Origin of the sequence: Eremococcus coleocola DSM 15696, from assembly GCF_000428865.1 — a bacterium.
In the GTDB taxonomy this organism is placed as follows: Bacteria; Bacillota; Bacilli; order Lactobacillales; family Aerococcaceae; genus Eremococcus; species Eremococcus coleocola.
In genome coordinates this window covers 1-46593 of record NZ_AUAT01000019.1, presented here as the reverse complement: position 1 = coordinate 46593, position 46593 = coordinate 1, and the positions used below count along the sequence as shown (strand labels likewise).

Genomic DNA, 46593 nt, shown 5'->3' with positions numbered 1-46593 from the left:
TATCGCATGAAATATGCAGCATAAAAGAATAAAAAATATCCAGAACACGTTAAAATGTGTCCTGGATAAAAGTCCAACTTTTGAGGGTCACCTCAAAACCAGTCTCCTTTTTACATATAAATCTATACTATAAAAACTATTTCTTAGCGATGACTTCAATTTCAACTAGGCCACCCAAAGGTAGGGCTGCTACCGCAAAAGCAGATCGAGCTGGGAAAGGTTCAGAAAATTTTTGAGCATAAATTTCATTCACTTTGGCAAAATCCTTAATATCATTTAGTAAGACTAAAACTTTCACCACATTATCTAAAGTTAAGCCAGCCTCTTCTAGGACATAGCTAATATTGATAAACGCTTGTTGGGTTTGCCCTTCAATGCCTTCAGCCATTCGACCTGTTTGGCGGTCAATGCCTAATTGCCCCGATAAATAGACAAAGTCTCCCGCATCAATGGCTTGTGAATAAGGTCCAACAGCTTGAGGTGCCTTATCTGATTCAATTTTTTTCATACTCATTCTCCTTTGATAATTTTTCTATTATTGTAGCGAACTTCAAGAAGCAATGTCTACCAATTACTTGGGTTCCAGGCAGTGCCATCTAATTGCCCCTGCCGCCGTTCAAGTAAACCAGCTTGTTTTTGAGCTAATTCCAAGGCTGCCTCCAGGTAAGCACGGTCTAAATAGGCAGGACACTGGTCTTGCCAGGCTTTAATCTGGTCTTGTAACCACTGTAAGTCTTCCATTAGTCTTCCTCCCAGTTATTCGCTAAGTCGACCATTTCATCTACCTCATCTATTTGATCTTCAAGTTGGCCTAAGAAGGTTTCAAAAATAAGTGCCTGGGTCGGATTACTTTGAAATGGAAAGGACCTTGCTTGTAATTGCTTTAGTAAAAAACGACTGTATGAAACCTGGCCGACCTGACCGCGACGCAAATAATGTTGGTAGGCTACGGCCAACAAGGCTTTTTCCTGGTCAGTCTTTAAAGCGAATTGATGAATGACAAATGGCGGCAGAAAGTCTAATTTAAAATGGCGGGCTAAGACATGATATGGACTCAATATGTCGGACAGACTATGGCCTTCACGCCCCCCAATTTGGTAATGGTAGGCTGCTGCTCCGACTGTCACACATAATCCTAAAGCCTTGCCTTTAAGTCCCTGACTAAAAGCTTCCAGGTCAGCATCGGTATCAAAAACTTGATCTAACCATACTTTTAAAATAGCTGGTGCTTGATACCAAATTAAGGGGAACTGGAAGATAATCCGGTCTGCCCTTAATAAACGTTGCCGCTCTTGGACCTTGTCAAAGCTGCCCAGAAAATCTAACTGGGACTGCAAATCGATCCATTCAATGCCAGCCAAGTCTTGCGCACACTCTTTTAGAAAGCTCTGACTTTGGGACCTAGTCGCATCCCTGTGGGCTAAATATATTAAGGTTGTCATTGGTCACCGTCCTCTGGGTCTACCGCCACCACTTGGCTCGGCTTATGTGGCAGATGAATAATAAATTGGCTACCTTCATTTGGTTGTGATTGAACCTCGATACTAGCATGATGGGCATCAATTAACCCTTTAACTAAGGACAAACCAATCCCCGACTCACCAAATGTCGTATTTTTCCGCGAAACATCTACTTTATAGAAGCGTTCCCAGATTTTCTTCAATTCCTGAGCATCCATCCCAATGCCATGGTCACGTACCTTAATCTCCACATAATCAGTTTGCGCATGGGCTGAGAGCTCAATTGCTGAATTTTCAGAAAACTGAATGGCATTGGTCACCAAGTTAATGATAATTTGTTGTAACCGGTCATGGTCACCCCATAAGACAAGACCTTCTTCAATATTTAGCTGAATTTGGTCATTTTTAGCTGCCGCCTTGACCGCCATTTGAGCCTTAATATCTTCAAAAAAGCTTTGGCCTTGGATGGTCACATAATTTAAATGATATTGACCCGAGCGAATTTTCTCATAATCTAAATTCTCATTCACTAGTCGAGTTAACCGTTGGGTTTCTCGATGAATCAATTCCAAACTTCGTTGCCGGTGTTTTTCTGGAATCATATTATTCATGAGCCCTTCGGTCATCCCACCCATGGTGGTCAAAGGGGTCCGCATTTCATGGGCCACGTCCATCATAAACTGACGGCGTAAATCTTCTTGAGCTTTAATTTCTTCCTTGGATTCTTGCAAAGCTTGCGCCATGTGTTTAAAGTCACGGGCTAGGTCCCCAAACTCATCTTTAGCCGAGGTGTCGACTTGGACTTGATAATTTCCTTTGGTAATCTCTTGGGTCACTGCCTGTAATTGATGGATTTTCTTCGTTTGAAAATAAGCATAGAAAATCGTAATGGCAATCCCAATCACTAAGGCCGCAAGCGAGGTCCAATAAATATTCTGACGGACTTGGGCTAATTGGTCCTGTAAATCATCCAAGGGTGCTCCCAGTGAAATAAAGCCATCCGGAAACTGGCCCACATCATGGTGGGGTAAATATACAGTTAGGTATTGGTCAATTTTGCCATCATTTTGAATCCGTTGAATGGTTCTAAAACCCAAAACTTCATTTGAATTCAACTGATTCAAGTCTTCTTGCGATAAACTGGCATTATTTCGTTGATCATAAGACGGATAGATGGTCCGACCATCAGGTAGATAAACTTGGATTAGAATATTTTCACTGGCTAACAATTGCGATGCCCGGTATAAATCTTCCCGAGAAAAATTATTCTCAACAATATTCCGACCATAGTCCATCAGTTGGTCTTGACGTTCTTCCTCGATTTTAGACGTAATATAAGATTCCATCCGAACCGTTATTAAAGATAGGGTTAAGAAAATCAGGATAACAATTCCTAAGACTTGTTGCCAGAGGAATTTCATTCCTGGTCACCAGGTTCTTGGTATTTATAGCCCACACCCCATACGGTTTGGATTAATTGCGGGCCTACAACTTCAATTTTTTGCCGTAATTTCTTGATATGGGCATCGACCGTCCGTTCATCTCCATAGAATGGATCTTCCCATAATGAAGTCAAAAGGTCATCCCGGGAGAAGACCCGTTTAGGGCTCTTAGCAAAGGTCACCAACAAATCAAATTCTTTTGGAGTTAGGTTTTCAATCACTTGGTCATTATAACGTGCTTCCCGTGTTGCAGTATTAATCTTAAGATGGTCTGTGGTTACATCAAATTCAGCATCTGCTTCATGTTGGTCAGAAGGCACTATTTGAGCCCGACGGTGGAGAGCTTTCATCCGGGCTAGTAAGGTCATGGGACTAAAAGGTTTAGTCACATAGTCATCAGCCCCCATCTCTAAACCGATGACTTGGTCTGATTCAGAGTCCCGTGCGGTCAACATAATTATTGGGGTTTCTGCTGATATTTTACGGATTTGTCGACAAATTTGCATGCCATCCATGGAAGGAAGGTTTAAATCAAGAATCACAATATCCCAGTGCTTAGGCTCAGCTTTATAGGCTTCAAAGCCTTCTAAGCCGTCATTTTTAAAGGTTGCAGTATAATTTTCATTTTCAAAGAACATCTCCATCATTTCGCTGACAGATTCATTGTCTTCAATCATTAAGATATTCATGGTATCCCTCCTGTTCTGATTGGTATTATACTACATTAAGACTAGATAAGTAAAAAAGAGCGCGGGCAAGAAGTAGAAAATCTTAGATTTTCTCTGTTCTTGCCCGCACTTTGAGTATTTATGGTTTATTAACCTGATGAATGACCATTAAAAAGCGAGTCACCTTTTTATTTTCTGAGTAGCAGCTTAAGTATTTTTGATTTTTCTATTGAATGATCTCCAAAATCTCCTCCAAAATTTCCTGGTCTTGGTCCGCTTTTGACCGAGTCGAAACCAGGGTCACTTCATCCACAATACATTCTATGGTATACCGGGTTTTGCCATCCTTATCATCATAAGACCGACTCCGCATTTTTCCGCTTAAAGCCACTTGTTGACCCTTTTGGCAATACCGTTTAATTAAATCGGCTGTCTGGTTCCAGGCGACAAAAGGGATAAAATCCGCATCCCCCGATTTACTTTTATTCCGCCGCCGCACCGCCAAGACATTGTTACACACCCGGGAATTATCCGAAAGGTTCTTCAATTCAATAGGCCTAACAATTCGTCCCACAAACATTACTTGATTCATTGCTTTCCTCCTTATTTTTGGACTAATAATAAATACCCCAAAAAAAGGCCAATCCTTTTACAGATTGGCAGCAATTTTTGTTAGTTTGCGAAAACGATGGTTGACCCCAGATTTAGAAATTGGTCCCCCAGGAACTTGTTCCCCAATTTCTTTCAAACTCATTTCTGGATTAGCTAGACGGAAACGAGCAATTTCTTCTAATTTCTCAGGTAAGGAGGATAAACCAATGGTCTCTTCGATGAGACGAATGGCTTCAACTTGCTTTTGGGCTGCATCGACCGTCTTATTAATATTAGCATTCTCCATATTCATTAAACGATTAACAGAATTCCGCATATCGCGAACAATCCGGATATCTTCAAATTCAAACATGGCTGAAGAAGCACCAATCACTGACAAGAAATCAGCAATTTTCTCTGCTTCTTTAATATAAGAAATGTAGCCGTTGCGGCGGACCACTGTGCGAGCATTCAAATCAAACAGGTTCATCATTTGGCAAATATTCTGATTATGGCCTTCATAATTTGAATAAATCTCTAGATGATAGTTACTCGATTCTGGGTTATTGACGGACCCACCTGCTAAGAAAGCCCCTCTCAAATATGACCGAGCTTTTTGTTGGTCAGCCATAATGATTGGATCAACCTCAGTAATAATTTGACCATCCTTATAGATTTGTAATTCATCCAGGATATCAATCACATGATGACGGCAACGAACAATATAAACATTATTCTTTTTCAATTTCATCTTCCGCCGCACCAAGAGTTCTGCTTCCGTTTGGAAGTGATTTTTAAGTAAGAGATAAATACGTCGTGCAATCGCCGCATTCTCACTTTGAATATTTAAGACAAATTGACGTTGGTAAATGGACAGGGCTCCATTCATTTTAATCAAGGCGGCTAGTTCTGCCTTAGCATGTTCATGGTGTACTTCCAAGAGGGTACATTCTTTTTTTACATCGGCTGCAAAGGTCATGGCTAACTTCCTTTCGAATAACTATGCCTTACTTTTATTGACTTCTCGCATATAAAATTTACTCGTCTCTAAAATGTGACGGAGTTCCTCCACAACTTTTTCGGTATCGTGGTAGGCTCCTCCATCTTTCATACTTAGAAATTCACTCGAAATAACCCGGCAGCCTTGTTGGCGTAAACCATTGAAGTCATGCCGTACTTGGAGTAAATACTCTTCATTGGGTTGATTTTCGATATAGTCTTGGGGCACTTGAGAAATATTCACTAAGACTGTATCAATAAAATTCTTCTTTAAGTGCTCATGCAAAACCTCCACATGGTTAGCATCTGAAAAATTCTCAGTTTCACCAAGTTGGGTCATAATATTACAGATATAAACAACCTGAGCTTGGGTTTCATTCACTGCTTGACCAATTTCATCGATCATTAAGTTAGGCAGGATACTAGTATAAAGACTGCCTGGGCCGAGCACAACCATATCCGCATCCATGATAGCCTCCACTACCTTAGGAGAAGCTAGGCGAGCAGGTTCCCCATCCATAGTAGTTAAATCGACATGCTGAATCTTCTTCCGGTGTTTAGCAATTGAGGATTCTCCGACTGCAATTGAACCATCCTCAAATAAGGCATTCAAGACCAAGGGTTCCTCTGCTGCAGGTAAAACCTGGCCGCGAATATTCATCCACTTGGACAAGAGTTCAATGGACCCCGATAAAGACCCTTTCATTTCTTTTAAGGCAGCAATAATTAAATTACCAATGGCATGACCTGCTAAGAAGGCGTCTTCGGTATCAAAACGATACTGGAACATCTCCAAAAAAGTTTCATCCATATCAGCCAGAGCCGTCATACAGTTACGAATATCGCCTGGAGGGACCACATTAATATAATCACGAATAATCCCAGAAGAACCACCGTCATCAGCGACGGTGACAACTGCTGTAATAGAGGCATCTAAAGCCTTTAAGCCCCGCAAAATTACTGGTAAGCCTGTACCGCCACCAATGACAGCGACTTTATAGCGCGGTGCATTCTCACTCATTGTCATCACTTTCCTTTATTTTTTTAAATAATCTCGGTGCGAGATATTAACCGTATAACGGTCATTTTTTAACTGATTACCAATCCGCTCAGCTAAGGCAACAGAACGATGTTGCCCCCCTGTACACCCGATTGCTATCGTGACACTTGGCTTTCCTTCTTTTTTATAGCCTGGTAAACAGAATTCAATTAAATCCATGAATTTCCGGTAAAATTCTTGACTTTCAGGTTGCTTCATAACATAATCATAGACCACTTGGTCCTTACCAGTAAGGGGACGAAGTTCATCGATATAATAGGGATTTGGTAGGAAACGTACATCTATCACAATATCCGCATCAATGGGAGCTCCGTATTTAAAACCAAATGAGAGAATTTCAATATGAAAAGGAGTATATTCCTCTGTTTTAAAAGCTTCCGTAAGCTTAGCTCGTAATTGTCTTGGCGTCAAATCTGAGGTGTTAATAATCATTTGAGCCCGACTCCGAATATCAGCTAAAACTTTCCGTTCTTTGGTAATTCCATCTAAGGTCCGGCCGTTTAATGCTAAAGGATGAGACCGACGTGTTTCTTTATAGCGAGACACGAGTGCTTCATCATCGGCCTCCAAAAATAAAATCCGGGTTGTTACAAACTGAGTATTGGCCATGTTTGAGATAATATTTTCTAATTCTTGGAAAAACTCCCGACTTCTTAGATCAATAACCAAGGCAATCTTGGTTATTTTACCAGATTCTTTCATTAATTGCCAAAAAGTGGGCAATAAAGTCGGGGGCATATTATCAATACAGTAGTAGCCTAAATCTTCAAAACTCTGTACCGCCACGGTTTTACCCGCTCCAGACATACCCGTAATAATCACTAATTCTAAACTATCGGTCATCTTTGTCCTCCTCCAATCATCTGAGAGCAACTTATACGGCAACCAAGTGATCAATCGCTTGACTAATTTCCTTTGCTTTTTGAGCTAGACTTTGACGGTCACCCGCTTTAATTCCATAATAGAGCTTAATTTTAGGCTCAGTCCCACTTGGTCTAAAAGCTAACCAAGACCCATCGGCCAAACAATATTTTAAGGCATCCGATTTTGGTTCGGTCAAGCTGCTTTCTTGGCCTTGACCATCGACATGGATTTGATTTAAATAATCATATTTATCTGTAACTTCAATTCCGGCAATCGTATTGACAGGAGTTTGCCGGATATGGCTCATAATCTCTGCCATTTGGTCTTTACCTGCTTGGCCTTCAAAAACCTTCGATACGGTAACTTCTTGGAAATAGCCATATTTTTGATAAATATTTTCTAAAACTTGCGGTAAAGTCCGGCCTGCTTTTTTATGATAAACCACCATTTCTGCCAGTAATAAGAGGGCTTGAATGGCATCCTTATCCCTCACAAAAGGCTTAATCAAGTAACCATAGGATTCTTCAAAGCCCATAATAAATTCATGGTCACCGCTCGTTTCATACTGCTTAATTTGTTCAGCAATGTATTTAAAACCCGTTAGGACTGACTTAGTTTCAATCCCATAGTCAGCCGCAATAGCATCAACTAAATCGGTCGATACGATCGATTTAACAATCCGACCATTCGGAGCCAAACTAGCTTTTTCTTGCAAGGCCTTTAGGATATAATCAGCCATCAAAACTGCAATTTGATTCCCTGTTAAAATTTGAAATTCACCGTCGTCTAAAGGAATCATGGCCCCCAAGCGGTCAGCATCTGGGTCGGTAGCTAAAAGAATATCCGCCCCTACATCTTGGCCAAGTTTTTGGGCTAAGTCAAAAGCGGATACTTCTTCAGGATTGGGAGATTTTACAGTTGGAAAATCCCCATTACCTTGGGCTTGCGCCTCTACCACATGAATTTGCTTAAAACCAGCTTGTTTTAGGGCTTTCATCCCTAGATATAACCCCGTTCCATGTAGCGGAGTATAGACAATATTGACCATGTCCGCATGATCTTTGATTAGATTAGGATTAATTGTGACACTCTGAATAGCTTCAAGATAAGCTTGATCTAGATCATCCCCAAGAATTTCTAGTAAGCCTTGGTCGACTAGCCGAGATTGGTCAGCCACCTTCACAGTAAGGGGGCTAGCAATTTGACGAATATATTTGGTTAAAGCATCCGCATCTTCTGGAACCATTTGGCCGCCATCAGAGCCATAGACCTTATAGCCATTATATTCAGCTGGATTATGGCTGGCCGTAATCATAATGCCCGCGAAGGCTTTTAAGTGACGCACAGCAAAAGATAAGACGGGAGTAGGTCGTAAACTCTCATAGACATAGGCTTTAATGCCATGGAAACCAAGGACTCTGGCTGCTTCAAAGGCAAATTCATAAGACATGTGCCGAGAATCATAGGCTATGGCTACTCCCGCTTGAACAGCATCCTGGCCCTTATCCAAAATCAATTGGGCTAAGCCTTCGGTTGCTTGTCTCACGGTATAAATATTCATCCGGTTGGTACCTGGCCCTAAAACACCCCGCATGCCGGCCGTTCCAAAAGATAGGTCCGAACCAAAGGCATCCTGAAGTTGAGTTTCAGAAAGTTTACTTAATTCTTGATTTAACGCTTTATCTAAAGTTTCAAAATTTTTCCATTCTTGATAGTTTTTTTCCCAAGTCATAACTTTCCACCTTTTCATAAATTTTCATTCTTTATTATACCATGGAAAGAAGAGGCTTACAGTATTTTCCCTTAATTTGCCCCACCATCTATCCAACCGCTCTTCTACTTGATGAAATGACTTAAATTAGACAAAAATCCTCGTCCACCTATTTAACTATGGTGGTTCGAGGATTTATTAATTACTATTTAACTATTTAAAGCTTACTCATTTAAGGCTTGGAGGTAATTATAAGCACCTTGACCAGCCAAAGCGCCATCACCGACTGCTGTAGCAACTTGACGTAAGTGTTTTTGACGAACATCGCCCACAGCAAATACACCAGGAATCTTGGTTTCCATAAGGTCATTGGTTACAATCCAACCCTCAGGATCAGAAATGCCTAACCCTTCTGCAATCGCTGCGTTAGGTACTAAGCCTACATAGACAAAGACCCCATCCGTAGGCATGGTTTTTTCTTCACCGGTTTTGACATTCTTAACTTGAACCGCTTGGACCATAGGGTCGCCTTGGATTTCTTCAACGACACTATCCCAAATGAAATGAATCTTGTCATTGGCAAAGGCCCGGTCTTGTAATATTTTTTGGGCGCGTAATTGGTCACGGCGGTGGATAATTGACACCGACTTAGCAAATTGAGTTAAATAAGTGCCTTCTTCCACGGCAGAATCGCCACCGCCGACAACCACAATATCCTTATCTCTAAAGAAGAAACCATCACAGACCGCACAATAAGAAACACCACGACCATTGAGGTCTTTTTCACCTGGCACTTGTAATTCTCGGTGGTGGGCTCCCATGGCTAAAATCAAAACAGGGGCTTGGTAGACCTTATCACCTACAAAGACTCGACGTATCAAACCATCAATTTCAATTTTATTGACATCGCCGTATTCATGTTGGGCACCAAAGGCCATGGCTGAATCATAAAAGTTTTGGGCTAAGTCAGGTCCTGCAATCTTGGTATAACCCGGATAATTCTCCACATCTGCCGTGTTAATTAACTCACCGCCTGGCGCACCCTTTTCAATTAAAATGGTTTTTAAATTAGCGCGTGAGGCATAAAGAGCCGCAGTCATTCCCCCAGGACCTGCACCGATTACGATTACATCTGCTTCCATTATTGTGTTTTCTGTCTCTTTCATTCTACAAACTCCTTAAACTATGACTTTTGATAATCTGTCGCTAAGTGTAACAGGATACACCCTTTTAGACAAAAATTATGCTTACTCATCACCGAGATGATCTTCAATCTTAGCTTCAGATTTACCTTCCCGTGTCATTAAACTATAAACCAGTTTTTGAACGTCCTCGCCTTCATATAGTAATTTATATAAAGCTTGGGTAATCGGCATTTCAATTTCTAAGTCCTTAGCCAGTTCAAAGGCAGCCTGACAGGTATTTAGCCCTTCAATTGCCATATTAATTTTAGCTCTGGTTTCTTCGATTGAGTAGCCTTGTCCTAATAAGCGACCGGCGCGATAATTTCTTGAGTGTTGACTGGTCGCAGTTACAATCAAATCACCCAAGCCGGATAGACCCATAAAGGTTAAAGGATCTGCACCTAAAGCTACCCCTAGACGCGTGATTTCAGCCAAACCACGGGTTAAGAGGGCTGCTCTTGAGTTATCACCATAACCTAAGCCATCAATCATACCAGAGGTAATCGCAATAATATTTTTAAGGGCGCCCCCCAATTCTACCCCTAACATATCGGTATTGGTATAGACCCTAAAATATGGATTCATAAAAAAAGCTTGGACCTCTTGGGCAGTGTCTAGATTTTGAGCGGCTATGGTAACCATGGTTAACATATCTTGCCCGACTTCTTCGGCATGACTCGGTCCCGATAAGACAGCTAAGCCACGGTAAGTATCAGCTGATAAACTGGCTTTAATCATTTGACTCACCCTCAGATGGGTCCCCACTTCAATCCCTTTAGTTGCATGGACAATCAAAGGTTGAGTGGCGTCTCCTTGACCTAAGACTTGATTTAATTGGTCACAGACCGACCGAATCGCCTTAGTAGGTACGACAATCAGAATCATTTGGCTATCGGCCACTGCTTGCTTCATGTCTGTCATGGCTGTAACTGTTTGGGGCAAAGGACAATTATTTAAATATTTAGCGTTCACTTGGGTCTGGTTAAAATAATCGACTAGGGCCTGGTCCCGCCCCCACAAATTAACTTGATGGCCATTATTAGCCAAAACTCTGGCCAGGGCAGTCCCCCAGGAACCCATTCCTAAGACAGCTGTTTGCATAATAATCCTCCTTATAGCTGAGTTTGATAATAATTAATTTGATGCGACCGACGTCGGTAAAGGATAAAAATAAGACTGACTATAACTAAGACGAGTGACAGCCATTGAGAAACCCGTAAGGAACCTAAATAGAGACTATCGGTCCGCATTCCTTCAATCGTGAAACGTCCCGCACCATACCATAGTAAATAAAAAGCGAGAACTTCTCCCTCTAGTAAAAATCTTGGTCGGTGACGAATAACTAAAATAATAAGCAAGCCGAATAGGTTCCACAGAGATTCATATAGAAAGGTTGGGTGATAGTAAGTACCATTAATTAGCATTTGGTCAATAATAAATTGAGGCAAATGCAGTTTTTGGAGAAATTCTAAAGAAACTGGGCCACCATGGGCCTCTTGGTTCATAAAGTTTCCCCAACGACCAATCGCTTGGGCCAAAATTAAGCCTGGTGCCGCCGTATCCAATACCGTAATAAAATTAATTCCATACCGCCGGCACAAGTAATAGAGAGTAACTACCGCGCCAAGCACACCGCCGTATATAGCAATCCCCCCATGCCAAATTTGAATAATTTGATCCGGGTTGGCTAAATAATAATCCAATTTAAAGATGACATAGTATAAACGGGCGCCAATAAAGCCAAAGATGACCGCATAGAAGAAAAGATCAAACACGCGGTCTGGATCAATTCCTTTAGCTATAGCTTCTCGACGAAAGACCCATTCTCCTAAAATAATACCTAGGACGATAATTAAGGCATACCAGCGAATTTGAATGGGGCCCAGCTCAAATGCAATTGGGTCAAAGGCTAACAGTAAGGAACTAATCATGCTCCACCTCACGATTAGAAAGAATCAATGCATCTAAGCGACGGGTAAATTCTTCTTTGGCATCAAAACCAAGTTCAGATGCCCGGAAGTTCATCGCGGCTGATTCAATAATAACGGCCAAGTTACGACCAAGTTTAACTGGAATTTTAATTTTCGGTACATTCACCTCAAAGATTTTTTCATATTCATGGTCATAACCTAAGCGGTCATATTCAATGGTACCATCATCAATTCTTAGGTCAATGATTAAATCCAGCCGACGTTTACGACTAACTGACCGTACCCCGAAAAGGGTCATCACATTGATAATCCCAAGCCCTCGGATTTCTAGTAAATTTTGTAAGATTTCAGGCGCTTCTCCCATCAAGGTTAGCTCATCAATCTGATAAAGTTCGACCCGGTCATCCGCCACTAAGCGGTGCCCTCTTTGAACTAATTCCAAGGCGGTTTCTGACTTACCCACCCCAGAAGCGCCCACTAGGAGAACCCCCATCCCATAAACCTCTAAAAAGACCCCATGCTTGGAGACCCGTTCTGCTAGATAGGTTTCTAAGAAATTGGTTACATTAGCCAACACGCGAGATGTTTTAGACCGGGCTGATAAAATTGGAATTTGATATTTATCAGCAATCGGAATTAACTCTTGGGGCACTTCCATCCCACGGGCAATAATAATGGCAGGGGTGTCCACGGTACACAGATTTTTAAAAATTTCTTGTCGTTCTTCACTAGTTTTACTATTCAAAAAGCCCATTTCCGTCCGACCAATTAACTGCACCCGTTCATGGGGGTAATTATCAATATAGCCGGTTAAAATTAAGCCAGGACGGGAAACTTCACTGGATTTAATTATTATGTTTTCAAATTCTTGACCATATACAATATCTACTGCCAGAGTAGAGGTTAATTCTTTGACACTCACTGTGTTAGACATAAATTTCCTCCTTTTTGCTCGTTCTATTAAAGTATAGAAATTTTTAAGTAAAATAACAAGTTTATTCCCCAATTCTCCCCTGGCATTCCCGAGATTGTCAGACAAGGGTTGCTAAGTAACTAAAAAAGGGATTGAGCTTTTTTGCCCAATCCCAATTATTTTCTCCTACAATTTCGACCTAGAAGTTACTCCAGTCATCCTCAGAATCAGGGGTCACATCACGGCGGTTATGGTTGTTGTCTTTAGATTCTGGCCAAGACCAGCCAGCATTTCCCTTCTTATGACCACGCCCCTTAACTTCGTAATCATTTGGCAGACAAACAGCTAAGGCAATATAGACCCAGAATAGGACCGAACCCGAACCAAAGGCACCGATAAAGAAGATAATCCGGAGAATGGTTGGGTCAATATTAAAAGCTTCACCTAACCCCCCACATACTCCAAAAAGTTTACGGTCAGTTGATGATTTATATAATTTAATCATAGTTATTCACTCTTTCTAATTAAAATTCAGTATCTTTTAAGAAAATATTACCAATCATAGTTTCTAAAGCAAGCTCAACTTGTCCGTTTTCACTTCCTCGGTCAAAAGTAAAGGATTTGGTCGCCTGCATCGTGGTGACTTGATCAAGGCGACTTTGGACCTTACCTTGGTTACTTTTAGCCTTACCTTTAAGACCCAAGGCTTTAGGAATGGCCACTTTAATATCGCCACTTAAAGTATTAATCCGTAACTTGCCAACTTCTTGATTCCGCTTAGTTACATAAATATCCGAATTATTACCATCAACCGTTACGTCTTTTAGATTATCCTCTAGACGGATATCCCCATTTAAACAGGAAATCATGATCATATCAATGTCTGAACTTTCAACATTAATATCGCCATTTAAATTATCAAGGTCTAACTTATCAGCATGACAGTCAGCCACTCTAATATCGCCATTGCGATTAATTAAATCCAAGCTTTTAACTTCTATGCCCTTAACCACTAAATCACCATTGGTTAATTCAAAACGTCCTGCTTTATATGCTTTAGCTGGTACAGATAAAATGCCATCCATCGATACATAAGGGGATTGGATATCTAAGACTAAGGTGTTTTCAATCACTTCCAGTTTAGCATATCTCATAAAATCATCGACACTGGCTTCTTCAAAGTTACCATGGAGTCTTAATTCAGCGCTAAGGTGGGCTTGGTCATCCTCACTGGTTTTCACGGTCATTGACCCATTGAATAAGCGTACATCGATATCTTCAAAGTTAGTTTCTGAAAAATCAAAAGTATGATTTAATTTTTGGGTCCGTACCCATGGGATTTTGAAAGAAAGATTCACATCCTTGCTTGAAAAGCCCTTAACGAAATCATTCACTTGGTCTCGTAGACTTTGGCCTAATTTCTTAGATTCATTGGCAAAATCACGGGCTGTCTGACTATACTTTTTGGCATTATCATTCAGGGTCGTCCGGATGTCTTGATATGACTTATGACTACCAGATAATTGGTTTAATTCCTGTTCAATAGTTGCTTCTTTTTCTTTCAAATCATTAATCTCAGCGGTGAGTTGTTCAGATTGTTGTGATAATTCTGAACTTTCGCCTTCTAATTCCACTAAAACTTCCACTTCTCTTAGACGTTGTTGAGCAATGGTCAAGCTCTCTTGATTTTTACTTAAGGCTGCTTTTAATTCAGCGATTTTAGCGTCAGTTTCTTGGCGGTTATCCATTGTTCTATGGTCATGTTGATCTTTTTCAATCGCTTGATCATTTAAATCTTCTGCTAGATCATCTCTTTTTGCTGCTTCTAATAAGTCTAAGGCTTCTTCCATACTGATGACTTTATTTTTAACTAATTCAATAATACGTTCTTTTTCATTCATCCTGATTCCTCCTAGCTATAAATATCCTTGTCTACATTCACTATTATGCCAAGAAGCAAAAAAATAAACATAGGCCCCAAGACCTATATTTATTTTTTTAAGATTATTTTAGAATTTTTTTCAAATATTGGCCAGTATAAGAGTCAGCCACCTCAGCCACCTCTTCTGGGGTGCCAATTGCAATCACTTGCCCCCCGCCGACACCGCCTTCCGGCCCCATATCAATAATATAGTCAGCTGTCTTAATCACATCTAAATTATGTTCAATCACAACGACCGTATTTCCAGCTTCAACCAGACGGTCTAAGACTGCCAATAAGCGTTTAATATCTGCTGGATGGAGTCCTGTGGTTGGCTCATCTAAAACATAGAAAGTATCGCCGGTTGATACCCGTTGTAACTCAGCCGCTAATTTCATCCGTTGGGCTTCCCCACCGGATAAGGTTGTGGCAGATTGGCCTAGACGGACATAACCTAAGCCGACATCCACCATGGTTTGGAGTTTACGTTTGATCTTAGGGATATTTTCAAAGAAGTCTAAGGCTTCTTCAATGGTCATATCTAAGACTTGGGCAATATTCTTACCTTTATAGGTTACTTCAAGCGTTTCTGAATTATAGCGGGTGCCATGACATACTTCACAAGGCACATAGACATCGGGTAGGAAGTGCATTTCTATTTGCTTAATCCCGGCACCTTTACAGGCCTCACACCGACCACCCTTGGTATTAAATGAAAAACGCCCCTTATTATAACCATGAATTTTGGCTTGGTTGGTTTGTGCAAACAGGTCCCGAATATCATCAAAGACCGAAGTATAGGTCGCTGGGTTGGACCGTGGCGTCCGACCAATTGGGGATTGGTCTATATCAATCACCTTATCCAAGCCTTCCCAGCCGGTAATTTCTTTAAATTTACCTGGTTTCTCTTTGGTAGAAGTCAAACGCTTCGCTAGAGCAATTTTCAAAATCCGATTTACCAAACTTGATTTACCTGAGCCTGAGACCCCAGTCACACAGGTAAAACGACCAATCGGAAAGGCCACATCCACATTTTGTAAATTATTTTCTTGGGCCCCTTTAACCTTGACCCAACCTAAATCTTCTTGGCGGCGGTGGTCTGGGATTTCAATTTTCTCCTTACCAGATAAATAACGACCCGTTATGGACTTGGAATTAGCCATGACTTGCTTAGGTGTGCCTGCTGCAATGACCTGACCTCCATGTTCCCCTGCCCCCGGACCAATATCAATAATATAGTCAGCTTCTAGCATGGTTTCATCATCATGTTCAACGACAATTAAAGTATTGTCTAAATCTCGCATTTGTTTTAAAGATTCAATCAAACGGGCGTTATCTCTTTGGTGGAGGCCAATGGAAGGTTCATCAAGAATATACATGACCCCAGATAAGTTAGAACCGATCTGCGTTGCTAAACGGATCCGTTGGGCTTCACCCCCAGATAAGGAGCCTGCCACCCGAGAAAGGGTCAGATATTCTAAGCCAACATTATTTAGGAAGGTCAAGCGGTCGTGAATTTCCTTAATAATTGGTTGACTAATTTGAGCGCGACTATCGTCAAAGCTTAAGTTTTGGAAGAAAGCTAGACAGTCTCCGATGGATTTTTCAGTGACTTCTGCAATGTTTAAGTCTTTTACCTTAACAGACAGAGCCTGCTCATTTAACCGTTGACCGTGGCAATGAGGACAAGTCAATTCATACATATATTCCGCCATTTGTTCGCGGACGAAATCAGACGAAGTTTCGCGGTAGCGACGGTCAATGTTATTTAAAATTCCTTCAAAGGTTAACATTTTAGTTGTCTTGGTGTTACCCATCATCGATTTATAGGTAAACTTATAGTTAGCATTCAGTTTGCCATATTTAATCAATTCTTGTTGTTTTGAAGTCAAGTCCTTGAAAGGCACATCCATCGGAATACCTTCACTCTCAGTGAAAGCTTTCAACATAGAATAATAATAATAGGTATCATTAGCTTTCCATGGAGCTAAAGCCCCCTCTTCTAAAGTCAAAGTGGGGTCAGGAATAACCAAGTCTTCATCGACAGTTAAACGCGACCCTAAACCGTCACAATAAGGACAAGACCCAAAAGGGGCGTTAAATGAAAAGAGCCGCGGCTCTAATTGGTCTAAGGAAAAATCACAATAAGGACAGGCGTAATGTTCATTAAAATAAAGGTCTTCGCCTTCTAAAATATTAATAATCACATAGCCTTCCGAAAGACTAAGGGCTTGCTCAATTGAATCAAACAAACGTGACCGAATTCCTTCTTTAATGACAATCCGGTCCACCACGGCTTCGATATTATGTTTTTTGTTTTTTTCTAAATCAGGCACTTCTGTAATATCATAAATTTCACCATCAACCCGGACACGAACATAGCCATCCTTAGCGGTTTTTTCTAAGACTTTAACATGTTGCCCCTTCTGATTACGGATCAGGGGTGCTAACACTTGGATGCGCGTCCGTTCTGGTAAAGCTTGAACACGGTCAACAATCTGTTCGGGTGACTGACGCTCAATCGGAATATGGTGGTTAGGACAATAGGGGGTCCCCACTCGGGCGAATAAAAGCCGTAAGTAATCATTGACCTCCGTTGCAGTACCTACGGTTGAACGGGGGTTATGGCTAGTTGTTTTTTGGTCAATCGAAATAGCTGGACTTAGGCCTTCAATTGAATCGACATCCGGTTTATCCATTTGCCCTAGAAATTGACGGGCATAGGCTGATAAACTTTCGACATAACGTCGTTGACCCTCAGCATATAAAGTATCAAAGGCAAGCGACGACTTACCAGAGCCAGATAATCCTGTCATGACAACTAATTTATTCCGGGGTATTTCAATATCAATATTTTTTAGATTATGGGTCCGAGCCCCTTTGACTTTGATTACGTCTTTTACCATGTAATTACTCCTTTTTGGCTTACTTCACTCTATGAAATACATTATAACATACTGAACATATGTTCGTCTTAAAATAGACTCATTTCCCAACCAAGTCTGTAATTTGATTATTAACTTTTATGTATATTTAAAAACCTTATCTTAGCTCTATATCCGGCATTTTAAAATAAAAAAAGAGGAGCTAGGCTTTCACCCAACTCCTTGAAAATAATTTATTTATCTATAATTATTTTACAGCTTCTGCCCAGTCAGCAACATCGCCTAAGAAGATATTCTTGATAGCTTCTAATTTCAAGTCTTCAACAGCGTTTTCTTTGTTAACAACCACTGCGATACCATCAATTGCGATTGCATCAAATTCTAAAGCTTCTTTTTCTTCATCACTTAATTCACGAGAAGCCATACCTAAATCAGCGGTACCTTCCATAGCAGCTTCCATACCAGCAGATGAACCGTTTGAAGTGATGTTAATTTTAACATCTGGATTTAAGCCCATATATTCTTCAGCTAATTTTTCCATTAAAGGAGTTACAGAAGTAGAACCAACAACTTCTATGTCACCTTTTAAGCCTTCTTTAGCTTCATAAGCAGCTAATTCAGCTCCAGCTTCTTCTGAACCAGCTTCAGATGTAGCTTCTTCTGATGTAGCTTCTTCTGAGCTTTCTTCAGATGCAGCTTCTTCAGATGCAGTTTCTTCTGAGCCTTCTTCTGATGCAGCTTCTTCTGAACCTGCTGCTTCTGAACCTTCTTCAGATGCAGCTTCTTCTGAGCCAGCTTCTTCTTCTTCGTTAACACCAGCAGATGAAATATAGCCTTCTTCTTCAACGATTGCTTGTCCATCAGCTGAGTGGATATAAGATAAGAAGTCAGTTGCTACGTCAGACATTTCGCCATCTTTTTTCCAAGCTACGTTAAATGGACGAGCGATTGCATAGTCCCCAGCTTTAATGTTTTCAGCAGTTGCTTCAACGCCGTCAACCTTAACCGCTTTAACTGAATCATCTAAAGATCCTAAAGAGATATAACCAATTGAAGCTGGGTCACCAGCAACAGTAGTCATAACACCATTCGTTGAGTTTTGGATACTTGCTGCTTGTGAAGTCATGTCGTCGCCATTTTCGTCAACAACACCAACGATTTCAACAAAAGCGCCACGAGTACCTGAACCATCTTCACGAGAAATTACATTGATAGGACCTTCTTGTGCGAAAACTGGCACAAAAGAAGCAAGTAATAAAGCAGCAGATGATACGAATTGCAATGATTTTTTCATTAAAAAATCTCTCCTTTAATTTGCTTTTCTGTATTAGAAACAATGTCCGACAGACCAATTTCCATCGATACAAGCTAAGTTTACCATCTGAATATAAATTCTTAGTAAATTTTATGTAAATTTTATGTAAAGGAAACGAGCAAGCTTAGATCGTATGATCCTAAGCTTGCTCTAATTATAATAGACTCCAGTTCTTTAAGATTAACTAAAAAAGGGACCTAGCCTCTCGCCCAAGTCCCTTTCATCCATAATTTTATGATTTAATTATTTAATTCGATAATCGAACCAGTTTCAACATAGATAATCCGCTCACAGATATTAGTCACATAGTCCCCAATCCGTTCTAAGCTAGTACCAATGCCGACATATTGGATTCCGCGAGCAACATCCTCTTTGTTTTCTTGCATCCATTTTGCAGCTTCGTGATAGAGACGTTTTAATTGCGCATCGACTTCTTTATCTTTAGCCGCAATACGATTAGCGGCTTCAACATCATAGTTAGCCCGGGCCTCAATCACTTCAACCAGCATTTCACCTACAAAATTCTGCATCGTGAAGATAATTTCATCTAAAATATCAACTCGATTTTCAATTCCTTCTGTTCTAATTACAGCACGAGCAATTGATACAGAGTGGTCAGCTATCCGTTCAAAATCGTTGGATGAAATCAAAGCCGCAAAGACCCGACGTAAGTCATGGGATACCGGTTGTTGTAAAGCAACAATCTTATAGGCTTTTTGCTCAATTTCATTTGTTAAGTAATTGATTCTTAAATCATCTGAAATCAATTCTCGGCCTAATTCTTCATCAGCGTCTTTAAATGATTTGATTGCTTTATGGAAAGATTCTACAACAGCATTACCTAAACGCGTAATATCATTGGATAAGTCTACTAATTCTTCTTCAAATAGCGTTCTCATTTCTTACTTCCTCCCTTTTTGGGTTTAATCTAACCAAAGCGACCTGAGATGTAGTCATTCGTCCGTTGGTCAACTGGATTAGAAAAAATCTTTTCAGTATCATCAAATTCTACCACTTCTCCGGTTAGGAAGAAAGCTGTTTTATCAGAAATACGGCCAGCTTGTTGCATATTATGCGTCACAATAATAACAGTATATTTATTCTTTAAATCATGAACTAATTCTTCAATTTTATTAGTGGAAATTGGATCTAAGGCAGAAGTTGGTTCATCCATCAATAAAACATCTGAATCATTGGCAATCGCCCGAGCAATACAAATCCGTTGTTGTTGCCCCCCAGATAAATCGGTTGCTTTACGGTCCAATTTATCCTTTACTTCTTCCCAGACAGCAGCGCCTTTAAGACTTTCTTCAACAATCCGATCTAATTCCTTACGGTCTTTAATACCATGAGTCCGAGGACCATAAGCAATGTTATCATAAATCGTTTTGGGAAATGGATTTGGATGTTGGAAAACCATCCCAACCCGTTTACGTAAAAGGTTGACATTATAATTTTTTTGGTAAATATCTTCACCGTCTAAACGGATTAAGCCATCCACCCGAGTGCCAGGTACTAAATCTTGCATCCGGTTTAAAGTTTTTAAAAAGGTTGATTTCCCACAACCAGATGGTCCGATAAAAGCAGTCACCTTATTGGATTCAATTGCCATATTAATGTTTTTTAATGCCTTAAATTCACCATAATAAAAATCTAAATCTTTAATATCAAATTTGATTGGATTGGTCATCTTATTTTCCTCCTGAAGCTAACTTGTTACTTAACCATGTAGAAATTGAATTAATTATTAGAACCATTAAGACTAAAATTGCTGCGGTTGAATAGGCTTCACTCACATGAAAACCTTCTTGCGATAGCATATACATATGAACAGCTAGTGTCCGTCCGGAATCCCCTAACCCTCTAAGCATAGAGGTAGATGACCCAAGGGTATAAATAAGCGCGGCAGATTCACCAACAATACGCCCAACAGCAAGGATAATCCCTGACAAAATACCTGGCATGGCTACGGGTAGAACAACCGTAAAAATTGTTCTTAATTTACCAGCGCCTAAGGCCAATGAACCCATCCGTAACTCATTATTGACGGACCGCAATGCTTCTTCTGTGGAAGAGATAATAATTGGCAAAATCATAATGGTAATCGTTAAAATCCCAGCCCAATGTGAATATCCCATCCCTAAATTGATGACGAAGAATAACATCCCGAACAAACCATAAACAATGGAAGGAACTGCCGCTAAGGTATCTGTAGCTAGACGAATCACTTTTAAAAACTTATTGTTTGGATCTGCATATTCTACCAAATAGAAAGAGGTAAAGACCCCAAAAGGAACGGCGATTAATAAGGCGATTGCCACAATGACAAGTGTCGAGATAATTGCAGGCATCATCGAAACATTGGATGTCGTATATTTCCAATTAAACATACCCCAGTTCATATTAGGAATCCCTTTATAAAAGATAAAGATTACAATAAACATGAGCATGGCTAGGGTAAATAGACCCGCTACCCAGACAAGTCCTTTGATAAATTTATTCATGCTTATCTATCCCCTTTCGATTTAACCACCATAAAGATACTATTTATGATTAAAATGAAAATGAAGAGGACCACCGCTGTTGCAATCAGCGCTTCACGGTGACGACCAGAGGCATAACCCATCTCCAATACAATATTTGTGGTTAAGGTCCGTGTTCCTGAAGCAAGATTACGTGGGAATATTGGTTGGTTCCCAGTAACTAAAATGACCGCCATGGTTTCACCAATGGCCCGTCCAATTCCAAGAATAATGGCTGAAAAAATTCCTGGTTTTGCTGCCGGCACTACCACGTTCATAACAGACCGCTCATGGGTTGCTCCTAGACCTATACTGGCTTGATAGAAGGAATTAGGTACGGCCCGTAAGGCTGCTTCAGAAAGTCCAATAATAGTTGGTAAAATCATCACTCCAAGTAAAACTGAAGCGGTGATAATATTCATCCCTGTTCCACCAAATAAATCCCGTGAAATCGGCACAAAAATTTGGAGGGCAAAGAAACCATAAACAATCGATGGAATCGCCGCCATTAAGTTAATGGCTGGTTTAGCAAAACGATATAACTTGTCTGGACAGAAAAATGCCATAAAAATTGCGGTTAACACTCCAATCGGAACCCCAACAATAACTGCCCCTAGAGTAACAATGATAGATCCCACAATCATCGGTAAAATTCCAAACTTAGGATTAGAAGCTGTTGGTCGCCATACATCACCTAGCAGGAATTTACCAAATCCCTCTTCTAACATAAAAGGCAAACCGCCTTTAAGAATAAAGTAAAAAATTAAAATAATCGAAATGATTGATATTGAAGCAGAGAAAATAAAAACCCACTTCATCAATGATTCCTTCAAATCACCACGTCGCATATGCAATCTCCTCATCCTAAATCTACTATAACATCTACCATAGATACTACATTCCTATTGTACAGATTAAATGTAAAAACAATGTAAATTTTATGTAAATTCGGTACAGAAAAATTTACACAAACGTTTACATTGCTTCCGGAATTAATAATTAATAGGAATAAAAATTTTAAACGTGGTTCCTTGTCCTTCTACACTGGTAACCTGAATATTGCCCTCCATAATCCTCACTAAATTATTAACAATGGATAGGCCCAGTCCTGTTCCACCTGAATTGCGGCTTCGATCTTTATCCACTCGATAAAAGCGTTCAAAAATCCGACTCTGGTCTGCTTCAGGAATTCCAATTCCTTTATCGGACACTTGAATCAAGGCTCCTTGCTTAACTTTTTCAACGGCTAGTAGAATTTCGCCCCCAAAATCAGAATAATTAATCGCATTATCAATTAAGTTAATCATAATTTGTTCTAGACGATGTTTATTGGAATCGATCATAAGCTGGTCAATATTAGATGAGAAATTCATTCGAATGTTCTTCTGTTGGGAGGCTTGTTTAAATAATTGTAACACTGCTTTGCCAGTCGCTACTAAGTCTAAAAGCTGAGTCTCCCAAGGCTCAGAATTTTTTTCAACCCGGGATAATTCTAAGATATCATGAATAATCACTTCTAAACGATTACTTTCCTTGGCAATAATTTCAACAAATTGCTTGGTCATATCAGGGTCTGAAAGGGCTCCATCTAAAAGCGTCTCGGCAAAACCTTTAATAGCAGTAACTGGTGTCCGTAACTCATGTGATGCATTGGCAACAAATTCCGTACGAATCGTTTCTAATTTACGGTTACGGGTCACATCATATAGCAATACTAAGGATGAATGAGCTATATGACCAGACCGTTCCCGTTGGTAAGGAATAATATTCACATCAATCACCCGGTAATCGGGATAGTAAAACTCAATTTCTTCTTGCTTAGCTTGTTCATCTTTCTGTACTGCCCTAATCAGTTCAACCAACCGAACTGAACGAATGATTGTTTCAAAAGGTAAACCAACAATTGGCGCAGATAAGTCTAAAAGTTTCAACGATTCAGGATTATTTAATTCAATCCGATCACGATCATCTATTAAAAGCACACCTAAATTTAAATGGTTTAATAAAATAGATAGGCGTCGTTCACTGTCCTCAAGATTCCGATATTGGTGCCGGAGCTGGGTCACTAAATCCTCTGCCGAATCATTTAAATCAGCTAAACTAGTAAAATTTGCAGTGACCTTATAATAACGATAATCTGAATCAACAATATGACGTAATTGTTGGCTCATCTCGCGGATAGGCTTAGTTACAGTCCCATAAAGTGCTAAGCGGCCTAACAGAAATACTAAGATAATTGCTAGTAGACTGGCAATCTTAACCCGGTTAAAAATTGCTTGGGTGGATTTAAAATAGGACGGTTCATAAACTAAATAATAGGCAGGACTTTCCTGGTCAATGGCCTCGACCCGTTGAAAATATAAGCCATTGATTTTTCCGGTCCTGCTCGGGGCTTTTCTTATCTCTTGACTCAACATTTTTAAACTAATGGGTAGGTTTTTAAATAACTGCGGTCCAGAAACAGCAATAATCCGGGTATCGGACTCAAGCGTCTGCTCAACCGGCTCTATCCCATTGATTGTCTCTAAGTTATCCATAAAATCTTTTGAATCAACCATTTGGACCTGTCTAAGATAGGGTGTTGCCCGGTCTAATTGATTAATTATCGCAGCATCTAAAACCCGGTCTAAGCCTAAACTAACCGTGATTAAAGCTAAGAGTAAAAAGAAGAGAGACCGGTTAAAAAGCCATTTTAAAAATCGATTTGACTTTTGCGGCATTATTCTGGTACCTCAAATTTATAACCAAAGCCACGCATTGTTTGGATATATTTAGGATGGCGATTATTATCTTCGATTTTCTCTCTCAAATGGCTAATATGAACATCAACAATTCGAGTTTCTCCCACATAATCAAAATCCCAAATTGAATTTAATAATTGTTCGCGACTCAAAATTCGGCCTCGTCGTGTGACCATATAAACCAATAATTCAAATTCCTTAGGGGTAATATCGACTTTTTTATGGTTGACCCGCACTTCATAGTGCTCAGGATAAATTTCTAACTCGCCCACATTTATCAAACGACTCTCTTGAGTAACTGGACTCTCTGCTCCTTTTGCTAGTGTATTTTCATAATTATGACGAATTTGGTCCAATTCTAAGCCAAAATTATCATTATCTCTTACTTCCATGGTTTCTTCTTCATCAAGGTCAACAATATTTAGGTCATTTTGACTACCTGTCCGCCGTAAAATTGCCTTAATCCGAGCCAAAACTTCCCGTGGGCTAAAAGGTTTGGTCATATAATCGTCGGCACCTAATTCTAGTCCAACTACCTTATCATATTCTTCATCTTTAGCCGTTAACATGAGGATAGGAACCTGGGACCCCTTTTTGCGAACTTTACGGCAAATATCCATCCCATCCATACCAGGTAACATCACATCCAAAATAATAAAATCATACTTATTTTGTTCAATCATTTCATAAGCTAATAAGCCATCGTCTGCTTGATCAACTTGATAGCCAGCCTGTTGTAAATTGTAGGCTAATAAGGTTAAAATTGATGGCTCATCATCCACTATTAATATATGTTCCACGAGGGACCTCCTATTATATATCGAATCTTTTGCAAGTTAATCTTACCATGCTAAAGGCGAGTTGAAAACTTTTTCTCTAATTACTTAATATTTCAAGACTTAAAGGAATTTCTCTTCTAAACAAAAACCCTTAAAGGTTAGCAGTCATAGCAACCTTCAAGGGAATAATTCAACGTCTTTTATATTTGGAGAAACCGCCGCGTCGCTCGACGTGCTCCCAAGTTACCTAACAGAATACCGATAATTAATAAACCAGCGCCGATATACCAAAGTATCGGAAAGAGTGGGGTAAAACTTAAAATCCGTGCTCCAAACAGTTCAACACTAGCCGACTGAATCCCGTTATAAATCGCATAAAGTAAAGCCGTGGCAAAGATTGCTGAGAGAGTTCCCATAAACATCCCCTCATAGACAAAGGGAGCTTTAATATAACGGTTGGTCGCCCCCACCAAGCGCATAATCTCTAATTCAGTTTGGCGCGCAGCAATGGTGAGGCGAATTGTGTTAGAAATTAAGAGAATCGCGATTACAATCAGAATTGCTGCCACTAATGCAATAATAGTTCGTGCAATTTGGATCGTTGACAATAAATTCTGAGTATCGATTTTACCATAAGTAACCTCACTTGCATAAGGAAGCTTAGAAATAGCTTGCGTCACACTCTCTAAATTAGCTGTATCATCAACATCTACTAAGAAGACATTATAAAATGGATTATCATCACCTGAAAACATTTCAAAGTCAGAACCCATTTGTGCGACTAAATCTTGGTATTCTTCTTCCTTAGTCCGATAGGTCACCCCACTAACGTGGTCCAGGGCTTCGATTGATTCTTTTAGCTTGGCTTCGTCATCCTTATCCGCTGCTAAATCAATATGGGTCCGAATCTTAACCCCACCCTCAATATCTTGGGTAATATTTTGAATATTTTGGGCTAAGAGGACAAAACCACCAATCATGATTAGGGTTAAGGTCATGGTTAAGATAGTCGCAATCGTCATCCAACCATTCCTAAATAAATTACGGAAGGCATCTCGGATATGACGGAAAAAATTACGAAATATCATAAATTATAATCCCCCTCTACCTCATCGGATACAATCCGACCTGCTTCAATCTGAATTACCCGGTGTTTATACTGGTCTACTAACTGATTATTATGGGTCCCCATGATAACCGTGGTTCCTTGAGCGTTGATAGTTTCTAACACCTCAAAGATTTCTCGTGCCGTTTTAGGGTCTAGATTTCCAGTTGGTTCATCCGCAATAATAATCGAAGGTTCATTAGCCAAGGCACGCGCAATCGCCACCCTTTGTTGTTCCCCACCTGATAATTCATCGGGAAATTGGTTAGCTTTTCGGGTAAGGCCAACCAAGTGTAATACTTCTCTCACCCGTTCTTTAATCACTTTTTTCTTCGCCCCGGTAACTTCTAAGGCATAAGCTACATTTTCATAGACTGTCAACTTAGGTAATAGTTTAAAATCTTGAAAAATTACGCCTATATGACGTCGTAATTTAGGAATATGGCGGTTTTTAATCGCATGAACTTGGTAAGGACCGACGGTTAATTTTCCTTTAGACAGGCGCTCATCGCGATACATTAACTTCATGAGGGTTGATTTACCTGAGCCAGAGGGCCCAATAATATAGACAAACTCACCCTGTTCAATGCGTAAGGAAGCATCCTTTACAGCTACAATCCCATTACTATATCGTTTACTAACATGGGTTAACTGAATCATTTAAGTCACCATCCTTTCAGTGTATTTTTTCATAATCTCTATTTTAACGTAAAAAGCTAACTTAGGAAACTTGTAAAAAGTTCCAGTCTATTCATTTTCAAAATCTTCATTTCTAATCGCAGTGGTTGATTGAATGGAACTACGCCACAAAACAACTTGTTCCATCCTAATCAACTCAACTGTGCAGGAAATTAAGGCAGCTGAGCTCACTTGTCCACTCAGCTACTGGAGCACTATGTCGCTTTGCTCCGAGTACTCCAGCAAACTAAAATCTTAGATTTTCTACTTCTTGCCCGCTCCCTTCAGTTTGCTTTCAATCTTGATTTTGGACCTGCAATTTTAAATAAGCATCCATAAAACCATCTAAGTCTCCATCAATGACCGCTTGACTATTTCCGACTTCATAGCCGGTCCGGTGATCCTTCACCATAGAATAGGGATGGAAGACATAAGACCGAATCTGTGAACCCCAACCAATCTCTAACTGTTGGCCTTTAATGGCAGCCATCTCTTTGGCGCGTTCCTCTTCCTCACGTTGATATAATTTAGCCTTTAACATGGCCATGGCTTGATCACGGTTTTGGAATTGGGACCGTTGAGCTTGGCTTTGGGTTACAATCCCCGTGGGAATATGGGTAATCCGCACGGCAGATGAAGTCTTATTAATATGCTGACCCCCAGCTCCAGAAGCCCGGTAAGTGTCCACTCGAATATCATCCGGATTAATTTCAATTTCAATGGAATCATCCATTTCCGGGGTCACCTCAATTGAAGCAAAGGAGGTATGACGACGGGCATTGGAATCAAAGGGCGAAATTCGCACTAAACGATGGACGCCTTTTTCTGATTTTAGATAGCCATAGGCATTGTGGCCCTTGATTTCTAAAGTGACTGATTTAATACCAGCCTCGTCTCCGGCTTGATAGTCTAAAACCTCCACTTGAAAGCCTTGTTTGTCGGCCCAACGCTGGTACATACGAAGTAACATAGATCCCCAATCTTGGGATTCTGTTCCCCCAGCTCCAGGATGGATTTCTAAGATTGCATTGGCACTATCATGGGGGCCTGACAAAAGTAATTGTAATTCATAATTATTTAAAGCCTTACTGGTGACTGTCATGATGTCTTCTGCTTCGCTTAGCATGTCCAGATCTTGACTTTCCTCATATAGTTCCAGCGCCATCCCTAGATCATCAACTTGACTGACCAAGTCCTGAATGGTTTGGTAGGAAGCCTTCGCTTCGTTCAACTGACTAATCACCTTCTGAGCTTTATCATTATCATCCCAAAAATCAGGCGCCAGCATCTGGTGCTCATAATCAGCAATATTTTCTTCCAATTGGTCTAAGTCAAAGAGACCTCCTGATTGAGATAACTTGGTCTTGGGCCTCCGTTAAAAAATTCTTCATTTCATATAATTCCATCTAAATTACCCCTTTACTAGAAAAGAAAAAGAGGCAGTCGCCAAGAGCTTGATTTTACTTAAAATCTTTGCACCTGGAACCGTCCCTTTTAACTCGTAACCTGACTAGGCACTTTGCATATTTTGACGAATTTGGGCTTTCATAATAAAACGAGTCACATCATATTCAATTGCGGCTGACATTTCTTCAAATCGTTCATAGCCCTCTGTTTGATATTCAGTCAATGGATTTGTTTGGGCATAGGCACGAAGACCTACACTTTGACGAAGGTTATCCATCATATCAATATGGTCGGTCCATTTAGAATCAACTACTCGTAAAATAACCACTTTTTCAAATTCTTTAACTTGTTCTGGTGTAGCTAAAGCAGCAATCTTTTCATCATACTTACTTTCAGCCAAACCATAAAGGAAGTTAATTAATTCTTTACGATTCTTACCTTGGAGTTGACTTAGACTTAATTCATCCGGACTAACTAAAGCAGCATGACCAAAATCAAGTAAACTTTCTAAGTTCCAATCTTTCTTCTTATCTGCCTCCGTAGCAATTTCAACTTGACGGGTAATAGTCCGTTTAATCATAGCTTTAACATATGGGGTCAATGACTCTTCGGCTTGAATGACTTGCAAGCGTTGTTTGTAAATAACTTCCCGTTGTTCACGCATGACTTCGTCGTATTCCAAGACATTCTTACGGGTATCATAGTTATTCCCTTCAACCCGCTTTTGGGCTGACTCGACTTGACGAGAAAGCATACGAGAATTGATTGCTAAATCATTATCTTCATCTGACTCAGCCATTTTTTCCCAGAAAGCTTGGATTCGTTCAGATCCAAAGCGACGCATCAAATCATCTTCTAATGAAAGATAGAATTGTGAAGCACCTGGGTCTCCTTGCCGACCAGAACGACCCCGTAATTGGTTATCAATCCGACGCGATTCATGACGCTCAGTTCCAATCACACATAGACCACCCAATTCTTTAACACCTGAGCCTAATTTAATATCGGTACCCCGACCAGCCATGTTAGTTGCAATCGTTACGGCCCCTTTTTGACCAGCTTGCATAACTATTTCAGCTTCTTTAAAGTGATTTTTAGCATTTAAGACTTCATGCGGAATACCAGCTTGGCGTAATAATTTAGATAAGTATTCAGAAGTTTCTACGGCAACCGTACCGACCAAAATCGGTTGGCCTGTGGCATGTCGTTCTTTAATTTCCTCTACTACCGCTTTGAATTTTGATTTTAAGTTTGGATAGAGTAGATCAGAAGCATCGTCCCGAATAACTGGCCGGTTAGTAGGTACTTGAACCACGTCCATATTATAAATTTCACGGAATTCTTCTTCTTCAGTCTTAGCAGTACCAGTCATACCAGATAATTTTTCATACGTCCGGAAATAATTTTGGAAGGTAATGGTAGCCATGGTCTTAGATTCGTCTTCAATTTCAACGTTTTCTTTGGCCTCAATGGCTTGGTGGAGTCCATCAGAATAACGACGGCCTTCCATAATCCGTCCCGTAAAGCCATCCACGATTTTAACTTTGCCTTCATCAACCACATAATCAATATCTAATAGCATGATATAGTTAGCCCGAAGCGCTTGGTCAATATGATGAACTAAGGCAGTATTATCCACATCATAAAGGTTATTTAAATGAAAAACGCGTTCAGCCTTATCGACCCCTTCATCAGTTAATGATATAGACTTAGAGGTTAAATCAATCGTATAGTCACGTTCTTCTTTCAAGCCTTTAACAAAGTAGTCAGCCCGTGTATATAAGGCAGTTGACTTACCAGCTTGACCAGAAATAATTAATGGAGTCCGGGCTTCATCGATTAAGATAGAGTCCACTTCATCGACCACCGCAAAATAAAGCGGACGTTGAACCATTTGACTTTGACTGGCAACCATGTTGTCCCGTAAGTAGTCAAAACCTAGTTCATTATTGGTTGAATAAGTAATATCACAATTATAAGCTTCACGTTTTTGGGAAGCATTCATTGAGTTTAAGTTTAAGCCGACGGTTAAACCTAAGAAGCGATAAACTTCCCCCATTTCTTGGGAGTCACGGGTTGCTAAATAATCGTTAACTGTTACCACATGGACCCCTTTACCAGCTAGGGCATTTAAATAAACTGGCATAGTTTCGGTTAGGGTTTTACCTTCCCCGGTTTTCATCTCAGCGATGTTCCCACCATGAAGGATAATCCCTCCTTGAATTTGAACCTTATAGGCATTTAAGCCTAAAACCCGGCGCGCTGCTTCCCGCACGACAGCATAAGCATCAGGTAAAATATCATCAAGACTTTTGCCCTTAGCTAAACGTTCTTTTAATTCTACGGTCATATTTTTTAATTCTTCATCCGACATCGGACGATAGGTTTTTTCTAAGGCTAGAATTTGATCTGCCATTTTAGCCGTCTTACGTAAAACAGCCTTATCATTTTCCACTAAATTTTTAAGCAAATTTGGCATTCTGCTTGTCAGCTCCTTTAATCAGTCATAGGATACTTACACATTGGTCTGGATACCCTTATTGTTTTTTGCATTCACTGTTATAGTGTACCATGTAATTTACAATTTTTGTATATTTATTTCAAGTCCGAGCCTTTTTAATCCAATAATTTTAGTTTCAACCAATAAAATGACTGAAACAACCCAATCTTCTGCCGGTCAAAAATAAAGGACTGAGTTATTTCACCCAGTCCTTTATCATTATTTAACTAACAGTAAGTATTTATCAGTCTTAGAGAGCTGCTGTTTCAATTAAACCATAACGACCATCTTTTCGACGATACACAATTGCAGTTTCCATCGTTTCCGCATCGGTATAGATAAAGAAGTCATGACCTAACATGTTCATTTGTAACACAGCTTCTTCGCTACTCATTGGTTTTAAGCTAATCCGTTTAGATCTTACAATTTCTAATTCTGGCTCTTCTTCCTCTGGACTATTTGCACTTACCGCAAGATCTGGAAGATCCCCTTCGCGAATCGTACCGCCACCTTTGGCTTTACGATTAATTTTGGTTTTATATTTACGAACTTGACGTTCAAGTTTATCAACCACAAAGTCGATACTCTTATATAAATCATCTGTGGTTTCTTCAGCCCGGAGTACTAAGAATGATAATGGAATCGTCACCTCAGCCTTGGCTGTCTTATCGGGATAAACTTTTAAATTCACGTGTGCTGTTGCATCAGGCACATCAGTAAAGAAGCGTTCTAATTTAGCAACCTTTTTTTCGGCATATTCTCTGATTGCTTGGGTCACTTCAATATTTTCCCCGCGAACATTATAGTTAAACATAAAAATCCCTCACTTCTAAATAATATTAAAAGATAACTTTTACCTTTTACTAATTATAACATATTCACAAGAATTTGAAAACGGAAACAATTATTTTCAATTATTCTCGGACTAATGATAGGGAGATAAGTTCATGTTTATCAGTAAAGTAAGGGGTTTCAATCATAGCCCTTTTCGCAGATAATAAAGTAGTTCCAGTTGTATAAACATCATCAAAAAATATAATTTTTTCATGGGCTTTGATAAAATCTATTCCCGATTGATTCAATACAAAAGGTTGGCTCAACTTTAACCGCTCCTGACGACTTTTACGGGCCTGTTTACGTCCATCCCCTTGATAATCAAAAGGAATACAATAGGGTTGCTTAACTAAATCTAAAAGGTGACCGACAGGATGAAAATTACGTTGGCTTAAACTAGTTGGCGAAGAAGGCAAAATAATGAAGGAATAGGACCGATATACTTTTAAGGCATGTTCTAAAGGACCTTTTAAGAGTTGCCCTAAATAAATATCCCCATGGTATTTATAACGAAAAAGCCAATCACGAAACATATCTGTATACGCAAAAAGATAATGATGTCTCAAATAATAGCTAGGGTAGGTGTCCAACCAACGCAGGCAATCCTGGCAATAATCAGCTTCTCCACCAGACTTTAAAATCCGATGACACGCTTTACACCGATGGCTTTGATCCATATCTTGAATTTGAAGCCAAGCCTCAAAACAGTCGGAGCAAATATAGGGAGTATTTAACGGGCGCCAAGCAAAAATATCCTCTAAAGCTAATTTTTTAGGTAATTTTCCCTGACAGAATTCACAAAAAGTATCATTCATGCAATAAACCTCGCTCTCTGGCCAAGCGGTTCATCCTTTTAATTTGCTGGCGGGCTGACCACATAGCCATAGATACTCCGTTATGGCCATAAATTAACGTTCCTCTTGGAAAATTTGATTTTCGCCCCACTCGTCCTGACATTTGAATGAGGGCTGCACTCGTAAATAATCTATTATCTGCTCCCACAATATAAACATGACAATTCTCAAAGGTCACTCCGCGCTCTAAAATCGAAGTTGTAATTAAAGCGGATACGTTCCCTTCTCTTAAAGCCATCACCTTATCCTGTCGTTCAGGATCTTGGGCATGGACACAGGCTAGATCCGGATACATCTGGGTTAATAGTGAATATAATTGTTCGGCTAAGGCAATATTCGCCATAAAAATTAACTTTTTTCCAGGATGTCTGAGAAATGAAGAAAGTTTTTGGAATAGTTTACCTTGCTTTTTACCTGACTTCACTTCCTCTTCCCAAGGACCGATATAGTGAAAATCGGGCTCGGGTAAGGGATAGCCATGATAGCGTGCAGGTAAGATGGTCGCCGTCATTTGTCCGTGTTGCACTTGCTTTTTTAAATATATATCTGGGGTGGCTGTCAAATATATTAGCTTCCCTTGCAGTCCTAAAGCTCCTTGGACTGCCTGATGCAAGATGGGGTCACCCGCATAAGGAAAAGCATCCACCTCATCCACAATCATCAAATCAAAGGCCGCTTTAAAGCGAAGCATTTGGTGGGTAGTCGCAATCAGAATCGGAGTATACCGATAAGGCTCGGTCATAGCTCCATGCAAGACTACCAGATCCAAGTTTGAAAAGGCAGCTTGAATCCGAGGATACAATTCTAAACAAACATCCACCCGGGGTGACACGATGGCTACCCGTCCCCCTTGACTCACAACCTGATCAATTAAAGGGAAAATCATCTCTGTTTTTCCAGCACCCGTCACCGCATGCACCATATGAGGGCGGCCCCTATCCTTCAAACTTTCTAAGAGTTCTTCTTTGGCCCGACCTTGTTCAGCTGATAAACTACCCTGCCAAGTCAGATAACTTTTGCCAGCTAGTCCCAGCGGATCTTTAGCCGGTGGGAGCCCATATAACTTACTTTGACTACTCATCCGACCAAGTTGGATACACTGACGACAATATGAAACAGAGAGCGGCTGACCTTGAGTATCAAGACCATCAAAGTAAATCAAATCTTGATTACCACAACGTTGGCAAGTTCCTTGAATAATAGCCGGTTGGCTTTGTAACTCAGCTTGGATAGCCTGCCATTGGTCAGGGTCTAGGTGGCTCTCATGCTGACTGATTAAACGTCCCCAGAATAAGCTTGCTAATTGCTGAGACATAATTCACCCCCTAACAATAAATACCCCATTTAACTCCGTTTCCTTTTAAAAAAACAAGCTTAAGCAGAAATTTCTACTTAAGCTTGTTTTCTAAAATGAGAATATAAGTCTTAATAGAGTTTCGGAACTGTGGCCATGCCACAAGACCCTATGCCAACATGGGTTGCCACAACTGGTCCTAACAAACCAACTTGATAGTCGATGGTGCCAAACTTTTCTTCAAGAATTGCTACCACTTGATCGATCACCTCTTGACCCAAGGCATGGGCAAAATATAATTGAAAGCCTTGAGGGTTTGCTTCAAAAACACCCTCAGCAATCTCAGCCAGACGTTGATACAATTTACGACGAGTGCGGACTTTTTCTAAAAGGACAATCTCACCCGCCTCATTAAAAAATAAAATCGGTTTAATCGCAAACAGGTTACCAATAATTGCAGCTGAATTCTTCAACCGGCCGCCACGGCTCAAATAAGTTAAGTCTTCCACCGTTAAATAAATATGACTTTGAGCAATCATATCCTTGAGAATTTTATCTAGTTCCGGCATGGCCATGCCTCGGTCTAATAAGCTTAGACTAGTCTCAACTAAGGCCATCATAACCACTGAAGCAGCTTTAGTATCATAGACATAGCATTCAACTTGGTCTTTAAATTCCTGTAAGACTGTCACTGCGGTCTGATAGGTTCCCGAAATGGCGGAAGAAAGGTGAAAGGCCAAGATTCGCTCATAACCTTGATCAACTAAATTTTGAACCAACTGCATATACTCACCGATGGGTGGTTGTGAGGTGGTGGCAGTTTGTTTGGACTGACTCAAATAATCATAGAATTTTTGTGCCTTATCGTCCGAAACTAAATCAGAAACTTGTTTACCATCTTCAAATGTCACAGATAAAGTTACTTGATATACATGTGGGTGTGCCAATAATTGTTCTGGCAGATAACTGGTACTATCAACAATAATTGCTGTTGGCATTTTTTCACTCCTTAACCACGGTATACTCCCTCTGGTAAATAATTAATCTAAGTCATATTTTACCATGATAAATTCGCTTTGTCGTCAAAGGCCCTCAAATTTTTGCCTATTTCATAAAAAAGCAACCGACCGTTACCTCACTCACCCATACTTGCGGGATTTTAAAAACATTTGTAAAATATAGAAAAGTCAGGGGGAATACCATGTCGATTAATTATTATTCAATTGCCCAGCCGCAAGAGGCTGAGCTTATTGTAAATAAATCACGTTTTATTAGCTATTTAGAACCTATCACTAGCCCAGACCAAGCCCAAACACGACTGCAAGAAATTCGTAAAGAACATTACAAAGCTAACCACCATTGTTGGGCTTATATTTTAGGGGATGATTCGAATATTCAAAAGTTGTCAGATGATGGTGAACCCAGTGGCACGGCGGGAATGCCCATCTTAGAGGTCCTGAAACAGAACCAATTAACTTATATTCTAGCTGTAGTAGTCCGCTATTTCGGCGGTATTAAATTAGGAGCTGGAGGCCTTATCCGGGCTTATTCATCCGCCACTAGTGAATGTTTGGCTCAGAGTCAACGGATTCAAAATGTTGACCAAAATCAAGTGGAATTAGTCATTGATTATAAAAATAATGACGGCTTGCTTCAATCCCTTCACACACACACCTTACCGCTTGAAATTACCGATACTAAATATACTGATAAGGTCATTCATCACTTATCCATTCCTAGCCAAGAGCTTGACCATGTCATGGTTGAATTAACCGACCGCCTCCAAGGCAAACTGAGTTGGGAAGACCTGGGCATCAAACAAATCAATTTACCTTATCATTAATTGCATCCATAAAAAAGAGACCCTTCAGGATGTCTTTACCAAACGGTAGCGACAATCCTGGAGGGTCTTCTATTATTAAAGTAAATCTTACTTAAGCATTATTCTTGGCTTTCAGTTGATTCACTCGCACTGTCAGCTGCTTGGTCGGTGGCGCTATCACTTGCATTTGCATCGGAACCATCACTGGCTTCTTGACCACCATCAAAGGTTGGGGCATCAGCTGGTACTTGAATATCAAAGTTTTGACCATGGTTCTTAAAGTTCATTTCAAGATTAAAGACAAGGTTTACTTGGCTATCCTCCGCTGGCATTGCTTCACTAGCAAGTTTAGCAAGATCTTCATTGTCTAAGGTCATATTCATGACTAACTTAGTTACTTTATTTGTATCTTTGGCATAGTGAATTTCATAATTATCAAACATGTCAAAAATCATATTAAAGGCTTTATCATAAGTATCTTTCATTTGAGCTTTTTGTTCTTCAGTCATTTCGATTCCTTGTGCTTCAGCCTGAGCAATGGCATCATCAATGGCTTCTTGTTTAATTTTTTCAATATCAACAACTTTTTGTGCATCTGCCCAGAATTCTTCCGAATTGATATCTGGTTTCATTTTAAAAACATATTCTGAATCGGTTTCAGTAATATCCATATATTTTTCATATAAAGCAACTAAGTCATCTGTTACTTCAGTTTGAGATTCTGTTACTTGAGCCATAGCGTCAGTATAGACTTTAGAAACCTCAGCTTCCACATCAGAAATATCTTCGACTGTCCAAGCAGAACCATCAAAGGCATAAAGAATACTATCTAATACAGTTATCTGACCTGAAAAAGGAATTTCTTGGTTTTGTGTTTCAGTCACATTACCATTTTCGTCCGTTACAGGAACTGCTTGACGAAAATTCCCTTGGCCATCAATAAAAACAGCAAATTTAGGATCGACATTCATTTGGAAGGTTCCATTTAAATCGCCTGCAATTTGTTCAGTTCCATCGATTGTCACTGAGAAATCTAATTTAGCATCGCCTTCTTGAGAACCTAGTTCTTTATTGGCCTCTTGAACCTTTGTTAAAACATCTTTAACATTAATATCTTGGGCAGAAACTGGCATGGCACCGGCAAAAATCAAACTAACAACAGCAATAGTCGCAATCATTACATTGAACAATTTTTTCATATTTTCACGCCTTTCATTATTTTTTTATAGTATACCATGGATTTAAAATCTGCTCTAATCTAAAGTTTTATTTGATTATATCTATATCATTTTTAAATTTATACCAAGTTACTTGACTTTCCACCTTATCTTCAACCCCACGAGAGCTTACCTTATCAAAGAGAATTTTAATGGTTTGAAAAAGTAGTTTAAAATCAAAAGCTAAAGAATAGTTCTTAATATACAATAAATCAAAATTTAACTTACTATTAAAATCAGTCGCATACTTCCCGTAAACTTGAGCGTAACCCGTGATACCGGCCCGCACATGATGACGAAGTGAATAATAGGGATTGAGCTCTACGAATTGATTAACAAAAAAAGGTCTTTCAGGTCTTGGTCCAACCAAGGACATGTCCCCTTTAAGCACATTAATCAATTGCGGTAATTCATCAATCCGGGTAGCCCGAATAAACTTACCCACCCGGGTCACCCGACTATCATTACTAGAAGCTAGGACCGGGCCGGATTGAGCCTCAGCTGACTGACTCATTGATCGGAATTTTAGGATATTAAAAGGACGGTGGTCCATGGTAATCCGTTCTTGTTTATAAAAAATTGGCCCGGGTGAATCAATCCGAATAGCTAAAGCAGTAATCAAGGTAATTGGCAAGGTTATAACTAGCAAACAAAAAGCCGCCACAATATCCAAAAAACGCTTGACCATGGCTTCTTCGCTAGCAATACCAAAGGAAGATACTTCAATAATACTTTCATCCTGAAAATTCATAATATTAGGATTAACCATCATGAGGTTTTCAAAGTTGGTTGATATAAACAACTTCTGATTGTGGTCCATCAAAAATTTATAAATTTCTAACCGTTCACTTTCTTCAATCCGACCAGTTAGATAGACAATATCAACTTCATCCGCTAGCTGGCGCACATTATAATAATAATTAGATAGAACCACATGAGTTACCTTATGCCGGCTATTTTTCATGAGGGAGAAGTTTTTAACGGCTTCCAAAGCCCTATCTTCTTGTCCCACCACCATGACTCGTTTCTGACCACGAATACGTTGATAAAGGATGTAAGCCAAGCTATTGAAAGCAAACATTAAAACACTACCCACTAAGAAATTAATTAAGACCACTGACCGGGGGAAAGATAGCCATGAGCCTGCATAAGTTAAGGCCATTAAATAGACGGTCATTGCCAGCTGACTTAAAATGGTGTAATAAGCTAAGTCTAGTAAATTTTTATTATAAAAAATATAAGTTCCAAACAGGATGTTAATAATTATATATCCAATAATAATCCAGGGATAGGAGGCCTCAAAGGCCCAAAGATTTCTTCCCGGAACCTGCCCAAAAAATTTAAAATAAAATGAAATATAAATACCTAGAAGAAATAACAAAGCACCCATGATAGTGGTTGAAATTCTTAGGATATTATTCCAATCTGAATGTTTCTTCAAGAAAAACTTCCTTTCTGTAAAGGATCCTTATCCTTTATTTCTCCCATATTATAAAGGTTTTACTTTCTTTTTACCATAAAAACTCCATTAACTTGACATGAAACAAGTCAAGTATGACAAAATTTTCTAGTATTTTATATTTTGAAAATAACCAGACCCCCTACAAGGCACTAAGGCTCATAGGAGGTCAAGCTTATCTATTTTAATAATCAGTGTGGGATAATTTAAATTTAATCAATTATTTTAAATTGTTCATTAAAGAGTGGACTTACAGACCGGTTTTCATGAATCCGCTTGATGGCTTCACCTAATAATTGGGCTACCGTTACCACTTCAATTTTATCAATATGTTTTTCTTTTGGTAAGGCAATTGTATCAGTAACCACTACTTTTTTGATACAAGATTTTTCTAAGCGTTCAATGGCAGGGCCAGATAAAACAGCATGAGTACAGCAGACATAGACTTCTTTTGCCCCTTTATCTTTAATTCCCTGCGCACCAAGCGTAATAGTACCTGCTGTATCAATCATATCATCGATAATAATAGCAACCTTATCTTTAACATCGCCGACTATATTCATAATTTCAGCAACATTATCTTTTGGTCGACGTTTATCTACGATGGCAATCGGTGCGTGGAGGAACTCTGCTAATTTGCGTGCCCGAGTCACACCACCATGGTCTGGTGAAACAACTACTACATCATCTCCAGATAGATTCTTATCCAAGAAATAGTTAGCTAATAAAGATGCCCCCATCAAATGGTCTACGGGAATATTGAAGAAGCCTTGAATTTGGGCAGCGTGAAGGTCAATCACTAGCATCCGATCTACACCAGCATTGGTTAACATATCTGCGACTAATTTAGAAGTAATGGGTTCGCGTGATTGGGCTTTGCGGTCTTGACGCGCATAGCCGTAATATGGCATGACAACATTAATTGTTTTGGCACTTGCCCGACGAAGTGCATCAATACAAATCATTAACTCCATTAGATTATCATTAACAGGATTTGATGTGGATTGTACGATATAAATATGATCCCCACGGATACTTTCTTCAATATTTACCTTGATTTCACCGTCAGCGAATTTCGAAATACTAATTTTACCTAACTGAACCCCAACTTCATCCGCCACTTTTTGGGCTAATTCGGGATTAGAACTTAAAGAAAATACCTTTAACTTTGGATCTTTATATGTGTGCTTTTCCATTACTACAAATTCCTCCTATTATTTATTTATAAACTTGGGATAGTAATTGGGAATATTAGTTTGGCGTGACCGCGCAATTCCCATCGCGTCTTCAGGTATGTCATCGGTAATAACCGAACCTGCTGCTGTTACAGTTCGTGGTCCAATCTCGACTGGAGACATAATTTTTGTATCACAACCAATAAAAGCTTGATCGCCTACTGTAGAGCGATGCTTGTACTTACCATCATAATTGACAAAGATGGTTCCACAACCTATGTTAATATCTTTGCCTAAGTCGGCATCGCCAATATAAGTTAAATGACCTGATTTAGTGCCCTTACCAATCGTCGAATTCTTCACTTCAACAAAATTGCCAATATGGACTTCATCCATTAAATGAGAATTCGGTCTTAAATGAGCAAAAGGACCTATGGTTGCAGCCCGCTCTACTGTAGACTTTTCTATCACAGATTGACTAATTTGCACCTGATCGCCAATTTGACTATCACAAATCTCAGAATGGGCTCCAATAAAGGCATGACTACCAATTCTGGTTTGTCCTTTTAAAGAGACGCCACCTTCAATCACTGTATCTGGGCCAATTTGAACTTGGGCCTCAATATAAGTTGTGGCTGGGTTAATTAGAGTAACGCCATTCAACATATGTTTGCGGTTAATCCGGCGGCTCATCAAACGACCTGCTTCTGCTAAAGCAAGGCGGTCATTCACACCTAAAGCTTCGTCTGCATCAGCCATAACGTGAGCGGCAATCAGATGTCCTCGTTCTTGTAAGAGGCCAATCACATCCGGCAGATAATATTCACCTTGTGCATTGTCGTTAGTGACTAAATCTAACATTTCAAATAAGAGTTGATTATCAAAAACATATGTGCCGGTATTAATTTCAGTCACCAAACGTTCGACATCATTAGCATCCTTTTCTTCAACAATATGAGACACTGTCCCATCTGTTTGTCGAATTATCCGACCATAACCAAACGGGTTGTCGAATTGAGCGGTCAGGACCGTTCCCTTGGCACCACTCTGTTCATGAAAGTCGAACAGTTGATTAATTGTTTGGGCTGAAATCAAAGGGGTATCCCCACAAATTACTAAAGTAGCCCCATCTTCTCCAGCTAAAATACTTTTAGCCTGTTGAACGGCATGTCCCGTTCCAAGTTGTTCTTCTTGAAGGGCATATTGACTCTTTTCACCTAGTAATTCTTTGACTGCTTGAGCCCCAAAGCCTACTACTGTCACTATTTGATCAACTTTTGCGGCTTGCACTGCATCCACAACATGTTCAATCATAGCGAGGCCATTCACTGGATGTAAGACCTTATATAGATCTGATTTCATCCGTGTTCCTTTACCAGCGGCTAAAATAACCGCTAACCGTTTTGACATTCTGCCACTCCTTTAAGCAAAAAATTTTCCAAATTTATTATAACGTTTTCAAGGCTTTTTTTCTAGGAACTTAGATATTTTTTAATAAAGATCCTGGTTGGGCTATCAAATCATGGTGTCTCGTTTCTGAATTAAAAACCATATTGACCGACATTAAGGCTTGCATATCATAAGGTAGTCCATGATCGGGCGCCGTATTTTCGACTAAAACACAAACCCCTGCTTCATGACAATCAAATTCACCTAATAAAGTAATCAGACCATCTACTGTCCCACCATTGCGTAAAAAGTCATCCACAATCAAGACATTACTTCCTGCTTGTAGACTATCCTTGGGTAATTCCATCTTCATGACCGTTTGATAAGAACCTGAAACAAAGGATACGGAAATCGTCGGCGCCACTGAATCCTTGGAATCCCGTCGAACAACCACGGATGGCACATTCAATAAATTAGCGACCAAAGCAGCCAAGCCAACCCCTTTTGTTTCAATCGTCATCACTGCATCGATTCCCTGGTCGGCATAATGGCCAGCAATCAGTTTAGCAGCCAAATGCATAAGCTGCGGATCACGGATAACATCATTTAAGCTAATATAATTACCGGGTAAGACACGGGGACTGGCCTCCAAGATATGGGTCAACTTTTCTTTCAGCATTTTTTTTTCTGCCTTGCCTAAACTTGGCACAAAAATCATCCCACCGCCGGCACCCGTCTGCGAAATTATACTCCCAAATTCATATTTAGCAAATAAATCTCGTAAAATATCCATATCTTCACTCAATGAAGATTTAGATGCACTTAACTCTTCACTTACATCAGAAAATTGGATTAATTGATTAGGGCGTTCTAAAAAATAATGGGTTAAATAAATTAAACGTTCATTGCGTTTAGGTTTAGTCATTGTCATCAGGCCCTCCTTAAGGTTTGCCTTATTTTACCACAAAAGACAAACTTTAACAGTGTTTTTATTATTTTTAGTTCGTGAAACGATTTATTTAAAGAGAGGGCAGAAACGAAATCTAAGTGTTTCCTTTGCCGCCCTCTTGGTATAAGTGTATCTAGTATTTTAAGTTAAACTTTGGTGTGTCTTTCCTTATTAAGTTTATAACTTGCTATCGGCTTGTATACGATGGCGTTGACTCTGAGACCAAATACGATGGCAGATCGTCACTACTACAAAAATAAGAATAAAGGATAGCGTAATGGACGCACCAGGTGGTGTGTCAAATTGATAGGACAGCGTAATCCCAGCAAAGACTCCTAACAGATTAATCACAAAGGCAAAAAATATCGTTTGCCCAAAGCTCCGTGAAACTTTGATAGCAGTGGCTGAAGGAATAACTATAAGGGCTGAAACTAAGAGCGCCCCCACAATTGGCATCATAATCGAGATCGCCACCCCGGTTACGACTGAAAAAATAATTGACATCCACTTAACTGGTAAACCAGCTGTATAGGCTGTTGCTTCGTCGAAACTCATTACGTACAAAGGACGTTTAAAGATTAAATAAAGCACCATGACTACCAAAGCTAACCCATATAAAAGCTTCACTTCTTGATCTGATATAAGGATAATCGAACCAAATAAATATTGGTCAATATTAAAGACTTGGCCCGATGTATTAAAGGTAATCAGGACTAGGGCCACCGACATCCCCGTCGCCATCATCATGGCGACTGAAATTTCTGAAAAGTCTGCATAGACCACCCTTAAATATTCTATTAATAAAGAAGCTAGCACCACTACAATCAGCGTAGCATAAGTGGGACTCCATTGTAAAAGTAAGCCTAGGGCCACCCCGGCCAAAGAAATATGAGACAAAGTATCTGATAAGAGTGATTGTCGGCGTAGTATTAAAAAGAGACCTAAAATAGGGGTAATAAAGGAAATGGCTAAACCTGCGGCAAAGGCTCTTTGGATGAAGTCATACTGAAACATCTCCATGGGGTTCCCTCCTCTCTATGTAAATGAATCTCACGGTCATAATAGCCCTCCATCTCAGCATCCGCATGGGTTACCATCAAGATAGCTTTACCATGATGGCGGCATAAATGACGTAATAAATCATAAAAGGCGCGTCTTGATTTAGTGTCCATCCCATTCGTTGGTTCATCCAGGACGAAGAAATCAGGATCCGTTGCAAAAACCCGGGCCAGGGAAATCCGTTGTTTCTGACCACCCGATAAATCACCAATCAATTTATGACGTAGGTTGGTCATCCCCACTGAATCGAGGGCTCGCTCTACATGCTCTTGATCTTCTGCATCCAAGCGTTTAAACCACCGGTTCTTCGGATACCGGCCTGACTCAACAAACTCTTGAACCGTAGATGGAAAACCAGCATTAAATGAGGTGATATTTTGTGGAACATAACCAACAGATAATTTCTGTCCTCTTTGATTGATCTTGGCTAGTTTTACTTGTCCCGTTGCTGGATTTAATAAGCCTAAGATTGCCTTGATTAAAGTTGATTTAGCCGCTCCATTTTCACCGGTCAAAATCACAAATTCACCTAATTCCAGACTAAAATTGATATTATTTAAAACTTTTTCATTATCATAAAAAAATGATAAATTCGATACTTCTAGTAATGGCATAAGTACTCCTTTTTCTAGATTGTAAAAGTAATAATTACAATTGTATTTCCATATTACTCTGTCACCGCTTGAATAACAAGTTATATAATCGTTTTATTTTACATAGACTTTGCTTTCCTTTAGCATGGAAACATCGGGAAAATACAATAATGGAGGTTATTTAATGAACTGGACTGTGCTTTTCCAAATATTTTCAATCAATTTAATTTATATTATGCTAAACACTATGAGGGTGATTCTAACCACTAAAGGTTACCGAAATGTTGCCCCCTTAGTTGGTATTATCGAAGTCATTGTTTATACCTTAGGTCTTTCTATGGTCATGAATTTTCTTGATAACCCCATCTACCTGATTGCCTATGCCGTGGGCTTTGGAGTTGGGACCTACATTGGGATTTTAATCGAGGACAAAATTGCCTTGGGTTATTCGGCTATTCAAATTTTCTCCCCTTCTGATGACCACCGCTTAGCCAACAATCTTAGAGAGTTGGGTTATGGGGTCACGGTCCAACCAGCCTACGGAAGGGATGGGGACCGCTTAGTCCTGACTGTCCTGACACCACGCTCTAATGAACGGGCGCTTTACCAAACCATTGAGGAAATAGACCCGAGTGCTTTCTATATTTCCTACGATGCCAAGGTTATCCATGGGGGATTCTGGTCTAAACGCGTTAACCCGCTTGACTTTAAAGAAGGCCTATCTAAATTGCAAGGCAAACTCAATCAACCTCGGAAAGTTTCCAATCAAACTAAAGATGAGTTTATTCGCTGATAGGAGCAGGCAAGAAGCATGAAAATCTCTGATTTTCGCTTGCTAGAGTATTTGGATAAATGTAGTTGAGCTCATACTTTCGCTCAACTACTGGGGCGCTAACTTGTTTCACCTCCATGCGCCCCAGTAAGTGCTCCAATAGTTGAACAAAGATATGAGTTCAACTTCATTCAATAAAGAACCACTGCAAACCACCGCGTTACAATATTTTATTATCAAAAAATAGCTCTCCTTAAGAACAAATACTTAGGGAGAGCTTATTTGATTTATTTTATTTTTTCTTCTTATTAAATAAGGCTTGGGCCCAATCTACAACGTTCATATCTTTAAATCCTTCTGGCAGGACTTCACTTAAAGTTTCAAATTGTTCTTTCAAACTAGAATTCATCAGGCGTTGGATTTCTTTAAGTGGCATATCCCGCCCTGCTTTTTCAGCTAAGGTCACCTGCTTCAAGACCTCAATATAGGAATAAGCTAAGGCGACGGTTAAACTCGAAGCTGTTGCTCCTGAAATTAAACCACCAGTGACAGTGCCTAGACCCGGAATTAATTTAGTCGCCGATGACACCAAATATTTACCAATTAAGGTAGCTCCCCCAGTACCGCCGATACCAGCTAAAACTGATAAGATTTGCGATTTATCTAAGGATACACCAAAAATTGAAGAAATATGGGCTAACATGCCGATTTGCATTGGTACTAAGACGGCCGAATCAGCTACCGGAATTGGGATAAAGCCGACCCCAAAGGCAGTAGTGATATAACGTTTTGCCCAACGCCTAGCCCTTGCGACCTTGCGGTCTAGATCTACTTGTTGGGCATTAATAAAAGCCCCTTGACTTTCCTCAGGCAAAACTTCAATCGTCATATCAATCAAGGCTTGCAAACCAAAACTTGGTAAATATTCTTTACCCGTCAATAAATAGGGTTTAGCTAAGACTGGAATTATGGCCCGTACTGGTAGTTTCAATTCTTTAAGATAAGTTTCAAAATCTTTCCGTTCTTGACCTAAAGTTTGGGTTAAAACTAGAATGACAGGAACCTTTTTAGCTAAGGCTTGAATCAATTCAATCTCGAAATCCTCAATCCGGCCCATGCTGTTATTAATACAATAATAAACCAGATTAATCGCCGCTTTAGGTCCTTTTTGTGCTTGAACTTTAATTAAGTCTGCTAAAGTCGTCAAAACTTCTTTTTGGTTTCGTTGGCTCAACTCCAAGCCCTTGGTATCATACAGAACTACTGGTAAACCTTCTTTAGTAATTTCTTGAATATGCTGGGTAATCGGTTTACCCACCCCGGTTTGGGCAATTTTTTCGCGAAAAATTGCATTAATTAGGGTCGATTTACCTGACCCAGTTTTACCTGCGACAATAATATTGGCAGTCTGCATCTTATCCAGATGATTTTTACTTTTCGACTGTAAATCGACAGCCAAATTCGGATTAAATTTATTTGAAATAAGTCGGTTAATGAGACCCATTAACAACACTCCTTTATGTAATAAGACTAAGTTAGCTTAGTCTCGCCGACGAGAAATTAGAATTAGACGGAAGAGTTGCAAGGCGGTTGAAATGGCAGCAGCTACATAAGTAAAGGCAGCAGCCCGTAAGACCTTGCGCGCACCTGGTAACTCTGCCATTGAGAAGACTCCTTGACCTTCTAGGATTTGAAGTGCCCGTTTCGAAGCATCAAACTCAACCGGTAAAGTGACAATTTGGAATAGTAAGACAAGAGTAAAGGCAAAAATACCTAGTTTAACTAAGCCCATCCATTGCATCAATAAGCCAATAAAGATTAGAGGCATGGCTGCTTGTGAGCCAATATTTACCACCGGAACTAAGGCTGCCCGTAAACGTAGAAAACCATAATTTTGTGCATCTTGAACCGCATGCCCACATTCATGGGCCGCGACTGCTACTGCAGCAACTGAGGTTGAAGCATAAGTAGCTTCTGATAAGCGTAAGACCTTATTTTGAGGATCATAATGGTCAGTTAATTGACCGCGAATCGGTTCTACCCGAACATTATGAATGCCCGCACCTTGGAGAATTAATTGAGCAGCATCTTTACCTGCAATTCTTTTTTCCGTTTCTAAATCATCATACTTATTGAAGGTTGACTTCACCCGGCTTGAAGCCCAACCAGCTAAAAGCATCCCAATAATTACTAATAGATAAGTTGAATCAAACATTGAATAGTACATAGGATTCCCTCCTTTTTTATACATTATTATAGCAAGAATCCCTCATTAGGTCATTTAGACCGCCTTCAAAAGAGGAATATAAATAAATTATAAGCGAATAAAAATAAAATTCGTCCACCTTTAGACCCAATTATTGCCTTCGAGTTATACTTCATATTTGAAACGTTAAATGATAAAGAAAAAGAGGCTGGGCAAAAAGTCTCAAAAATAACCGACAAACATTTCAAAAAGATGAGATGTTTCTCGGTTTTTATTAATTTTAATAAAATATAA

42 protein-coding genes and 1 pseudogene are annotated in these 46593 nt (G+C 39.8%); 2 read left to right on the top strand and 41 right to left on the bottom strand.

Annotated elements, in window-relative coordinates:
• Nucleotides 1-136: 136 nt before the first annotated feature.
• From G396_RS0105680 to G396_RS0105525, 32 genes and pseudogenes are all read right to left on the bottom strand, one after another.
• Nucleotides 137-508: a RidA family protein gene (locus G396_RS0105680; protein WP_006417820.1), complete on the bottom strand. Its 372-nt coding sequence runs from the start codon at nucleotides 506-508 to the stop codon at nucleotides 137-139.
• 56 nt (nucleotides 509-564) lie between these two features.
• Nucleotides 565-741 carry a hypothetical protein gene (locus tag G396_RS11420; protein ID WP_006417862.1) on the bottom strand — a complete coding sequence of 59 codons (177 nt, stop codon included), beginning with the start codon at nucleotides 739-741 and terminating at the stop codon, nucleotides 565-567.
• The gene (locus G396_RS10285; RefSeq protein ID WP_051221156.1) at nucleotides 741-1442 is read right to left on the bottom strand and encodes an NAD(P)H-dependent oxidoreductase; all 702 of its coding nucleotides are present in this window, start codon (nucleotides 1440-1442) and stop codon (nucleotides 741-743) included. Before G396_RS10285 ends, G396_RS11420 begins: the two co-directional genes overlap by 1 nt.
• Entirely contained in the window at nucleotides 1439-2881 is a 1443-nt protein-coding gene (locus G396_RS0105665; protein ID WP_028125337.1) for a sensor histidine kinase, read from the bottom strand. Before G396_RS0105665 ends, G396_RS10285 begins: the two co-directional genes overlap by 4 nt.
• Nucleotides 2878-3591 carry a response regulator transcription factor gene (locus G396_RS0105660; protein WP_006417937.1) on the bottom strand — a complete coding sequence of 238 codons (714 nt, stop codon included), beginning with the start codon at nucleotides 3589-3591 and terminating at the stop codon, nucleotides 2878-2880. The genes G396_RS0105665 and G396_RS0105660 overlap by 4 nt, the downstream gene beginning before the upstream one ends.
• A gap of 205 nt (nucleotides 3592-3796) precedes the next feature.
• Nucleotides 3797-4162, bottom strand: a complete 366-nt coding sequence (locus tag G396_RS0105655) for a single-stranded DNA-binding protein (protein WP_028125336.1) — start codon at nucleotides 4160-4162, stop codon at nucleotides 3797-3799.
• A 57-nt stretch (nucleotides 4163-4219) separates the two neighbouring features.
• Entirely contained in the window at nucleotides 4220-5140 is a 921-nt protein-coding gene (gene whiA / locus G396_RS0105650; RefSeq protein ID WP_006417912.1) for a DNA-binding protein WhiA, read from the bottom strand.
• 21 nt (nucleotides 5141-5161) lie between these two features.
• The gene (locus G396_RS0105645; RefSeq protein WP_006417871.1) at nucleotides 5162-6181 is read right to left on the bottom strand and encodes a gluconeogenesis factor YvcK family protein; all 1020 of its coding nucleotides are present in this window, start codon (nucleotides 6179-6181) and stop codon (nucleotides 5162-5164) included.
• 15 nt (nucleotides 6182-6196) lie between these two features.
• Nucleotides 6197-7063 carry an RNase adapter RapZ gene (gene rapZ, locus G396_RS0105640; protein ID WP_006417724.1) on the bottom strand — a complete coding sequence of 289 codons (867 nt, stop codon included), beginning with the start codon at nucleotides 7061-7063 and terminating at the stop codon, nucleotides 6197-6199.
• 31 nt (nucleotides 7064-7094) lie between these two features.
• Nucleotides 7095-8816, bottom strand: a complete 1722-nt coding sequence (locus tag G396_RS10280) for a phospho-sugar mutase (protein WP_034907653.1) — start codon at nucleotides 8814-8816, stop codon at nucleotides 7095-7097.
• 203 nt (nucleotides 8817-9019) lie between these two features.
• Nucleotides 9020-9961, bottom strand: coding sequence for a thioredoxin-disulfide reductase (gene trxB / locus G396_RS0105630; RefSeq protein WP_034907652.1), 942 nt, complete (start codon nucleotides 9959-9961; stop codon nucleotides 9020-9022).
• 81 nt (nucleotides 9962-10042) lie between these two features.
• Nucleotides 10043-11086, bottom strand: coding sequence for an NAD(P)H-dependent glycerol-3-phosphate dehydrogenase (locus G396_RS0105625; protein WP_282705428.1), 1044 nt, complete (start codon nucleotides 11084-11086; stop codon nucleotides 10043-10045).
• 5 nt (nucleotides 11087-11091) lie between these two features.
• Complete coding sequence (gene lgt / locus G396_RS0105620) at nucleotides 11092-11910, bottom strand: prolipoprotein diacylglyceryl transferase (protein WP_028125333.1); 819 nt, start codon at nucleotides 11908-11910, stop codon at nucleotides 11092-11094.
• The gene (hprK, locus tag G396_RS0105615) at nucleotides 11903-12844 is read right to left on the bottom strand and encodes an HPr(Ser) kinase/phosphatase (protein WP_006417867.1); all 942 of its coding nucleotides are present in this window, start codon (nucleotides 12842-12844) and stop codon (nucleotides 11903-11905) included. The genes lgt and hprK overlap by 8 nt, the downstream gene beginning before the upstream one ends.
• Nucleotides 12845-13022: 178 nt before the next feature.
• Nucleotides 13023-13328 carry a PspC domain-containing protein gene (locus G396_RS11935; RefSeq protein ID WP_006417814.1) on the bottom strand — a complete coding sequence of 102 codons (306 nt, stop codon included), beginning with the start codon at nucleotides 13326-13328 and terminating at the stop codon, nucleotides 13023-13025.
• A 19-nt stretch (nucleotides 13329-13347) separates the two neighbouring features.
• Nucleotides 13348-14724, bottom strand: coding sequence for a DUF4097 family beta strand repeat-containing protein (locus G396_RS0105605; RefSeq protein ID WP_028125332.1), 1377 nt, complete (start codon nucleotides 14722-14724; stop codon nucleotides 13348-13350).
• Nucleotides 14725-14827: 103 nt separating this feature from the next.
• Nucleotides 14828-17650 (bottom strand): excinuclease ABC subunit UvrA, encoded by a 2823-nt coding sequence (gene uvrA / locus G396_RS0105600; protein WP_028125331.1) that lies wholly within the window; start codon nucleotides 17648-17650, stop codon nucleotides 14828-14830.
• Nucleotides 17651-17876: 226 nt separating this feature from the next.
• A complete protein-coding gene (locus tag G396_RS0105595; protein WP_028125330.1) occupies nucleotides 17877-18923 on the bottom strand; it encodes a substrate-binding domain-containing protein in 1047 nt (348 codons plus the stop codon).
• 260 nt (nucleotides 18924-19183) lie between these two features.
• Complete coding sequence (gene phoU, locus G396_RS0105590; protein WP_006417936.1) at nucleotides 19184-19843, bottom strand: phosphate signaling complex protein PhoU; 660 nt, start codon at nucleotides 19841-19843, stop codon at nucleotides 19184-19186.
• 29 nt (nucleotides 19844-19872) lie between these two features.
• Nucleotides 19873-20634, bottom strand: coding sequence for a phosphate ABC transporter ATP-binding protein PstB (gene pstB / locus G396_RS0105585; RefSeq protein ID WP_028125329.1), 762 nt, complete (start codon nucleotides 20632-20634; stop codon nucleotides 19873-19875).
• A gap of 1 nt (nucleotide 20635) precedes the next feature.
• On the bottom strand, nucleotides 20636-21448 hold the full coding sequence (gene pstA, locus G396_RS0105580) for a phosphate ABC transporter permease PstA (RefSeq protein ID WP_006417876.1): 813 nt from the start codon (nucleotides 21446-21448) through the stop codon (nucleotides 20636-20638).
• Between the two features lie 2 nt (nucleotides 21449-21450).
• Nucleotides 21451-22314: a phosphate ABC transporter permease subunit PstC gene (gene pstC, locus G396_RS0105575; RefSeq protein WP_006417758.1), complete on the bottom strand. Its 864-nt coding sequence runs from the start codon at nucleotides 22312-22314 to the stop codon at nucleotides 21451-21453.
• A 144-nt stretch (nucleotides 22315-22458) separates the two neighbouring features.
• Nucleotides 22459-24186: a two-component system histidine kinase PnpS gene (pnpS, locus tag G396_RS10275; RefSeq protein WP_051221153.1), complete on the bottom strand. Its 1728-nt coding sequence runs from the start codon at nucleotides 24184-24186 to the stop codon at nucleotides 22459-22461.
• Nucleotides 24186-25007 (bottom strand): response regulator transcription factor, encoded by an 822-nt coding sequence (locus G396_RS0105565; protein WP_028125328.1) that lies wholly within the window; start codon nucleotides 25005-25007, stop codon nucleotides 24186-24188. The genes pnpS and G396_RS0105565 overlap by 1 nt, the downstream gene beginning before the upstream one ends.
• Before the next feature lie 179 nt (nucleotides 25008-25186).
• Entirely contained in the window at nucleotides 25187-26074 is an 888-nt protein-coding gene (gene ftsX, locus G396_RS0105560) for a permease-like cell division protein FtsX (protein WP_028125327.1), read from the bottom strand.
• Nucleotides 26071-26751, bottom strand: coding sequence for a cell division ATP-binding protein FtsE (gene ftsE, locus G396_RS0105555; RefSeq protein ID WP_006417883.1), 681 nt, complete (start codon nucleotides 26749-26751; stop codon nucleotides 26071-26073). Before ftsE ends, ftsX begins: the two co-directional genes overlap by 4 nt.
• Before the next feature lie 313 nt (nucleotides 26752-27064).
• A protein-coding gene (prfB, locus tag G396_RS0105550; protein ID WP_211224449.1) for a peptide chain release factor 2 occupies nucleotides 27065-28175 on the bottom strand; the annotation gives its coding sequence in 2 pieces (ribosomal slippage) (nucleotides 27065-28102 and nucleotides 28104-28175; 1110 coding nt in all).
• Between the two features lie 113 nt (nucleotides 28176-28288).
• A pseudogene (secA, locus tag G396_RS10270) lies at nucleotides 28289-30655 on the bottom strand (preprotein translocase subunit SecA); the annotation flags it as partial.
• A gap of 271 nt (nucleotides 30656-30926) precedes the next feature.
• The gene (gene hpf, locus G396_RS0105540; protein ID WP_006417754.1) at nucleotides 30927-31490 is read right to left on the bottom strand and encodes a ribosome hibernation-promoting factor, HPF/YfiA family; all 564 of its coding nucleotides are present in this window, start codon (nucleotides 31488-31490) and stop codon (nucleotides 30927-30929) included.
• Nucleotides 31491-31590: 100 nt separating this feature from the next.
• Complete coding sequence (locus G396_RS0105535) at nucleotides 31591-32325, bottom strand: ComF family protein (protein ID WP_028125325.1); 735 nt, start codon at nucleotides 32323-32325, stop codon at nucleotides 31591-31593.
• Nucleotides 32318-33679: an ATP-dependent helicase ComFA gene (locus tag G396_RS0105530; RefSeq protein ID WP_028125324.1), complete on the bottom strand. Its 1362-nt coding sequence runs from the start codon at nucleotides 33677-33679 to the stop codon at nucleotides 32318-32320. Before G396_RS0105530 ends, G396_RS0105535 begins: the two co-directional genes overlap by 8 nt.
• 110 nt (nucleotides 33680-33789) lie before the next feature.
• Nucleotides 33790-34656 (bottom strand): DegV family protein, encoded by an 867-nt coding sequence (locus G396_RS0105525; protein WP_028125323.1) that lies wholly within the window; start codon nucleotides 34654-34656, stop codon nucleotides 33790-33792.
• Between the two features lie 203 nt (nucleotides 34657-34859).
• Between G396_RS0105525 and G396_RS0105520 the strand changes: the two genes are divergently transcribed.
• Nucleotides 34860-35501 carry a YigZ family protein gene (locus G396_RS0105520; protein ID WP_006417813.1) on the top strand — a complete coding sequence of 214 codons (642 nt, stop codon included), beginning with the start codon at nucleotides 34860-34862 and terminating at the stop codon, nucleotides 35499-35501.
• Between the two features lie 98 nt (nucleotides 35502-35599).
• Here the strand turns inward: G396_RS0105520 and G396_RS0105515 are convergent, their stop codons facing one another.
• The 7 genes from G396_RS0105515 to G396_RS0105485 form a co-directional block, all read right to left on the bottom strand.
• Nucleotides 35600-36679, bottom strand: coding sequence for a hypothetical protein (locus G396_RS0105515; RefSeq protein WP_028125322.1), 1080 nt, complete (start codon nucleotides 36677-36679; stop codon nucleotides 35600-35602).
• Nucleotides 36680-36746: 67 nt separating this feature from the next.
• Complete coding sequence (locus G396_RS0105510) at nucleotides 36747-38138, bottom strand: sugar transferase (RefSeq protein WP_028125321.1); 1392 nt, start codon at nucleotides 38136-38138, stop codon at nucleotides 36747-36749.
• A 230-nt stretch (nucleotides 38139-38368) separates the two neighbouring features.
• On the bottom strand, nucleotides 38369-39352 hold the full coding sequence (locus tag G396_RS0105505; RefSeq protein ID WP_028125320.1) for a ribose-phosphate diphosphokinase: 984 nt from the start codon (nucleotides 39350-39352) through the stop codon (nucleotides 38369-38371).
• 18 nt (nucleotides 39353-39370) lie between these two features.
• Nucleotides 39371-40741 carry a bifunctional UDP-N-acetylglucosamine diphosphorylase/glucosamine-1-phosphate N-acetyltransferase GlmU gene (glmU, locus tag G396_RS0105500; protein WP_028125319.1) on the bottom strand — a complete coding sequence of 457 codons (1371 nt, stop codon included), beginning with the start codon at nucleotides 40739-40741 and terminating at the stop codon, nucleotides 39371-39373.
• 70 nt (nucleotides 40742-40811) lie between these two features.
• Nucleotides 40812-41651, bottom strand: a complete 840-nt coding sequence (gene purR, locus G396_RS0105495) for a pur operon repressor (RefSeq protein WP_028125318.1) — start codon at nucleotides 41649-41651, stop codon at nucleotides 40812-40814.
• A gap of 195 nt (nucleotides 41652-41846) precedes the next feature.
• Complete coding sequence (locus tag G396_RS0105490; RefSeq protein ID WP_028125317.1) at nucleotides 41847-42689, bottom strand: metal ABC transporter permease; 843 nt, start codon at nucleotides 42687-42689, stop codon at nucleotides 41847-41849.
• Complete coding sequence (locus tag G396_RS0105485; RefSeq protein WP_006417746.1) at nucleotides 42638-43342, bottom strand: metal ABC transporter ATP-binding protein; 705 nt, start codon at nucleotides 43340-43342, stop codon at nucleotides 42638-42640. The genes G396_RS0105490 and G396_RS0105485 overlap by 52 nt, the downstream gene beginning before the upstream one ends.
• 163 nt (nucleotides 43343-43505) lie before the next feature.
• Between G396_RS0105485 and G396_RS0105480 the strand changes: the two genes are divergently transcribed.
• Nucleotides 43506-44114, top strand: a complete 609-nt coding sequence (locus G396_RS0105480) for a DUF2179 domain-containing protein (RefSeq protein ID WP_028125316.1) — start codon at nucleotides 43506-43508, stop codon at nucleotides 44112-44114.
• Between the two features lie 271 nt (nucleotides 44115-44385).
• Here the strand turns inward: G396_RS0105480 and G396_RS0105475 are convergent, their stop codons facing one another.
• Entirely contained in the window at nucleotides 44386-45597 is a 1212-nt protein-coding gene (locus tag G396_RS0105475) for a YcjF family protein (RefSeq protein ID WP_028125315.1), read from the bottom strand.
• A 36-nt stretch (nucleotides 45598-45633) separates the two neighbouring features.
• Entirely contained in the window at nucleotides 45634-46320 is a 687-nt protein-coding gene (locus G396_RS0105470) for a zinc metallopeptidase (protein WP_248623906.1), read from the bottom strand.
• Between the last annotated feature and the right edge of the window lie 273 nt (nucleotides 46321-46593).

Excerpts from the sequence above, each read along its gene's own strand:
- G396_RS0105680 (WP_006417820.1), bottom strand. The coding sequence starts at position 508 with ATGAAAAAAATTGAATCAGATAAGGCACCTCAAGCTGTTGGACCTTAT.
- G396_RS11420 (WP_006417862.1), bottom strand. The coding sequence starts at position 741 with ATGGAAGACTTACAGTGGTTACAAGACCAGATTAAAGCCTGGCAAGAC.
- G396_RS10285 (WP_051221156.1), bottom strand. The coding sequence starts at position 1,442 with ATGACAACCTTAATATATTTAGCCCACAGGGATGCGACTAGGTCCCAA.
- G396_RS0105665 (WP_028125337.1), bottom strand. The coding sequence starts at position 2,881 with ATGAAATTCCTCTGGCAACAAGTCTTAGGAATTGTTATCCTGATTTTC.
- G396_RS0105660 (WP_006417937.1), bottom strand. The coding sequence starts at position 3,591 with ATGAATATCTTAATGATTGAAGACAATGAATCTGTCAGCGAAATGATG.
- G396_RS0105655 (WP_028125336.1), bottom strand. The coding sequence starts at position 4,162 with ATGAATCAAGTAATGTTTGTGGGACGAATTGTTAGGCCTATTGAATTG.
- whiA (WP_006417912.1), bottom strand. The coding sequence starts at position 5,140 with ATGACCTTTGCAGCCGATGTAAAAAAAGAATGTACCCTCTTGGAAGTA.
- G396_RS0105645 (WP_006417871.1), bottom strand. The coding sequence starts at position 6,181 with ATGAGTGAGAATGCACCGCGCTATAAAGTCGCTGTCATTGGTGGCGGT.
- rapZ (WP_006417724.1), bottom strand. The coding sequence starts at position 7,063 with ATGACCGATAGTTTAGAATTAGTGATTATTACGGGTATGTCTGGAGCG.
- G396_RS10280 (WP_034907653.1), bottom strand. The coding sequence starts at position 8,816 with ATGACTTGGGAAAAAAACTATCAAGAATGGAAAAATTTTGAAACTTTA.
- trxB (WP_034907652.1), bottom strand. The coding sequence starts at position 9,961 with ATGAAAGAGACAGAAAACACAATAATGGAAGCAGATGTAATCGTAATC.
- lgt (WP_028125333.1), bottom strand. The coding sequence starts at position 11,910 with ATGATTAGTTCCTTACTGTTAGCCTTTGACCCAATTGCATTTGAGCTG.
- hprK (WP_006417867.1), bottom strand. The coding sequence starts at position 12,844 with ATGTCTAACACAGTGAGTGTCAAAGAATTAACCTCTACTCTGGCAGTA.
- G396_RS11935 (WP_006417814.1), bottom strand. The coding sequence starts at position 13,328 with ATGATTAAATTATATAAATCATCAACTGACCGTAAACTTTTTGGAGTA.
- G396_RS0105605 (WP_028125332.1), bottom strand. The coding sequence starts at position 14,724 with ATGAATGAAAAAGAACGTATTATTGAATTAGTTAAAAATAAAGTCATC.
- uvrA (WP_028125331.1), bottom strand. The coding sequence starts at position 17,650 with ATGGTAAAAGACGTAATCAAAGTCAAAGGGGCTCGGACCCATAATCTA.
- G396_RS0105595 (WP_028125330.1), bottom strand. The coding sequence starts at position 18,923 with ATGAAAAAATCATTGCAATTCGTATCATCTGCTGCTTTATTACTTGCT.
- phoU (WP_006417936.1), bottom strand. The coding sequence starts at position 19,843 with ATGAGAACGCTATTTGAAGAAGAATTAGTAGACTTATCCAATGATATT.
- pstB (WP_028125329.1), bottom strand. The coding sequence starts at position 20,634 with ATGACCAATCCAATCAAATTTGATATTAAAGATTTAGATTTTTATTAT.
- pstA (WP_006417876.1), bottom strand. The coding sequence starts at position 21,448 with ATGAATAAATTTATCAAAGGACTTGTCTGGGTAGCGGGTCTATTTACC.
- pstC (WP_006417758.1), bottom strand. The coding sequence starts at position 22,314 with ATGCGACGTGGTGATTTGAAGGAATCATTGATGAAGTGGGTTTTTATT.
- pnpS (WP_051221153.1), bottom strand. The coding sequence starts at position 24,186 with ATGCCGCAAAAGTCAAATCGATTTTTAAAATGGCTTTTTAACCGGTCT.
- ftsX (WP_028125327.1), bottom strand. The coding sequence starts at position 26,074 with ATGATATTTCGTAATTTTTTCCGTCATATCCGAGATGCCTTCCGTAAT.
- ftsE (WP_006417883.1), bottom strand. The coding sequence starts at position 26,751 with ATGATTCAGTTAACCCATGTTAGTAAACGATATAGTAATGGGATTGTA.
- hpf (WP_006417754.1), bottom strand. The coding sequence starts at position 31,490 with ATGTTTAACTATAATGTTCGCGGGGAAAATATTGAAGTGACCCAAGCA.
- G396_RS0105535 (WP_028125325.1), bottom strand. The coding sequence starts at position 32,325 with ATGAATGATACTTTTTGTGAATTCTGTCAGGGAAAATTACCTAAAAAA.
- G396_RS0105530 (WP_028125324.1), bottom strand. The coding sequence starts at position 33,679 with ATGTCTCAGCAATTAGCAAGCTTATTCTGGGGACGTTTAATCAGTCAG.
- G396_RS0105525 (WP_028125323.1), bottom strand. The coding sequence starts at position 34,656 with ATGCCAACAGCAATTATTGTTGATAGTACCAGTTATCTGCCAGAACAA.
- G396_RS0105520 (WP_006417813.1), top strand. The coding sequence starts at position 34,860 with ATGTCGATTAATTATTATTCAATTGCCCAGCCGCAAGAGGCTGAGCTT.
- G396_RS0105515 (WP_028125322.1), bottom strand. The coding sequence starts at position 36,679 with ATGAAAAAATTGTTCAATGTAATGATTGCGACTATTGCTGTTGTTAGT.
- G396_RS0105505 (WP_028125320.1), bottom strand. The coding sequence starts at position 39,352 with ATGGAAAAGCACACATATAAAGATCCAAAGTTAAAGGTATTTTCTTTA.
- glmU (WP_028125319.1), bottom strand. The coding sequence starts at position 40,741 with ATGTCAAAACGGTTAGCGGTTATTTTAGCCGCTGGTAAAGGAACACGG.
- purR (WP_028125318.1), bottom strand. The coding sequence starts at position 41,651 with ATGACAATGACTAAACCTAAACGCAATGAACGTTTAATTTATTTAACC.
- G396_RS0105490 (WP_028125317.1), bottom strand. The coding sequence starts at position 42,689 with ATGGAGATGTTTCAGTATGACTTCATCCAAAGAGCCTTTGCCGCAGGT.
- G396_RS0105485 (WP_006417746.1), bottom strand. The coding sequence starts at position 43,342 with ATGCCATTACTAGAAGTATCGAATTTATCATTTTTTTATGATAATGAA.
- G396_RS0105480 (WP_028125316.1), top strand. The coding sequence starts at position 43,506 with ATGAACTGGACTGTGCTTTTCCAAATATTTTCAATCAATTTAATTTAT.
- G396_RS0105475 (WP_028125315.1), bottom strand. The coding sequence starts at position 45,597 with ATGGGTCTCATTAACCGACTTATTTCAAATAAATTTAATCCGAATTTG.
- G396_RS0105470 (WP_248623906.1), bottom strand. The coding sequence starts at position 46,320 with ATGTACTATTCAATGTTTGATTCAACTTATCTATTAGTAATTATTGGG.